The sequence below is a fragment of the Qipengyuania sp. YIM B01966 genome, assembly GCF_016461955.1.
In the GTDB taxonomy this organism is placed as follows: Bacteria; Pseudomonadota; Alphaproteobacteria; order Sphingomonadales; family Sphingomonadaceae; genus QFOP01.
Genome location: NZ_JADMNM010000004.1, coordinates 166,528 through 211,268 on the forward strand (window position 1 = coordinate 166,528; position 44,741 = coordinate 211,268).

36 protein-coding genes, 2 tRNA genes and 1 pseudogene (1 of these 39 running past the window's edge) are annotated in these 44,741 nt (G+C 66.9%); 18 read left to right on the forward strand and 21 right to left on the reverse strand.

What is annotated here, in order from left to right; all coding sequences use genetic code 11:
• Together ILT46_RS07000 and ILT46_RS07005 are read left to right on the forward strand one after the other, a co-directional pair.
• Positions 1-4,076 carry the 3' portion of an NAD-glutamate dehydrogenase gene (locus ILT46_RS07000; protein WP_199503911.1) on the forward strand. It extends 682 nt beyond the left edge of the window, so only the last 4,076 of its 4,758 coding nucleotides appear in the window; the start codon falls outside the window, past its left edge; the stop codon is at positions 4,074-4,076.
• An 85-nt stretch (positions 4,077-4,161) separates the two neighbouring features.
• Complete coding sequence (locus ILT46_RS07005; RefSeq protein ID WP_199503912.1) at positions 4,162-5,388, forward strand: NAD(P)/FAD-dependent oxidoreductase; 1,227 nt, start codon at positions 4,162-4,164, stop codon at positions 5,386-5,388.
• Here the strand turns inward: ILT46_RS07005 and queG are convergent.
• Positions 5,385-6,446 carry a tRNA epoxyqueuosine(34) reductase QueG gene (gene queG / locus ILT46_RS07010; RefSeq protein ID WP_199503964.1) on the reverse strand — a complete coding sequence of 354 codons (1,062 nt, stop codon included), beginning with the start codon at positions 6,444-6,446 and terminating at the stop codon, positions 5,385-5,387. The two genes, ILT46_RS07005 and queG, sit on opposite strands and share 4 nt — an antisense overlap.
• A gap of 43 nt (positions 6,447-6,489) precedes the next feature.
• Here queG and ILT46_RS07015 point away from each other — a divergent pair, with 43 nt between their 5' ends.
• From ILT46_RS07015 to ILT46_RS07025, 3 genes are all read left to right on the forward strand, one after another.
• Complete coding sequence (locus tag ILT46_RS07015; RefSeq protein ID WP_199503913.1) at positions 6,490-7,500, forward strand: ABC transporter ATP-binding protein; 1,011 nt, start codon at positions 6,490-6,492, stop codon at positions 7,498-7,500.
• Entirely contained in the window at positions 7,497-8,729 is a 1,233-nt protein-coding gene (locus ILT46_RS07020) for an ABC transporter permease (RefSeq protein WP_199503914.1), read from the forward strand. Before ILT46_RS07015 ends, ILT46_RS07020 begins: the two co-directional genes overlap by 4 nt.
• Before the next feature lie 87 nt (positions 8,730-8,816).
• Positions 8,817-10,148, forward strand: a complete 1,332-nt coding sequence (locus tag ILT46_RS07025) for a cytochrome P450 (RefSeq protein ID WP_199503915.1) — start codon at positions 8,817-8,819, stop codon at positions 10,146-10,148.
• On the opposite strand, the gene ILT46_RS07030 is transcribed toward ILT46_RS07025, so the two are convergent.
• The 4 genes from ILT46_RS07030 to ILT46_RS07045 form a co-directional block, all read right to left on the reverse strand.
• The gene (locus ILT46_RS07030) at positions 10,145-10,816 is read right to left on the reverse strand and encodes a PilZ domain-containing protein (RefSeq protein WP_199503916.1); all 672 of its coding nucleotides are present in this window, start codon (positions 10,814-10,816) and stop codon (positions 10,145-10,147) included. The genes ILT46_RS07025 and ILT46_RS07030 overlap by 4 nt on opposite strands.
• An 87-nt stretch (positions 10,817-10,903) precedes the next feature.
• Positions 10,904-10,988 (reverse strand) — tRNA-Leu (locus tag ILT46_RS07035).
• 43 nt (positions 10,989-11,031) lie between these two features.
• Positions 11,032-11,343 carry an integration host factor subunit beta gene (locus tag ILT46_RS07040; RefSeq protein ID WP_199503917.1) on the reverse strand — a complete coding sequence of 104 codons (312 nt, stop codon included), beginning with the start codon at positions 11,341-11,343 and terminating at the stop codon, positions 11,032-11,034.
• A gap of 134 nt (positions 11,344-11,477) precedes the next feature.
• Positions 11,478-11,837: a GntR family transcriptional regulator gene (locus ILT46_RS07045; RefSeq protein WP_199503918.1), complete on the reverse strand. Its 360-nt coding sequence runs from the start codon at positions 11,835-11,837 to the stop codon at positions 11,478-11,480.
• 166 nt (positions 11,838-12,003) lie between these two features.
• Between ILT46_RS07045 and ILT46_RS07050 the strand changes: the two genes are divergently transcribed.
• Genes ILT46_RS07050 through ILT46_RS07070 form a run of 5 tightly spaced genes read left to right on the forward strand, consistent with a single transcriptional unit; the run spans position 12,004 to position 17,578 of the window.
• The gene (locus ILT46_RS07050; RefSeq protein ID WP_199503919.1) at positions 12,004-13,617 is read left to right on the forward strand and encodes a peptide MFS transporter; all 1,614 of its coding nucleotides are present in this window, start codon (positions 12,004-12,006) and stop codon (positions 13,615-13,617) included.
• A gap of 1 nt (position 13,618) precedes the next feature.
• Positions 13,619-15,010 (forward strand): amidohydrolase, encoded by a 1,392-nt coding sequence (locus ILT46_RS07055; protein WP_199503920.1) that lies wholly within the window; start codon positions 13,619-13,621, stop codon positions 15,008-15,010.
• Positions 15,007-16,401, forward strand: coding sequence for an amidohydrolase family protein (locus tag ILT46_RS07060; protein WP_199503921.1), 1,395 nt, complete (start codon positions 15,007-15,009; stop codon positions 16,399-16,401). Before ILT46_RS07055 ends, ILT46_RS07060 begins: the two co-directional genes overlap by 4 nt.
• Positions 16,391-16,888, forward strand: a complete 498-nt coding sequence (locus ILT46_RS07065; protein ID WP_199503922.1) for an FKBP-type peptidyl-prolyl cis-trans isomerase — start codon at positions 16,391-16,393, stop codon at positions 16,886-16,888. The genes ILT46_RS07060 and ILT46_RS07065 overlap by 11 nt, the downstream gene beginning before the upstream one ends.
• A 12-nt stretch (positions 16,889-16,900) precedes the next feature.
• A complete protein-coding gene (locus ILT46_RS07070) occupies positions 16,901-17,578 on the forward strand; it encodes an NnrU family protein (protein WP_199503923.1) in 678 nt (225 codons plus the stop codon).
• Here ILT46_RS07070 and ILT46_RS07075 read toward each other — a convergent pair.
• The 8 genes from ILT46_RS07075 to rpe form a co-directional block, all read right to left on the reverse strand.
• The gene (locus ILT46_RS07075) at positions 17,575-18,771 is read right to left on the reverse strand and encodes a hypothetical protein (RefSeq protein ID WP_199503924.1); all 1,197 of its coding nucleotides are present in this window, start codon (positions 18,769-18,771) and stop codon (positions 17,575-17,577) included. The two genes, ILT46_RS07070 and ILT46_RS07075, sit on opposite strands and share 4 nt — an antisense overlap.
• 2 nt (positions 18,772-18,773) lie before the next feature.
• A complete protein-coding gene (locus tag ILT46_RS07080; protein WP_199503925.1) occupies positions 18,774-19,190 on the reverse strand; it encodes a hypothetical protein in 417 nt (138 codons plus the stop codon).
• A gap of 6 nt (positions 19,191-19,196) precedes the next feature.
• Positions 19,197-21,122 carry a 1-deoxy-D-xylulose-5-phosphate synthase gene (dxs, locus tag ILT46_RS07085; protein WP_199503926.1) on the reverse strand — a complete coding sequence of 642 codons (1,926 nt, stop codon included), beginning with the start codon at positions 21,120-21,122 and terminating at the stop codon, positions 19,197-19,199.
• Between the two features lie 56 nt (positions 21,123-21,178).
• On the reverse strand, positions 21,179-21,661 hold the full coding sequence (locus ILT46_RS07090; protein WP_199503927.1) for a Fur family transcriptional regulator: 483 nt from the start codon (positions 21,659-21,661) through the stop codon (positions 21,179-21,181).
• A 10-nt stretch (positions 21,662-21,671) separates the two neighbouring features.
• Complete coding sequence (msrA, locus tag ILT46_RS07095) at positions 21,672-22,199, reverse strand: peptide-methionine (S)-S-oxide reductase MsrA (RefSeq protein ID WP_370592371.1); 528 nt, start codon at positions 22,197-22,199, stop codon at positions 21,672-21,674.
• A gap of 359 nt (positions 22,200-22,558) precedes the next feature.
• On the reverse strand, positions 22,559-24,148 hold the full coding sequence (gene purH / locus ILT46_RS07100) for a bifunctional phosphoribosylaminoimidazolecarboxamide formyltransferase/IMP cyclohydrolase (RefSeq protein ID WP_199503929.1): 1,590 nt from the start codon (positions 24,146-24,148) through the stop codon (positions 22,559-22,561).
• 5 nt (positions 24,149-24,153) lie between these two features.
• Positions 24,154-26,004, reverse strand: coding sequence for a heparinase II/III family protein (locus ILT46_RS07105; RefSeq protein ID WP_199503965.1), 1,851 nt, complete (start codon positions 26,002-26,004; stop codon positions 24,154-24,156).
• A gap of 14 nt (positions 26,005-26,018) precedes the next feature.
• Positions 26,019-26,681 carry a ribulose-phosphate 3-epimerase gene (gene rpe / locus ILT46_RS07110; protein ID WP_199503930.1) on the reverse strand — a complete coding sequence of 221 codons (663 nt, stop codon included), beginning with the start codon at positions 26,679-26,681 and terminating at the stop codon, positions 26,019-26,021.
• A gap of 224 nt (positions 26,682-26,905) precedes the next feature.
• Between rpe and ILT46_RS07115 the strand changes: the two genes are divergently transcribed.
• Positions 26,906-27,385: a DUF2141 domain-containing protein gene (locus ILT46_RS07115; protein WP_370592372.1), complete on the forward strand. Its 480-nt coding sequence runs from the start codon at positions 26,906-26,908 to the stop codon at positions 27,383-27,385.
• On the opposite strand, the gene ILT46_RS07120 is transcribed toward ILT46_RS07115, so the two are convergent.
• Together ILT46_RS07120 and ILT46_RS07125 are read right to left on the reverse strand one after the other, a co-directional pair.
• A complete protein-coding gene (locus ILT46_RS07120; RefSeq protein ID WP_199503932.1) occupies positions 27,386-28,285 on the reverse strand; it encodes a hypothetical protein in 900 nt (299 codons plus the stop codon).
• On the reverse strand, positions 28,282-29,274 hold the full coding sequence (locus tag ILT46_RS07125; protein WP_199503933.1) for a diacylglycerol kinase family protein: 993 nt from the start codon (positions 29,272-29,274) through the stop codon (positions 28,282-28,284). The genes ILT46_RS07120 and ILT46_RS07125 overlap by 4 nt, the downstream gene beginning before the upstream one ends.
• 123 nt (positions 29,275-29,397) lie before the next feature.
• Between ILT46_RS07125 and ILT46_RS07130 the strand changes: the two genes are divergently transcribed.
• Positions 29,398-29,473 (forward strand) — tRNA-Thr (locus ILT46_RS07130).
• Positions 29,474-29,550: 77 nt separating this feature from the next.
• Positions 29,551-31,017: a DNA photolyase gene (locus ILT46_RS07135; RefSeq protein WP_199503934.1), complete on the forward strand. Its 1,467-nt coding sequence runs from the start codon at positions 29,551-29,553 to the stop codon at positions 31,015-31,017.
• 1 nt (position 31,018) lies between these two features.
• On the opposite strand, the gene ILT46_RS07140 is transcribed toward ILT46_RS07135, so the two are convergent.
• The 4 genes from ILT46_RS07140 to ILT46_RS07155 form a co-directional block, all read right to left on the reverse strand.
• Entirely contained in the window at positions 31,019-31,465 is a 447-nt protein-coding gene (locus ILT46_RS07140; protein ID WP_199503935.1) for a DUF2141 domain-containing protein, read from the reverse strand.
• A gap of 135 nt (positions 31,466-31,600) precedes the next feature.
• Complete coding sequence (locus ILT46_RS07145; protein WP_199503936.1) at positions 31,601-32,206, reverse strand: hypothetical protein; 606 nt, start codon at positions 32,204-32,206, stop codon at positions 31,601-31,603.
• Positions 32,203-33,579 carry a sensor histidine kinase gene (locus ILT46_RS07150; protein WP_199503937.1) on the reverse strand — a complete coding sequence of 459 codons (1,377 nt, stop codon included), beginning with the start codon at positions 33,577-33,579 and terminating at the stop codon, positions 32,203-32,205. Before ILT46_RS07150 ends, ILT46_RS07145 begins: the two co-directional genes overlap by 4 nt.
• Before the next feature lie 5 nt (positions 33,580-33,584).
• Positions 33,585-34,268, reverse strand: a complete 684-nt coding sequence (locus ILT46_RS07155; RefSeq protein ID WP_199503938.1) for a response regulator transcription factor — start codon at positions 34,266-34,268, stop codon at positions 33,585-33,587.
• Positions 34,269-34,436: 168 nt separating this feature from the next.
• On the opposite strand from ILT46_RS07155, the gene ILT46_RS07160 reads away from it, so the two are divergent.
• On the forward strand, positions 34,437-37,394 hold the full coding sequence (locus ILT46_RS07160; RefSeq protein WP_199503939.1) for a CHAT domain-containing tetratricopeptide repeat protein: 2,958 nt from the start codon (positions 34,437-34,439) through the stop codon (positions 37,392-37,394).
• A gap of 164 nt (positions 37,395-37,558) precedes the next feature.
• Here the strand turns inward: ILT46_RS07160 and ILT46_RS07165 are convergent.
• A pseudogene (locus tag ILT46_RS07165) lies at positions 37,559-38,008 on the reverse strand (transposase); the annotation flags it as partial.
• Between the two features lie 187 nt (positions 38,009-38,195).
• Between ILT46_RS07165 and ILT46_RS07170 the strand changes: the two are divergent.
• The 4 genes from ILT46_RS07170 (at position 38,196) to ILT46_RS07185 (ending at position 43,284) form a co-directional block, all read left to right on the forward strand.
• On the forward strand, positions 38,196-39,110 hold the full coding sequence (locus ILT46_RS07170) for an RHS repeat protein (RefSeq protein ID WP_199503940.1): 915 nt from the start codon (positions 38,196-38,198) through the stop codon (positions 39,108-39,110).
• Positions 39,111-39,434: 324 nt separating this feature from the next.
• The gene (locus tag ILT46_RS07175) at positions 39,435-39,719 is read left to right on the forward strand and encodes a hypothetical protein (RefSeq protein ID WP_199503941.1); all 285 of its coding nucleotides are present in this window, start codon (positions 39,435-39,437) and stop codon (positions 39,717-39,719) included.
• A gap of 96 nt (positions 39,720-39,815) precedes the next feature.
• A complete protein-coding gene (locus ILT46_RS07180) occupies positions 39,816-42,068 on the forward strand; it encodes an adenosylcobalamin-dependent ribonucleoside-diphosphate reductase (RefSeq protein ID WP_199503942.1) in 2,253 nt (750 codons plus the stop codon).
• Between the two features lie 19 nt (positions 42,069-42,087).
• Positions 42,088-43,284 (forward strand): NnrS family protein, encoded by a 1,197-nt coding sequence (locus ILT46_RS07185; protein WP_199503943.1) that lies wholly within the window; start codon positions 42,088-42,090, stop codon positions 43,282-43,284.
• A 1-nt stretch (position 43,285) separates the two neighbouring features.
• Here the strand turns inward: ILT46_RS07185 and ILT46_RS07190 are convergent, their stop codons facing one another.
• Complete coding sequence (locus tag ILT46_RS07190; RefSeq protein ID WP_199503944.1) at positions 43,286-44,539, reverse strand: acyl-CoA dehydrogenase family protein; 1,254 nt, start codon at positions 44,537-44,539, stop codon at positions 43,286-43,288.
• Positions 44,540-44,741 lie beyond the last annotated feature (202 nt).

A 44,741-nucleotide genomic window follows, 5' to 3' on the forward strand; every position in this document is an offset into this window, starting at 1 on the left:
GGCAGAGCGAGGCACTCGGCATCTGCCGCAAGAGCGCCAAAAGCCTGCTGGCCGATGTCACCTACGACCGCGCCTTTGCCTGGTTCGACCAGCGCGGGATCGAGGCCGCACCGCTGATCATCAAGGCGAACCTCACCAGCAACGTCCACCGCCGGGTGCCGCTCGACCTGTTCCTCGTGCCGATCATCGAGGGCAAGATGGTCAGCGCGCTGTCGGTCCATGCCGGGGTCTGGACCAGCGCCGCACTCGCCACGCCGCCGCAGCAGGTGCCCGTGCTGCGCAAGTCGCTGGCGCATCTGCTCGACGCGCTCGATCTCGATGCGGGCGGCCATACCGGCAAGTCGCTGGTCCATGCGCTGACCGCATTGCCGCATGATCTCATCATCGGTTTCGAGCCGGCCGATCTGGAGCGGGTGACCACCGCGATGATGAGCCTGGTCGATCGCCCCCGCCCGCGCCTGGCGCTGGTCGAATCGCCGCTCTCGCGCCATCTGTTCGCCTTCGTCTGGCTGCCGCGCGACCTGATATCGACCGAGGTGCGCCAGCGGATTACCGAGCGCCTGGCCGAAGCCTCGGGGTCCGAGGTGCTCGAATGGTCGCTGCTCGTCGAAGGCGGCAATATCGCCATGCTGCGCTTCGTGTTCGACATTCGCGATGGCGGGTCGATCCCCGATGAAGCCGCGCTCAACACCGAAATCACCGAGATGCTGCGCGGTTGGGGCGAGGCGGTCGAAACCGAACTCGCCGCCGGAATGGAGCCGGGCCGCGCCGCGGCGATTGCCGGCCGCTATGCCGAGGCGTTTCCGCTGGCCTATCGTTCACGCTACGGCGCGCACGAGGCGGCGCGTGACATCGACCGGCTGCGGACGCTGGCCAGCCACGAAGGCGCCGAGGATGCCTGCCACCGCGCGGTGCGGCTCTACCGGCTTGACCGCGACGCGCCCGGCCATTTGCGGCTGAAAATCTACCAGCACGAAGGGGTGCTGCCGCTGTCCGATGCGGTCCCGGCGCTGGAGAATTTCGGCTTCCGGGTGCTGCAGGAACAGCCGACCAAGCTCGACGAGGGCCGCCTCGGCACGGTCCACGATTTCGAGCTCGAGCTGCCCGCGGGCGAGGGCACCGCCCCGCTGCTCGAACGCGGCGCCGCGATCGAACAGGCGATTGCCGCCGTGCTCAATGCCAATGCCGAGGACGATTCGTTCAACCGGCTGGTGGTCTCGACCGGGCTCGCCGCGCGCGAGGCCGAATGGCTGCGCGCCTTCTATCGCTATCTGCGCCAGACCGGGCTCGGCTACACGATCTATACCGTGGTCGATGCGCTGGCCCGCGCGCCGCAGGTCACCCGGCCAATCATCGACCTGTTTGTCGCGCTGCACGACCCCGCCTTTGCCGGGGATCGCCACGAGGCTGCCAATGCCGCGCGCGAGGCCATCCGCACCGGTCTCGGCAAGGTGGCGGCGATCAACGACGACCGGCTGCTCAGGCTCTATCACGCGCTGGTCGAAGCGATGTTGCGGACCAACGCCTTTGCCCCCGCAGCGGCAGAAGCGCTGGCGTTCAAGTTCGATTCGGCCAAGGTGCCCGGCCTGCCGCGCCCGCTGCCCTGGCGCGAGATGTTCGTCTATTCGCGCCGGGTCGAGGGCATCCACCTGCGCGCCGGGCCGATCGCGCGCGGGGGCCTGCGCTGGTCCGACCGGCGCGACGATTTCCGCACCGAAATCCTCGGCCTGATGAAGGCGCAGCGGGTCAAGAACGCGGTGATCGTGCCGACCGGCGCCAAGGGCGGGTTCTACCCCAAGCAACTGCCCGATCCGGCGCGCGACCGCGAGGCATGGGCGGCAGAGGGCAAGGCCAGCTATCAACTGTTCATCCGCAGCCTGCTGTCGATCACCGACAACATCGTCAAGGACCGGGTGGTTCATCCCGAAGCGGTCGTCGTCCATGACGGACCCGACCCCTATTTCGTGGTCGCCGCCGACAAGGGCACGGCGAGCTTTTCCGACACCGCCAATGCGATTGCCGAAGAACGCGGCTTCTGGCTCGACGATGCCTTCGCCAGCGGCGGCTCGAACGGCTATGATCACAAGGCAATGGGCATCACCGCGCGCGGCGCGTGGATTTCGGTCCAGCGCCATTTCAGCGAGTTGGGCATCGACATCCAGCGCGAACCCGTCACCGTCGCCGGCTGCGGCGATATGTCGGGCGACGTGTTCGGCAACGGGATGCTGCTATCCAAGGCGATCCAGCTGGTGGCCGCGTTCGATCACCGGCACATCTTCATCGACCCCGCGCCCGATCCGGCGGCGAGCTGGCAGGAACGCAAGCGCCTGTTCGATCTGCCCCGGTCAAGCTGGGACGATTACGACAAGGCACTGATTTCCAAGGGCGGCGGCGTCTGGTCGCGCACGCAGAAGACAATCAAGCTGCCGCCAGCGGCGAAAAAGCTGCTCGGTCTCGACCAGGCCGAAATCGAGCCTGACGCGCTGATCTCGGCGATCCTCAAGGCGCCGGTCGAGCTGCTGTGGTTCGGCGGCATCGGCACCTATATCCGTTCGAGCGCCGAAACCGATCCGCAGGTGGGCGACCCGGCCAACGACGCGCTGCGCGTCGCCGGCGAGGAGGTGCGCGCGCGGGTCATCGGCGAAGGGGCCAATCTGGGCGTGACGCAAGCCGGGCGGATCGAATTCGCGCTGCGCGGCGCGGACGGCGCCGGCGGGCGGATCAACACCGACTTCATCGACAATTCAGCCGGCGTGAACTGTTCCGACAACGAGGTGAACATCAAGATCGCGCTCGCCGCGGCGCGCCGCGCCGGCAAGCTGTCGGAAAAGGCGCGCAATACGCTGCTGGAATCGATGACCGAAGAGGTCGCCGAACTGGTGCTCGACGACAATCGCAAGCAGCCGCTGGCGCTGTCGATCGCCGAACGCGGCGGGGCCGGGGCGATGGCCGCCCAGATCCAGCTGATCGAGGTGCTGGAAGAAAGCGGCGCGCTCGACCGGGCGACTGAAGGGCTCGCCCCGAGCGACGTGCTGCGGCGGCGCGCGGGCGATAGCGTGGGCCTGACGCGGCCAGAACTCGCCGTGCTGCTGTCGAGCACCAAGCTCGTATTGCAGGCTGCGTTCGAGGCGAGCACGCTGCCCGACGATCCGCTGCTCGAACCGGCGCTGATGACGAGTTTTCCCACGAGGATGCAGGCGAAATTCGCCAAGCAGATCCGCGAACACCAGCTCCGCCGCGAGATCATATCGACGGTGCTGTCAAACCGGATCATCAACCGTATGGGGATGGTTCATCCGTTCGAACTGGCCGAGGAAGAAGGCGCCGCGCTCGACCATGTCGGGATGGCGTTCGTCGCGGCGGATGCGCTCTACGGTATCAACCCGCTGTGGGACGAGATCGAGACCGCGCCAATGCCCGAAGATGCGCGCCTCGCATTGTTCGACCGGCTGGCTGTTGCCATGCGAAACCACATGGCTGATTTGCTGCGAGCCGGTGTCGGCACACGCGGGGCGTCCGTAGTAGTGGCCGAACTGGGCAAGGCGGTGGCCGGCCTCGCGGACCGTACCGGCGAATTGCTGGCAAGCGAAAGCCGTGCCCAGTCCGAAGCGCTGTCGCAGGAACTGGTGGCGCTCGGCGCGCCCGAGAAAATCGCCGCACGGGTGGTCCACCTGTTCGACCTCGACGGCGCGGTGGGCGTCGCCCGGCTGGCGCAGGATACCGGCATGGCGGCGCGCACGCTGACCGGCGCGTTCACCGATCTGGGTGCGCGCATGGGGCTTGACTGGGCGCAAGGCACCGCCGCGCTGATGAATCCGTCCGACGTGTGGGAACGGCTGCTGGTCGCGGGCCTCGCGCGCGATTTCCAGCAGATGCGGCTCGATTTCCTGCGGCGACTGGCGCGGCGACGCGGGTTCAAGGACGATCCGCTGGCGGTGGTTGCAGCCTGGGCGGCCGATCATGAGGCGGGGCTGCGGCAGTTCCGTTCGGTGATCGGCCGGGCGCAGCAGGGCAGGGTGCAGCCGGCAATGCTGGCGCAGATCGCCAGCCAGGCGCGCAACCTGCTCGGGCAATAGCGCGCTGCTTGCCCCGCCTGGTTGGCGCCCCGCTGCTTGATACCCCCTGCTTGACGTCGGGCGGTTTTGTGCCAATCCCCTGCCCATGGACAGGGCTGATGTACTGATCGTCGGTAGTGGGCATGGCGGGGCGCAAGCCGCCATTGCGCTGCGCCAGCATGGCTTTGCCGGCAGCGTGGCGATCGTCGGGCGTGAGGCGGAACTACCCTATGAACGCCCGCCACTGTCGAAGGAATATCTCGCCCGCGAAAAGCCGTTCGAACGGCTGCTTATCCGCCCGGCGCAGTTCTGGGCCGACAAGGAGATCGCGCTGATCCAGGGCGCCAGCGTAGTCGCTGTGGACTCGGCCGCCCATAGCGCTGAGCTGCATGACGGGTGCCGGATGGGCTATGGCACGATGATCTGGGCTGCCGGCGGCGATGCGCGGCGGCTCTCGTGTGGCGGAAATGACCTGGCCGGGGTGCACTCGGTCCGCACGCGCGCCGATGTCGACCGGATGATGGCCGAACTCGACGCTGGGGCGGCCCAGGCGGTGGTGATCGGCGGCGGCTATATCGGTCTCGAGGCAGCTGCCGTACTGACCAAGCTCGGCTGCGCGGTGACGGTGATCGAGGCGCTGCCTCGCGTGCTGGCGCGCGTGGCGGGCGAACCGCTCAGCCGGTTTTACGAGGGCGAACACCGCGCGCACGGCGTCACCATGATGCTAGAAACCGCGGTCGATTGCGTTGAGGGAGAAGGCGGGCAGGTCACGGGCGTCCGGCTGGCCGATGGCGCCGTGCTGCCGGCCGACCTGGTGGTGGTCGGCATCGGCATCGTCCCGTCGATCGGGCCGCTGATCGCGGCCGGCGCGGCGGGCGGCAACGGGGTCGATGTCGATGAATATTGCCGCACCACGCTGCCCGATATCTACGCCATCGGCGACTGCGCGGCCCATGCCAGCCGCTGGGCCGACAATGCGGTGATCCGCCTCGAATCGGTGCAGAACGCCAATGACATGGCGACCACCGCGGCCAAGGCGATCTGCGGCGACCCGCAGCCTTACGCCGCCTTCCCGTGGTTCTGGTCGAACCAGTACGATCTGAAGCTCCAGACCGCCGGCCTGTCACTGGGCCATGACGAGGCGGTGGTGCGCGGCGATCCGGCCGAGCGAAAATTCTCGGTCATCTACCTCAGGGAAGGCCGCGTCATCGCGCTCGACTGCGTCAATATGGTCAAGGATTACGTCGCCGGGCGCAAGCTGGTCGAGGCGCGCGCGATGCCCGACCGCAGGCTGCTGACCGACCCGGCGGTGGCGCTGAAAGACCTGGTCTAGGAGGCCGCTGGAAGCCGCGTGAGCGCCCATCGGGCGGCTTCGGCCACCACGGGGTCAACGTCGCTCGTCAACGCGCTGAGCGGGGCTCTGAGGGCCACATCGCCGCTATTGCCAGCAGCGATCGCACAGTTCCGGACGAAGCGGTTTCGCCCGATCCGCTTCACCGGCGATCCGGCAAACAGGCGGCGGAAGCCTGCATCGTCCAGCGCCAGCAATTCCGCCAATCGCGGCGCGACCAATTCGGCGCGCGGAAGGAAGGCGCGGTGGCGCGCGGCGGCATCGGCGAACTTGTTCCACGGGCACACGGCGAGGCAATCGTCGCAGCCATAGATGCGGTTGCCGATCGCGGTGCGGAATTCCTCGGGGATCGGACCGGAATGTTCGATCGTCAGATAGGAAATGCACCGCCGCGCATCGAGCCGGTAGGGCGTGGGAAAGGCGGCGGTGGGGCAGGCATCCTGGCACGCGCGGCACGAGCCGCACAGGTCGCGGTGCGGCTTGTCTGGCGCGAACGCAATCGTCGTGTAGATCGCGCCGAGGAACAGCCAGCTGCCGTGCTCGCGGCTGACAAGGTTGGTATGCTTGCCCTGCCAGCCGATCCCCGCCGCCTCGCCCAGCGGCTTTTCCATGACCGGCGCAGTATCGACGAACACCTTCAATTCGGTGTCGGGCGCCTCCGCCATCAGCCAGCGGGCGAGGGCCTTGAGCGCCTTTTTCACCGTATCGTGATAATCGCGCCCTTGCGCATAGACCGAAATCCGCGCGCGTTCGGGGTGGTCGGCCAGCGCCAGCGGGTCGCCGCCGGGCGTGTAGGCCATACCAAACGCGATCACCGAGCGCGCTGCCGGCCACAGGCTTTGCGGCCCCTGCCGCTGGTGCGCGCGGGTGGCCATCCAGTCCATCGCGCCGTGATGCCCCTCGCCCAGCCATTGGTGCAGGCGGCGGGCGCGCAGCGGATCGTCGGCCGCATCGGTGAACCCCACCGCCACGAAACCGAGCCGCCGCGCCTCGTCGCGCAGCCGCTGCTGAAGCGCCGGATTTGCCGCCGCGTTAACCAATGCGCTGTTGCTCCTGTTCACGCCTTGCGCCTAGTCAGGGGCGATGGACGGGTCGGTAAGCGAAGCATACACCCCAGGCAACAGCAGCAGCGGGCAGGGAGATCGGACCCCGGCGATCGAGGCGCGTGGGCTGGTCAAAAGGTTCGACGGGACGCTGGCGGTGGACGGGGTCGATCTGACCGTGCCCGAGGGGGCGATCTACGGCATCCTTGGCCCCAATGGCGCGGGCAAGACCACCACCTTGCGCATGCTGCTGGGGATCATCGAACCCGATGCGGGCCTGCGCCGCGTGCTCGGCCATGACCGGCCGCACGATATCGCCCGGCTGATCGGCTATCTGCCCGAGGAACGCGGGCTCTACCCCTCGATGCGCGCGGACGAGGCGATCGCCTTCATGGGCGCGCTGCGCGGCCTGCCGCTGGCCGAGGGGCGCGTGCGCGGGCGGGCGATGCTGGAAGAGGCGGGCCTTGCCCATGCGGCCGAGAGGCAGATCCGCCAGCTGTCCAAGGGGATGGCGCAGACTGTCCAGCTGCTCGGCACGCTTGTCCACCGCCCCCGCCTGGTGGTGCTGGACGAGCCGTTCTCTGGCCTCGACGCGATCAATCAGGGCAAGCTCGAACGGATGATCCGCCGGCTGGCCGAAGATGGCACCACGGTGATCTTCTCGACCCACGTAATCGCCCATGCCGAACGCTTGTGCCAGGGCATCGCGATCATCGCCGGCGGCAAGGTGCCCTTTGCCGGGCAGGTCGACGAAGCGCGCGACCGCATCCCGGCACAGGTCAGCCTCGAAACCCGCGCCCCCGACGGGCGCTGGCGCGCCGCGCTGCCGGCCGATGCCCATCACGACATCAAGGCCGGCGGCGGGCATTTCTGGCGCTTTGCCCTGCCCGATAGCGGGGTCGAGCCGCTGCTGCGCGCGCTGATCGAAGGCGAGGCGGGCATCTTGTCGCTGTCGATCGAGCGCGCGGGCCTGCACGACGCCTTCGTCCATATCGCCGGTGAGGCGGCCGCCGCCGCGCTAAATGCCGACGGCCCGGAGACTGCCCGATGAGCGCCGCTGCCACCGCCCGCCTGCCGCTGTGGCGCGCCGCCTGGGTCGTCGCCCGGCGCGACTTCCTCGCCATCCTGCTGAGCCGCGCCTTCCTGTTCTTCCTGCTCGGTCCGCTGTTCCCGCTGCTGGTCGGCGGGCTTGCCGGCGGGCTCGGCGCAGAAGTGCAGGAACAGGTCCAGCGGCCGGCCATCGCGGTCGCCATGCCTGCGGCAGATACCGCCGCGGTGCTCGCCGCCGCCACGCGCCTGGCCGAACCGCTGGGCGAGCGGCTGCCGCCGATGCGCGCGGCCCCTGCCGGCGAAGGCCCGCAGGCGCTGCTGGCGAAGAAGGAGAACAATCTGGGCGCCGTCCTTACCGGGACGCTCGACCGGCCGGTGCTGACCGGATCGGCCGAGACCATCGAGCGCTGGCAGGGGCTGGTCGCCCTAACCGTGCGCGATGCGCGCAGCGGCGCCGCGCGTGCCGCCCCGGGGGATGTCAGGCTCGCGCCCACCGCAAGCACCGCCAGCGACACCAGCCGCCGGCAATTGCTGACCGCGCAGGGCGCGCAAGTATTGCTGTTCCTGCTGTCGATGATGCTGGCCGGGATGGTCCTGTCCAACCTGGTCGAGGAAAAGGCCAACAAGATTATCGAAATCCTCGCCGCTGCGATCCCCATGGATGCGGTGTTCCTCGGCAAGCTGTTTGCCATGCTGGGCGTCTCGCTGGTCGGCATCGCAGTGTGGACCGCGTGTTTCGGCGGGGTCATCCTGCTCGCCGGTGACGCGCTCCCGCCGCTGGCCGCGCCGGCGGTGGGCTGGCCGGCCTTCGTGATCCTGTTCGTCGCTTATTTCGCGATGAACTATTTGCTGCTCGGCTCGCTGTTCCTCGCCATCGGGTCGCTCGCCAGCACGGTGCGCGAGGTGCAGACGCTGTCGCTGCCGGTGACGATGGCGCAATTGCTGGTGTTCTTCTTTGCCGGCTACGCGATTGCCCAGCCCGGTACGCCGGTCGAACTGGCGGCGATCGGCTTTCCGCTGTCCTCCCCGTACGCGATGCTGGCCCGCGCCGCGCAGGATCCGACGCTGTGGATTCACCTTGCCGCGCTCGGTTGGCAGACGCTGTGGGTGGCGCTGTTCATCCGCGCGGGTGCCAACCTGTTCCGGCGCCGGGTGATGAAATCCGGCCCGCAGCGGGCCACGGCGACGGGCGGCTGGCGCAAGCGGTTCGCCGCAAAAAGGGTGGCATAGTGCAACCTTATATTGACACTTGTGTCAGCGAGGGCAGGATGCGCGGATAAAGACCGCGCCCGGGCGCGGCTGACCCGGAGAGAGTTCATGGCCACCCAGCTTGCCCAGCGCCCCGTCTGCCGCACCTCGCCCAGCGCGGTCGAGGCGCTCGAGACCCATCTCGCCAGCCATCCGCAGGAGCGCAGTGTCCATACCGACCCGTTCGATGTCAGCCGCAGCGACATCTATGCCGAGGATTGTTGGCAGCCGATCTTTGCCGAAATGCGCGCCAGGGGGCCGCTGCACTACGTTAAGGAAAGCCCGGTCGGCGCGTACTGGAACGTGGTCACGCACAAGGCGGTGCAGCACGTCGAATCGCTGCCCGACATCTTTTCGTCGAGTTGGGAATATGGCGGGATCACCATCCTCGACCGCATTCCCGACGAGGAACTGGCGCCGGGTGAGGAACGCTTCGAACTGCCGATGTTCATCGCCATGGACCGGCCCAAGCACACCGGCCAGCGGCGGACCGTGGCGCCGGCCTTCACCCCGGCCGAAATGGTGCGGATGGATGCCGAAATCCGCCAGCGCACGGGCGAATTGCTCGATACGCTGCCGCACGGCGAGGTGTTCGACTGGGTCGACAAGGTCTCGATCGAACTGACCACAGGGATGCTGGCGATCCTTTTCGGCTTCCCGTGGGAGGATCGCCGGCTGCTGACCTTCTGGTCCGACTGGGCGGGCGATACCGAACTCGCCATGGTCCGCGAACTGGACCCGATGCGCCGCGGCGTGCTGTATGAAATGGCGGCCTATTTCCAGACGCTGTGGGCGGAACGCTCAGGCGCGGAGCCGACCCCGGATCTCATTTCGATGATGATCCATTCGCCGGCGATGAACCAGATGCGCCCGCAGGAATTCATGGGCAATCTGATCCTGCTGATCGTCGGTGGCAACGATACCACGCGCAACACGATGAGCGGGATCATCCACGCCTTCGACAAGTTCCCCGACCAGCGCAAACTGTTCGAGAAGCAGCCCGAGCTCATCCCCAACGCGGTGCAGGAATGCATCCGCTATCAGACCCCGCTGGCGCATATGCGCCGCACGGCCAATCAGGATACCGAGCTGTTCGGCGAGCAGATCAAGGCTGGTGACAAGCTGGTGCTGTGGTACCTCTCGGCCAATCGCGACGAGACGGTGTTCGACAATCCCGACAAGCTCGACATCACTCGCGAGAACGCCCGCCGGCACCTGTCATTCGGCCACGGTATTCACCGCTGCGTCGGCGCGCGGCTGGCCGAATTGCAGCTGCGTGTCCTGCTCGAAGAAATGCACAAGCGGCGGATGCGCGTCCATGTCGCCGGCGATGTCCAGCGCGTGCGGGCGAACTTCGTTCATGGCTTCCGCAAACTCGAGGTCGAGCTGACCCAGTTCTAGCCCGTCGGCAAAGCGCGCCCGATCAGCAGGTCGGGCGCCTGCAGTCGCACCGCCAGGCGGGCAAACTCGCTGAGCGTAAAGGTTTCGTCGAAAGCGAGACCATAGCGATTTTCCTGCCGCCAGCGCATATGGGCGCAAATGGGGGCCATCCCCGGCGTGCTCAACCTCACCGCCTGATCCTGCGCCAGCGCGACCGGGCTGGTGATCCGCGCACCTTGCCCCGAAAGGTTGTCGATCCTGATGGCTACGCTCAGCGGGCCGCCGGCGGGTCCCCGTAAAAAGCCAACCGCGATCTCGAGCCGGCCGGGCAAGTTGAGGTCGACCCGCAAGGGGCGCGGCGGTGGTGCGCCATCGCCGGCAATGACGCGGTCGATATTGCATTCGGCGGCGAAGCGCAGGCCGATCTGGTCGGCTTTGGCCCAGACCAGTTCGACCGCCAGCGCATCGCCTGACGTAAAGGCGAGCAGCGCGCCGTCGAGCGCGGGCAGCCGGTGAAACGTCTTGAGCCGCACGCCGCGCACGGAAATGTCGCGCATGACAGCAACGAATTCGCCCGCCGCGCACATCAGCTTTGCGGGCCGTATCAGCACCCGTGCGCGCGGGATCGCCCGCTGCTCGGCCCGGCAACTGACCAGTTGTTCGCCAAATTCCCGATGTAGCAATGCCATGGCGCCCTCGCCCCCCTGAGGGCTGGGGTACGCGGCGACGGTTAGCGCGATGCTGGCGCCCGCCTCGGGGGAATTGCGTAGAGCGGCTGGTGCGGGCGGCGGGACTCGAACCCGCACGAGCAAGGCTCAGGGGATTTTAAGTCCCCGGCGTCTACCATTCCGCCACGCCCGCACGGCTGGCGCCGTAGCGCGTTGCCCCTGGCGGAGCAAACGGGTCAGTCGGCGCGTTTGCCCGCAGCTGGCTTGGCGCCGGGGTTGATCACCGCGCGCATTTCCTTGCCCGGCTTGAAATAGGGGACCCGCTTGGCCGGCACGGTGACGGTGGCCCCGGTGCGGGGATTGCGCCCCTCGCGCGCGGCGCGCTCGCGGGTGGAAAAGGCGCCGAAGCCGCGTAGTTCGACCCGCCCGCCTTCGGCCAGCCGCGTGGCAATCTCGTCGAAGAAGATATCGACCACCTGCTCGATCTCGTCGGCCCGCAGATCGGGGTTTTCCCGCGCCAGCGCCTGCAGCAGTTCGGACCTGATCATTCCACCGTCTCCTAGGCCGAGCCCGTGCCCATCAAATTTCACCGCGCTCGCCGCCCGCTGCGATCTGGACCTGTGCCCGGCACGCACTAGGTGCCAGACCTTAGAGGCCGGCGCAATCGCAGATATAACTTCGGTTAATTCTCGACCAGTTTTGGCCCGGCATCCAGCAGGTCCTCCGGGAGCAGTTTCAGCCGCCTGATCCGCCGGGTAATTTCAGGCCACTCCTCATCGAGAAAGCGCCGCGCCTCGCTCTGGCGCAACTGCTCGGCGGCTCCGGGCAGGACCACGATGCCAATCCCCCGCTGCACCTCGACCAGGCCATCGGCCTGAAACTGCTGATAGGCCTTGGCCACGGTCAGTGGATTGGCCCCTTGCTGCGCAGCCAGGCTGCGGACCGAGGGCAGCAGGGCGCCTTCGGCGTAGGTGCCGTCGATGATCGCGGCGGCAACCATGTCGCGCAGTTTCAGATAAACGGGCCGGGACGAACTGCTCATCTCAGGTGTAGCACTGCCATAACACGGCGCGGCGCGCAACTGGCGGGGGGTGGCGCAAGGCCGGTTTCGGCCGCAACAAATGCTTCACATGGGCAAATCTGCCGCTAGGTTGCGCCGATTGCGGCCGGGTCGAGCCGCACCGATGCAGGGAAGGTCAAGACAAGCCATGGCAACCGGTTACGCCGAAAGCGGCGACGCGCGGGGCACCATTCTGGGGCACCCCAAGGGACTGTTCGTCCTGTTTTTCGCGGAAATGTGGGAACGCTTCTCCTATTACGGGATGCGCGCGCTCCTGATCTTTTACCTGACCAAGCACTGGCTCTATTCCGACGAGCAATCGGGTATTATCTACGGCGCGTATACGGCGCTGGTCTATATCACCCCGGTGATCGGCGGGTATCTGGCTGATCGTTATCTCGGGCAGCGCAAGGCCGTGGCCTATGGCGCGGTGCTGTTGACGCTGGGCCATTTCTTCATGGCGTTCGAAGGGGATGCCGGGGCCGGTCATACCAACAACCCGGTGATCAACATCTTCTGGCTCGCCCTGTCGCTGATCATCGTCGGTTCGGGCTTCCTCAAGGCGAATATCTCGGTGATCGTCGGCCAGCTGTACCCCCGCACCGATGTGCGCCGGGATGGTGCTTACACGATCTTCTACATGGGGATTAACCTCGGCGCCGCGATCGGTTCGCTGCTGTGCGGCTATATCGGCGAAACCTATGGCTGGGCCTATGGCTTCGGCCTCGCGGGGATCGGGATGCTGCTCGGCCTCGCGGTGTTCACCTGGGGCAAGCCGCTGCTGCTAGGCCGCGGCGAGCCGAGCCGGCCGCTCTCCAAGGGCACCGAATGGGGGCTTTATGTCGCCGGTTTCGGGCTCGTCGCAATCTGCTGGGTGCTGATCCAGAACCAGGCGATGGTCGGCTGGCTGCTCGGCATCTTTGGCGGCCTGCTGGTCGCCTATGTGATCTTCACCGCCGTGACCAAGCTGGCACCCGAAGATCGCGACCGGATTTTCGCCGCGTTGTTCCTCATCATCACTTCGATCATCTTCTGGGCGCTGTTCGAACAGGCCGGCTCGTCGCTCAACCTGTTCACCGACCGCCATGTTGACCGCGCCGGCGTGCCGGCATCGACATTTCAGTCGATCAACGCGATCTACATCATCCTGCTGGCGCCGCTCTTTGCCACGCTGTGGACGGCGCTCGCCCGCAAGGGCATGGAACCTTCGGCGCCGTTCAAGTTCGGCCTCGGCGTGGTGCAGGTCGGCCTCAGCTTCTTGGTGCTGGTCTGGGGCGCTTATTCGGTCGGCATCGACGTGCCGACCCCGGTGATCTTTATCTTCCTCATCTACCTGCTGCAGACGACTGGCGAGTTGTGCCTGTCGCCGGTCGGCCTGTCGGCCATGAACCGGCTGGCGCCGGCGCATATGGCCTCGCTGATCATGGGTACCTGGTTCTTCGCCTCGGCCACCGGCAATTTCGCCGCGGGTTTGATCGCCTCGGCCACCGGTGCCGAAGGGGTGGGCGAGGAAGCCGGCAAGCAGGTCGTGCTCGACGTCTACAGCACGGTCGGCTGGGTCGCCGTCGGAGTCGGCATCGTGGTGCTGCTGATCAGCCCGCTGATCAAGCGCTTGATGCATCTCGACACGCTGCGCGACGATACGGTCGATGATGACCTCGCCGGTCAGCACGAGATCGGCGAACCGCAGGCCGCTGGCGTCCACCCGGCCGCCGATCACCCGGCCGGGACGATGTATCCGACCGACGAACCGCGGAGGTAATATGCCGAGTACAGGACGGGGGGCCGCGCTGGCGGCGGTGGCGGCGCTTGCTATTGCCGGGTGTACGACACCGGGCAATGGCGGCGGAACCGAACGGGCGGCGGCCAGCAGCCGCCACACTTATCCCGAAACGCCCTATGCCTCGACCTACCGGCCCTATCCCGGCGTGCCGACGGCGCTTACCGGCGCGACCGTCTATGACGGTGCGGGCGGGCGGATCGACCATGGCACGGTGTTGTTCGCCGATGGCAAGGTGGTCGGCATCGGCGGGCCCGATCTCGCCATTCCGGCGGGCTACACGCGGATTGACGGGACGGGGAAATTCGTCACCCCCGGCGTGATCGACATCCACTCGCATCTGGGCGATTACCCCTCGCCGGGCGTCGATGCCCATTCCGACGGGAACGAAGCGACCGACCCGACCACGCCCGAAGTGTGGGCCGAACATTCGGTCTGGCCGCAAGACCCAGGCTTTTCCCGCGCGCTCGCCAATGGCGGTGTCACCGCGCTGCAGATCCTGCCCGGCTCGGCCAATCTGATGGGCGGCCGCTCGGTGACGCTCAAGAACGTGCCCAGCCGGACGGTGCAGGGGATGAAGTTCCCCGGCGCGCCCTATGGCCTCAAGATGGCCTGCGGCGAGAACCCCAAGCGCGTCTATGGCGGCAAGGGGCGGATGCCCTCGACACGGATGGGCAATTTCGCGGTCAACCGGCAGACCTGGGCCGCGGCGCGCAAATGGGCCGATGGCAACCGCGCCGAACGTGATTTCGCCAACGAGACGCTGGCCGGCGTCCTTGATGGCGACATCCTGATCCAGAACCATTGCTACCGCGCCGACGAAATGGCGCTGGTGATCGATATGGCGCGCGAATTCGGCTACAAGGTCACCGCCTTCCACCACGCGGTCGAAGCGTACAAGATCGCCGATCTGCTGCGCGAGAACGGCATCTGTTCCGCCGTCTGGGCCGACTGGTACGGGTTCAAGATGGAATCCTATGACGGGATTCCCGAAAACGCCGCGCTGCTGCACAATGCCGGCGCCTGCGTGGTGATCCATTCGGACGATGCCAACGGTATCCAGCGATTGAACCAGGAAGCGGCCAAGGCGCAGGCCGCCGGGCGCCGGATGAGCATTACCATCCCCGATGAACAGGTGATCGGCTGGATCACGCTCAACGCCGCCCGCGCGATGGGGATCGATACGCTGACCGGCAGCCTGGCCGCCGGCAAGATGGCCGATCTGGTGCTGTGGAACGGCAACCCGCTATCGGTCTATTCGCGCCCCGAAAAGGTCTGGGTCGATGGCGCGCTGCTGTTCGATGCCTTCGATCCGCAGCGCCGCCCGGTGAGCGATTTCGAGCTCGGGCAGCCCGGTGAAGGAGACGTGAAATGAGCGCGCGCCTCAGCTCAGCCGCGCAGGCCGCCCTGCTCGGCCTCGCGCTCGCTGTGCCGGCCACGCCGGCCGCCGCGCAGAGCTTTGCCGTGACCAATGCCACCATCGTGACCGGCGATGGCAGCGAGCCGGTTGCCGGCGCGACGGTGGTGGTGCGCGGCGGCCGCGTGGTCGCCGCCGGGCCGGGCGTGGCTGCCCCGGCCGATCTTGAAAGCATCGACGGCACCGGCAAATGGGTCACCCCGGGGCTGGTCGCGGCGGTCACCGAGCTCGGCCTGTGGGACGTCAGCGGGGTGCAGGACAGCAACGACGCCAGCGCCCGGTCCAGCCCGTTCAGCGCCGCGCTCGACATTGCCCCGGCGATCAACCCCGCCTCGCAGCACATTGCCATCAGCCGCGCCGCGGGGATTACCCGCGCGGTCGTCGCCCCCTCTGCCGCCAGTTCGATCTTTGCCGGCCAGGGCGCGGTGATCGACCTTGCCGACGATGCCGATCCGATCGTCCGCCGCCGGGCGTTCCAATATGTCGAAATGGGCGAAACCGGCGCGCGCCTTGCTGGCGGCAGCCGCGTCGCTGCCCATGCGCTGCTCCGCAATGCCCTGCGCGAGGCGCTCGATTACGGGCGCGGCGAGGCGATTGGCGGCGCCGGTATGCGCGGCCGCGAGCCGGGCCGGGTGACCGATCCGCAGGTAGTCGACAACCGGATGGTGCCGCCCGCCGGCGAACGCGCCAGCGACGTGCTGCTGACCCGTTTCGATGCCGCCGCGCTGGTTCCGGTCGTGCGCGGCGAACAGCCGCTTTACGTCCACGTCGAACGCGCCGCCGATATCCGCGCCGCGCTCGCCCTCCCGCGCGAATTCCCGCGGCTGAAGCTGGTGCTGGTCGGGGCGAGCGAGGGCTGGCTCGCCGCGCAGGAGATCGCCGCCGCCGGCGTGCCGGTGATCGCCAACGGGCTGACCGACCTGCCCTCCTCCTTCGAGCAGATCGGTTCGACCCAGAGCAATATCGGCCGGCTGGTCGCCGCCGGGGTCAAGGTGGCAATCAATGCCGCGGCGATGGAACAGCCGCGCTACCTGCCGCAATTTGCCGGCAACCTCGTCGCCCTGACGCGGATGCCGCGCGCCAGCGGGCTAAGTTGGGGGCAGGCCTTCGCTGCGATCAGTTCGGTCCCGGCCGAGATTGCCGGACTTGCCAGTGGCACGGGCACGCTGCGCGCCGGCGCGCCGGGCGACGTGGTGATCTGGAGCGGCGACCCGCTGGAAGCCGGCTCGACGCCCGAAATGGTGTTCATCGACGGGGTCGACCAGCCGCTCGACAACCACCAGACGCGCCTTCGCGAACGCTATCGCACGCTCGACGAAAGCCGGCTGCCCAAGGCCTATGACTGGTAGGGCCGTTTTCGCGCTCGCCGCGCTGGCCGCAGTGCTGGCTGGGCCGGTTGCAGCGGCCGCACAAGAGGCGCCGCAGGTGGTGCATGATACCGCCTGGCACAATGCGCAACGCGCGGCCCTGGCGCGGCTCGATCCGGCAGCGGGATGGCGCGTGCTGCCTGACGGCGTCGCCTTGCGGCGGATTGCCGGGGATGGCAGCGGCGCCCGGCCCACATTGGCTGACCGGGTGACCGTCCATTACCGAGGCAGCTTCATCGACGGCACGGTGTTCGACAGTTCGCTCGACCGCGGTGAGCCGGCGACCTTCCCGCTCGCCCGGCTGATCCGGGGCTGGCAAGTGGCGATCCCCGAGATGGGGGTGGGCGATCGGTACGAGATCGTCATCCCGGCCGACCTCGCCTATGGTCCACTGGGCAAGGGACCGATCCCGGGCAATGCGACCTTGCTGTTCACCATCGAGTTGCTGGGGATCAACCCGCCCGGATAGGAGTGACCTGCCATGAGTGATCCGCTGCTGTCACTGCTGGCCGCCAGCATCGCTTTTGTCGGCTCCCATTTCGCGCTGTCACACCCTTTGCGAGCACCGCTGGTTTCGGCCCTGGGGGAAAACGGCTTCCGCATCCTCTATTCACTGGTGGCATTGGCGACGATTGCATGGATGGCGTTCGCCTTCCGTGCTGCGCCGACCGCCGATCTGCCGGGCAGCGGCGAGCTGGGCTGGATCATCGCCACCATTATCACCCTGCCCGCGCTGGCGCTGCTGCTCGGCTCGTTTCGGGGCAACCCCGCGCTGCCTGCGCCGGGCGCCGCGCAGCTTGCCGCACGCGAGCCGGCGGGCGTGTTCCGCGTCACCCGCCATCCGATGATGTGGGGGTTCGCGCTGTGGGCGATCAGCCATATCGTCCTGTGGTGGAGCGTCAGGACACTGATCGTCGCCGGCGCCATCCTGCTGCTCGCACTGGTCGGCGCGCATTTGCAGGACCGCAAGAAGGAGACGCTGATGGGCGCGGCGTGGGCAGGGTGGGAAGCAAAGACCAGCTACTGGCCGCGATGGGGCGCGCTGCTCAAGCTCAATCCGCTCCTCTGGCTCGGCGCGCTGGCGGCATGGTGGATCATCACCTGGTCCCACATCCACGCCGCCGGGGTGCCCGCCGGCATCTGGCGCTGGCTCGGCTAGCGCCGGGGTTGGGCGCAAGGGGGCGAGGCAAAGGTTTCGCGCGGCGTTCCGTCCACCTGCATCAGCCGTTCCACCGGCAGCTTAATGGTGAGATCGGCGGTTCCGAGCGGCAGATCCTCGACCGCACCCAGCAGGCCCGCCATCTTTGTCCCGCAAACAGTCGCGCCGAGCTCGCCCAGCCCTAGCGCCAGCCCTTCGCCCATGCTGCCTGTCCAGCGGCCGACGCGCACGGTCAATTGCCCGCTATGGCGGCGCACGCCGGGTCGGGGCAGCACGAGTTCCAGCCATTCGCGGGCAATCCCCGTGTCCCGCACCGCACTTGGCAGCGCGTGCCGCTGATAGGGGGTCGGCGCAGCTGCGAACCACCCCATGATCCCACGCGCGACATGCGTGTTCCCGCCGCCGGGCGTGTTGGTAAGATCGATTTCAATCGGGGCCGCCGGGTCCACGCTCAGCATCGGCTGATCGAACGCTGCGATGGTCGCGTCGTCGCCTAGCGCATTGTTGATGGTAATCACCGGGGTGATGGCCGCGTTCTGCAACGTGACCGGCGGCATGGTCCCAACGCGCTGGTCATACAGGCTCACGAGCCTGCGCCGCACGGCTTTGTCCCCGGGGTTGCGGAAGGTCAGATCGCGCACCCGGTCACGCCGGCCGGCGGCGAGTACGCGGGCGGCAAAGCCGTCGCGCTCACCGCTGCCGGTGGTTCCCAAGCCACCCCAGAAGGCGGCGACCGCATCGGCCATGGGCACCCCGCCGACAGCCACCAGCTCCGGCCCTTCGCGCACACTGGCCATCGCGGCAGGCGATCCGGGGCGGACAGCGGTGATCCGATAGGCCCCGCCACGCGGTTCAACCCACAGATCGGCATAGCTTGGCACCAGCGCGTAACTGTCGGCGAAGCTGGAGCCGGTAATCGCATGATGATCAGCCAATAGCATCAGCGCGCGTTCGGTGAAGGCGAGCAGACTGCGCCCATCGCGCACCGCATCGCGTTCGGCCGCCAGCGTGGCGCTCAACACAAACCGGCCGCCGGGCAGGCGTTCCGGGTAGGCATAACGGTGGTTGATCAGCGGCTCGAGCGCCTGCGCTGCTGCGCGGTAATCGACAGCGGCCTCTCCTTGCGCCGCCGCATGCGCCAGCGCGGCCGCCGGCAGCGCACCGCACGCCAGCGCCAGGGCGGCCAGACGCACGATCACGTTTTTGTCGCCAGCATCGCCTGCAGGGCGCCGGCCAGTTGCCGCACGCTCAACGTGCCGTCAGGCGCGGCATGGACTTCGGCCACCTTGGCGGGGTCGAGCGCGTGCTGCCTGATGAAGCTGTTGATCAGGTCTGTGATGTCGTCAGGATCGCAGAAGTCGGGCGCCAGCAACTGGTCGTCCGGATGCGGGGTCAGCGGATCGAAGAACACGTCCAGCTCTTCGCGCAGCCAGCGGGCGGTTTCGGGCGTGGCATACCCTGCCAAAGCGGCGATGAACTGCGCTTCATCAAGGTTCGGGCGGGTCTTTGCGATTTCGGCGGCGGTCGCCCGCCAATCACGCTGTGCCTGCCACGCGAACAGCCCCAGCGCCGCGACTATGGTCAGCGTCCAACCCAGCCAGCCAATCGCCATGGCCCACTAGGCCCGCGCTTCTTCGACCCCGGCAGAATTATGCCGCAGCGCCTTGAGCGCGGTATCGACGATCTGCGGCGCGTTGAGGCCGGCTTCGTCGTACTGCTTCGCAGGATCGTCATGATCCTGGAACAGGTCGGGCAGGCGCATGGTGCGGATGCGCAGGCCCGCATCGGTCAGCCCCTCGTCGCTGGCCATGGTCAGGACGTGCGCGCCGAGCCCGCCGATCGCGCCTTCTTCCAGCGTTACCACCACCTCGTGCGTGGTGATCAGCCGGCGAATCAACTCGCTGTCGAGCGGCTTGGCAAAGCGCAGGTCCGCGACCGTGGTGCTCAACCCCTTGGCTTCGAGCTGGTCAGCGGCCTTCAGTGCTTCTGTCAGCCGCGTGCCGAGGCTCAGCAGCGCGATCTTGCTGCCGCCCCCGTCCTTGCCGCGCACGATGCGCCCCTTGCCGATCTCGAGCCGCTCGGGCTGGTCGGGCAGCGCCACGCCGGTGCCATTGCCGCGCGGATAGCGGAAGGCGATCGGGCCGTCATCGTGCAGCGCGGCAGTATAGGTCATGTGGACCAGCTCGGCCTCGTCGGCGGCGGCCATCACCACCATGTTGGGCAGCGTCGCCAGATAGGTGATGTCGAAACTGCCGGCATGGGTGCAGCCATCGGCGCCGACCAGCCCGGCGCGGTCGATGGCGAAGCGGACCGGCAGGTTCTGGATCGCGACATCGTGGACCACCTGGTCGAAGGCGCGCTGGAGGAAGGTCGAATAGATCGCGCAGAACGGCCGCATCCCCTGCGCGGCGAGGCCGGCGGCGAAGGTCACCGCGTGCTGTTCGGCAATGCCGACGTCAAACGCGCGGGCCGGGTGCGCCTTGGCGAATTTGTCGACCCCCGTGCCGCTCGGCATGGCGGCGGTGATGGCGACGATCCGCTCGTCCGTTTCGGCAAGCTTTGCCAGCGTTTCGCCGAACACGTTCTGGTAGGAGGGTGGCCCGGCCGGTCCCTTGGTCAGCTCGCCGGTGACGACGTCGAATTTCGTCACCCCGTGATATTTGTCGGCGCTGTTTTCGGCTGGGGCATAGCCCTTGCCCTTATGCGTCACGACATGGACCAGCACCGGCCCTTCCGCGCTGTCACGGACATTTTCGAGCACCGGGATCAGATGGTCGAGATTATGCCCGTCGATCGGCCCGACATAATAGAACCCCAGTTCTTCGAACAGCGTGCCCCCGGTCGCCATGCCGCGGGCATATTCCTCGGCCTTTTCCAGCCCGTGATGGACCCGGCGCGACAGCTTGCGCGCGAGCTTGGAGGCGAGCGTGCGCAGCTCGATATATTCGCTGCTCGACACCATCCGCGCGAGATAGGCGGAAAGCCCGCCAACCGGCGGCGCGATCGACATATCATTGTCGTTGAGGATCACCACCAGCCGGTCGCCCGCGGCCTCGGCATTGTTCATCGCTTCATAGGCCATCCCTGCGCTCATCGCGCCGTCGCCGATTACCGCGATCGCCTTGCCCGGCTGCCCGGCGAGCTTGTTGGCGACGGCAAAGCCCAATGCTGCCGAGATCGACGTGCTCGAATGCGCTGCGCCGAACGGGTCGTATTCGCTTTCGCTGCGCTTGGTAAAACCGCTCAGCCCGCCGCCCTGGCGCAGCGTACGGATCCGGTCGCGGCGGCCGGTGATGATCTTGTGCGGATAGGCCTGGTGGCCGACATCCCAGACGATCTTGTCGCGCGGCGTGTCAAACACATAGTGCAGCGCCACGGTCAGTTCGACGACGCCCAGTCCTGACCCGAGATGTCCGCCGGTGCTGCCGACCGCGTCGATCATCTCGGCGCGCAGTTCTTCGGCCAGTTGCGGGAGGTCGCCGGGCTGTAATTGGCGTAGATCGCGCGGGTAGGTGATCGTGTCTAGCAGCGGAGTATCAGGCATCCCGCCGGATTAGCCGCGCGGCGGCGCGCTGTCGATGGTGTGCGACCGGCCCGCGCTCAGACAGCGCATTCGGCGCACAGGCCCCGCAGTTCCACCACCGGCCGCACAGCGGCAAAGCCGGCGGCGTGCCCCGCATCACGCAGCGCGCCGGTCACGCGCTCGTCATCGAGGTGGCGGGCGGTGCCGCAATCATCGCAGATGAGGAAGATGCAATCGTGCCGGCAGCCCGGATGGCTATTGGCAAGATAGGCGTTGGCGCTCTCGATTCGGTTGGCGAGGTTCGCTGCGACGAACAGGTCGAGGATGCGATAGACGCTGTTGGGCGCCACCCGCTTGCCGCGCGCAGCCGAGAGGTTGTCGGCAATGTCATAGGCCGACGCCGGGCGGTCGTGGCGGGCAAGTTCGCGGAACACGCTCTCGCGCATTTCGGTCCATTGTTCGCCGGCCGCACTGAGCGCGCCGCGTGCGGCGAGGACCAGCTCGTCGCCGGAGTGCTCGTGATGCGCGTGGCGCGCGGCTGCCTCGGTCATGAGACCCATATAGCGCCGCTCAGCGCGCGGTCCAACCACCGCTATAGGCTTGCGGATAAAGCCGGGCGAGCGCGGCGATACGCGGCGCGTCCCCCTTGCGGACATAGGAATGCGCGGGGTGGCGACGGGCGAAATCTTGATGCGCCGCCTCAGCGTGATAGAACGCGCGGTAGGGTTCAATCCGGGTAGCGGGCGTCGAACCTGCCATCTGGGCGAGATAAGCCTGGGCAATGCGCGCGTGATGCGGGGTAACGGGGATGATCGCCGACCGGTATTCGCTACCCCGATCCGGCCCCTGCCCGCCCATTTGCGCCGGGTCGTGCGCGGCGCCCATGAAGATGCGCAGCAGCTCGTCATACCGCACCACCGCCGGGTCATAGAGAATGCGGACCGCCTCCGCATGGTCGGTCAGGCCACTGGTGACCAGCTCATACCGCGCCTGCCGCGTGGTGCCGCCGTGATAACCGGCCTCGACCGCTTTCACGCCGCGAACGTGGCTGAACACCGCCTCAACCGTCCAGAAACACCCGCCGGCGAGGATCGCCACCGCCTCGGGCCCCGGCTCTGCCGATGGGAGCGCGGCGGGGGGCGCATCTCGAATGATCGGGCCGCTCTGCGCCAGGCCGCAAGCGGCCAGCAGGAGCGCGGCCAGCGGCGCTAGAAGGTGGCGGCGAGCGCCTGCGGGATCGCGCCGAACTCCATTGCCAGCAGCGCCGCGCCGAGCGCGAAGCCGGCCGCGAAATTGCGATAGAAATCGGCTTTGAACAGGCCCATCACGCATCTCCTTCCCTCGTGGCGCCACAGCGCCTCTGTGTCCCACCGGCCTAGCCGGGGAAGCGTGAGAAAAGTTTGAACGGCGCGGTTGGCTGCGGTTCAGCTTGGCGGCCTGCTGCCCCATGGGCCCGATCAGTGCCGGAAATGGCGCATCCCGGTGAACACCATCGCGAGCCCGGCGGCATCGGCGGCGGCGATCACTTCGTCGTCGCGGATCGAGCCGCCTGGCTGGATGACTGCGGTCGCACCCGCTTCGGCGGCGGCGAGCAGCCCGTCGGCGAAGGGGAAAAACGCGTCCGAGGCGACCGCGCTGCCGCTTGTGCGCGGGGCCGCCCAGCCATATTTTTCGGCCGCTTCGGCGGCTTTGAGCGCAGCGATCCGGCTCGAATCGCGGCGGTTCATCTGGCCCGCGCCGATCCCGGCGGTCGCCCCATCCCTGGCATAGACGATCGCGTTCGACTTGACGTGGCGAGCGACGGTCCAGGCGAACAGGCAGTCTTTCAGCTCCTGCTCGGTCGGGGCGCGCTGCGTGACGACCTTGAGCGCGGCCGGGTCGAGCGCGCCATTGTCGCGGTCCTGCACCAGGATGCCGCCGGCAATCACCGCCAGCGTCTGCCCCGGCCGGCGCGGATCGGGCAGGCCATTGGTGAGGAGCAGGCGCAGGTTCTTCTTCTTAGCAAAGGCGGCGCGCGCCGCCGCGTCCGCGCCGGGCGCGACCACCACTTCGGTAAAGATGTCGCAGATCGCCTCGGCGGTGGGCCCGTCGAGCGGGACATTGGTCGCGACGATCCCGCCAAAGGCCGATACGCTGTCGCATTCGAGCGCTGCCTGCCACGCATCGACCAGGCTGGGGCGCTGCGCCACGCCGCAGGGATTGGCGTGCTTGACGATTACGACCGCCGGCGCCTGCCCGCGAAACTCCGCCGCCAGTTCGAGCGCGGCGTTGGCGTCGTTATAATTGTTGTAGCTCAGTTCCTTGCCCTGGACCTGCTCGGCTTGCGGCAGGCCGTTGGTGTGCGGCCCGGCAGGCAGATAGAGCGCGGCGTCCTGATGCGGGTTTTCGCCATAGCGCAGCGGGCCGGCGAGCACGCGCGTCTGGCTGACGCGGGCGGGAAATTTCTCCTGCCGATCACCGAAGGCGAACCACTGGCTGATCGCCGCATCATAGGCCGCCGTCGCGGCGAACGCCTTGGCCGCCATGCGCGCTCGGAATTCCTGGCTGGTGCCGCCATCGTTGGCCGCCAGTTCCTCGATCAGCGCGGGATAATCGGCCGGATCGGTGACGATCGTCACATAGCGGTGGTTCTTCGCCGCCGAACGGACCATGCTGGGGCCGCCAATATCGATATTCTCGACAATCTCGTCGCGCGCCGCGCCTGCAGCCACCGTGGCTTCGAACGGGTAGAGATTGACCACCACCAGATCGATCGCGCCGATGCCGTGCGCCTCCATCGCGGCGGCGTGATCCGCCTCGTCCCGCACGGCGAGCAGCCCCCCATGGATTAGCGGATGCAGCGTCTTGACCCGCCCGTCCATCATTTCGGGAAAGCCGGTCACATCCGAGACGTCGCGCACCGCCAGCCCCGCATCGCGCAGCGCGCGCGCCGTGCCGCCGGTCGAGACCAGCTCGACCCCGGCCTTGGCCAGCCGGCCGCCGAGATCGGCCAGACCTTCCTTGTCGGACACCGAGATCAGCGCCCGCCGGACTTCCACCACTGCCATCGAAACTATCCCATCTTCTTCAGCAGCCAGGGGAAGCTCGCCCCGCTGCGCGCCGTCATCCCCTGGATGACCAATTGCTGGATCGGCTGCGGGCGGCCATCGCCATCGACCCACAGGCTTTCCTCGATCGTTATCTCGCCCTCGCCGGCGCGGAACTGCCAGTAAGAGCCGTCGGGCAGCGCCAGCCCGGCGCCCTTGCCATCATCGGCCAGACCAAGCTCGACCCCGGGGCCGACATGGAAGCGGATGGCATAGCCGATCATCCCGCGCCTGGCGCGCTTGCCCGCCGGGACCAGCAGATCCTCGCCGCGCAATTCGCTGCCATCATCGCGCAGGATCAGGATGCGGCGATGCGCTATGCCATAGCGCGCGACATAGCCGTCATGGCTCGCCTCGATCCGCGTCGCCCCTCCACCCGAACCAGTCCCCGCGCCACCCGGCCCGTCGAGCGTCAATTGCCGGCGGTCAAGCTCGACCTCGCTGACCCCGCCGCCGATCTTGCCGTTCAGCAGGATCGAGGTCGAATTGGTATCGTCGAGCACCAGCGTGGAATGCGCCGCGGTCGCGCGCAGGCCCTGTTCGATCCGCAGCGGCACCTGCCCGCCAGCCAGCGCCGCGCCCCCGCAATTGACGATCACCCGGCAGGCGCCATGCGACAATTCGAACGCCAATGACGATGCGCAGCCATGGCGCGCATGGCGCGGCAGCGGTGGCGGCGCGGTGTCGAATTGCAGCACCGCCGGCCCGGCGGCGACCCGCTGATAGCCCCATTGCCGCACATCGCGCAGCGGCCTTGTGCGGATGGTGCTGGCGCCAATGCTGGCGGCCACCCGATCGGCGCTGACCGCGCCGGCGCCTTGCCAGCTTCCCAGCCCGCCATCGCCATGCACCAGCGTCAGCAGCGGGGGCACCAGCAGCGCATGCATCGCGCCGAGCGCGTCGGGCGGATCGCGCCGCACCGCGCGGTAACAGGCGTTAAGCCGGGTGAGCAGGTCAATCGCGGCGAGCTGCGCCAGCGGGCTGCGCGACAGCACCCCGCCATCTTCGGCCACCAGCTCGCCCAGCGCGCGCAGCAGCCCGGCCTCGCCATAAAGCCGGCGCGGCTTGCCATCGGGCAACAGCAGCCCGGCGGCAACGATCGCCGCCCAGCCGGTAGCCTCGGCCAGCCGGTCGGGCCCGCGGGTGACCTTCTTGTCGAGCAGGCGGGCGGTCTGCTCCATCTGCGCCAGCACCTTGCCGCGCAGCTTGCGGTCGCCGCCCGCCAGCAGCAGCGGCGCGTGGACGATCCAGCCGAGCAGCCGCAGCCCGGCATTCTCGACCTGCCAGGCCGCCCCCTTGCCCGGCGCGGGGTTGGCCGCCAGCCACGCCTTGAGCACACGCTCGGCCGTGCCGAGGCATTGCTCGCGCGGCGCGCAGCAGGCCAGATCGTCGAGCCAGGTGAAGCCATGCACCACCCGCTCGAAGGGCGGGGTCAGCCTGCCGCCGGGGGCGAAATCGATCTCGCCAATCGGCGCCTTGACCCCGTGGACCAGGAAATGCCCGGCGCGCAATGCCACCCCGGCGGCACGCTCGCCCAGATCGGGCGCTTCGACTGTCGCCAGCAGCCGCGTTTTTGGCGCTTTGCCCATGGGGGAGGTGAGCAGCGTGGCGGGCACGCCCAACCGATAGGCGAGCCGCACGATCCGCTCGTGCGGGCTGAGCGCCGGCGGGGCGAAATCGGCGAGTACAAGCGCGCGGCCCGGCTCGACCAGTTCACCCGGCGGCGTCGGGTCGGGCTGGGCCAGCGGTTCGGCCCGGTCTGTCGCGAGCGGCAGGACCGGAGCGGCGCCGTCATCTTGCGCGGCCGGGTCGCTCATCGCGGCGACACCGCTCACGCCGCCCCCTTGAGCGCGGCGATATTGGCGGCATAGCGTGCAGGCCCGCCGGCAAAGGTGGCGCTGCCCGCCACCAGCACATCAGCACCCGCCTCGACACACAGGCGGGCGGTTTCGGGATTGACCCCGCCATCCACCTCGAGGTGGATCCCTCGACCGCTCTGGTCGATCATCCGCCGCACGGCGGCAATCTTGCGCAGCTGGCTGTCAATGAAGCTCTGCCCGCCGAACCCGGGATTGACGCTCATCACCAGCACCAGGTCGATCTCGTCGATCAGATAGTCGAGCATCTTGGCCGGCGTGGCCGGGTTCAATGAAATGCCCGCCTGGCAGCCCGCCGCCTTGATCGCCTGCACCGTGCGGTGGACGTGCGGCCCCGCCTCGGGGTGGACGGTGATGATATCGGCGCCGGCGGCGGCGAACTGGTCGATATAGGGATCGACCGGGGCGATCATCAGGTGAACGTCGAACGGCTTGGCGCTGTGCGGCCGCAGCGCCTTGACCACCGACGGGCCGATGGTGATGTTGGGCACGAAATGGCCGTCCATCACATCGACATGGATCCAGTCGGCCCCCGCCGCGTCGATCGCCCGCACCTCTTCGCCCAGCCGCGCGAAATCGGCGGACAGGATCGAGGGGGAGATCAGCGGAGCGGCCATGTCGGTGCCTCGGCAGTCGGTCTGCGGCGCTTAGCCACTGCGCGGGCGCGGCGACAAGCGCCCTGGCCGCCCTTATCCACACGGACCGCCCCCCGCAACGGCGGGGCCTACGCAATTCAGGACAAATTCACACCTCGTCGGGCATAGCCCCGCACGACAAGCGGGGCATGCGGCCAGTGGCCGCCGATCTCCCGCGCAAGAATGGAATGTGCAGGCAAGCGATGATGAAGCGGATAACCTCTCTTGCTCTGGGTGCGGTGGCGCTGCTGGCGGCGGCCCCGGCGCAGGCGCAATACAACCAGCGGATCGGCAACGATCTGTCGCGCTGCCGGGGGAGCGGCCCGGCAGTGCTGGTTACGGTCGAAGGTGTCAGCCAGTCGGCCGGCACCGTGCGCGTCCAGTCCTATCGCGGCACGGCGGCCGACTGGCTGCAGAGCGGCCGCTGGCTGACCCGGATCGAAAGCCCGGCGCGCGCCGGGACGATGACCTTCTGCGTCCCCGTCCCCTCGGCCGGCAGCTATGGCATAGCGGTGCGCCATGATGTCAACGGCAACGGCCGGACCGATCTGCGCACCGATGGCGGTGCGATGTCGAACAATCCCAGCATCAACGTCTTCAACCTCGGCCGGCCGAGCTGGCGTGCGACCGCCTTTGCCGTGGGCGAGGATGTCCGGCGGATCACCATCCGCATGCGCTATATGTGATCAGCGGCCGCGCCGCTTGCGCCACAGATCGTAAAGCACACCCGGCGCGGCCAGCACCGGGTGCCGCTCGCGCCAAGGCGTCAGGGTGACGGGGACGCCCGTGTGCCGCTCTATCTTCCACGCGGCATAGCGCGCGGCGCCATCGAAAGTGGTCGAGGCTTTGAGCAGGCGCAGCAGGTTGAGAGCTTTGCCGAGCCGCCGCCGCGCGCGCCACCAGCGTAGTATCTCATGGCGCCTTTCGGGCGAGAGCACCGGGCGGATCGTCCCGTTCTCCGTCACGCTGCACGCGATCCCTTCGGCTTCGAGCGCCGCGGGCAGCAGGCCCGCGAAATGCGCCGGATTGGCTTCGAGGATGCTGCGTTCGCGGCCGGGGGCCTCGACCCGGAATTCTGCGCTATAGGTCGCGCGGAACAGGCCCGCCCAGTATTCCTCCTCCGCCGCCTCCTCGGGGCCAAGCGCCACCGCCAGCCGCGCCGCCGTGCGCGCGGCCGCGGCCAGCGCGGCAAGCACCTCGGCCCTCGCCGCCGCATCGCGGTGCCAGCCGAGCGCCGCGGGCTGGACGAACCGCGCCCATATCGTCGTGTCGCGCGTCTTGCCCTGCGCGGCGGCGAGAAAGGTCCGCAGCGCCATCGTCGCGATCTTGGCCCGCAAGGTCAGACCTGGACGCGGCGACACCTCGCGATAACTGACGCGCGGCCAGATCCGGTCTGTCTGCGGGCCAGGCAACAGGACATAGAAATCGAGTACCCCGTCAAGCGCGCCTGTCCGCAGGTTCGAGCCATAGAACAGCACCGCCAGCGCCCCGGCCTCTTCGCCCAATTGCCGCGCCAGTGCAGTCACTTCGCGCGCCAGAGGGCGCGAGGCCTGCCCCGCCAGCCGGTGGGCCAACGCGCCGCTCATGGAATGACGAACTCCAGACGCGGTCCGGCTTCAACGCAATAGCGCCCGGCGGGAAATTCCTCCCCGTCGAGGATGAAGGCATCGCCAATCGCGAATTCGAACCCGCTCACCGCCAGCCGCCGCATCCCCGCGCGCGCCATCCACGGCGCGTTGTGACCGAACATCACCGCCGGCAGCGCCAGCAGCAGCCGGCGGCGCAGCACGTCCATAACCGCAAGCTGCACCGGCCCGCTCCCTTGCGCGCCCGCAAAGGGTCTGAGGCCGGCGGGAAAGCGCCGCATGGTCGAGGCAAGCACCAGCGCCCGGCGCCCGGCATCTCCCCGACCGGAATGCGGCAATTCGCCGCCATCTGGCAGCGTGATGGTCATCCGCGTGCCCCGCCGCCACGGATTGCGCGCGGTCCCGAAGAATGCGTGCGCCAGCCCCCAGCCGACCGTTCCGGCCACCGCCAGGCTGTCGAATGCGCCCAGCCGATGTGCGTCCTGCCCCGCGCGAGTGCCGGTGGTGAAGGCGCCCGCGCCCAGCAGGAACGCCAGCACAGGCGGCCGTCCGGGATCATCGAGCGAGCGCACCAGCAGCGGCTGGCGCACCACGCGCCGGCCCGCGCCGGCGGCATCCGCCGCTTCGGCCAGTGTCCAGCCCGCCGGCACGCCGAGATCGATCGCCAGCGCATTGGTCTTGCCGCGCGGAATCACGGCGAGGAGCGGCCAGTCCTCGCCATAGACGCCATAACCTCGCGTCAGCACGTCACGCACAGTGCCATCGCCGCCGCTGATGGCGAGCAGCTCGACCCCCTTTGCGCAAAAATCGGCAAGCACCGGGGCGATCGCGTCGCGCTTCTCGGGCTGCGCGATATGGACCTGCGGCTGTCCCTCCATCGCTGAAACGCGCCCGGAATTGCGGTGGCTGCGCGGATTGAAAATCGCCCCGATCACCGGACGGCGCGGGGCTTCGGCAGTTGGTGCGGAGGAATGCAACGCGCTGACCATGCCCGGTGGCATAGAGCCTCCCCGCGCGGTTGAAAACGCCCTCGGCAATCCGCCTCGGCACCAGCCCCCAAGGGGGATTGCCCTCGCCGCCCCCCACCGCTAAACGCCCGCCCCACCAGGCGCGCCGCTTTAGCTCAGTTGGTAGAGCACATCATTCGTAATGATGGGGTCACGTGTTCGAGTCACGTAAGCGGCACCACCATTTTCCCAAATCGCGATTGTCACGGTTGCTGCGCGGGCGCATGGCGCAGGGGTTGGCTATGCGCGGAGAGTGTGATGCGGCAATCACCTGATGAATTTCTCCCGCCAGAGCTGGCCTTGCGCGTAGAGGCGCTGAACAATGCGCCGCAGCGGGCGGGTGCGGATTACGTGCTGGTCTGGCTTCAGCAAAGCCTGCGGGGTGATGATCATCCGGTGATTGATGCTGCATCCGTGCTGGCCAACCGGCTGGGCCTGCCGGTGCTGGTCTATCACGGGCTGCGCTGCGATTATCCCTATGCCTCGGCCCGGCTGTCGCGATTCATCCTTGGCGCCAGCGCGGCGATGGGCCGCAGCTTGCGCAGCCGCGGAATCGCCTGCCGCCAATTCGTGCAGCAAGGCCCCGATCATGGTCGCGGCCTTGTCTATCGGCTGGCGAGCAAGGCAGCCGCCGTGTTTGTCGACCAGCATTTCACCTTCGTTCCGGCAACCCAGCCGGGCAGCTTTGCCGGCAGGGCGGGGGTGGCGGTATATGCCGTCGATGCCGCGCGGGTAGTCCCCGTCCGCGCCTTGCCCGCGCGGGTCGGCACGACTGCGGCGTTCCGCCGCGCGCATTCAACCCTGCGCCATGATTGGCTGGCCATGCGCTGTCCGATACAGCCCGAGCAGCGCACCGTGCCGGCCAACCTGCCTGGCGAACTGGTCGAGCTCGCTGACCATGATGAAACCGCGCTCGACCGGCTCGTCGCCGGGCTGCCGATCGATCAGACGCTGGGCAGTGTCGCCGAACACCCGGCCACGGCGGAGGCAGCGTCGGCGCGGTTGGCCGGCGTGGATGCCCAGTTCGTTCGGCAATACAGCGCCAAGCGCACAAACCCCGCGCTGGCCGAGGGCACCTCGCGCCTGTCGCCGTATCTGCGGTTCGGGATGATCGCGCCGTGGCAGGTGATGGCCCGGGTCGAAGCGCTCGATGTCACGGCGAGCCAGCGATACAAGTTCTATGACGAGCTGCTGACCTGGCGCGAATGGTCGCACTGGCGGGCCTGGCGCAACCCCGAAATCCATCGTTACGCCCACCTCGCCGCATGGGCGCGCGAAACGCTCGACGCGCATCGCGCCGACCCGCGCGAGCCAGTGCTGTCCCTCGCCGAGATCATGCATGCCCGCACGCCTGACCGCGTATGGAACGCGGCACAGGCCCAGTGGCTGCTGACCGGCTGGATGCACAACAACCTCAGGATGTATTGGTCCAAGGGGTTACTGCGCTGGGCGCCCGACCCCGAAACCGCCTGGGCATGGGGTTGCTATATCAACGACCGGGTGTCGATCGACGGGCGCGATCCGGCGACCTATGTATCGATGCGCTGGGGTTTCGGCGATGCGCGGCCGGCGTGGAAGGAAACGCCTGTCTATGGCCGGCTGATGCGCGCCAGCACGGCGGCGATGATGAAGCGCGACGGCGTGGCGGACTTCGTCGATCACTGGACCGCGCGGCTCCTCCCTGAAATCGATCTCGCCTCGTTCGACCGCGAATATTACGTCTGAACTACAACAGGTGGCGCAGCTGGACCGTGGTCCTGAGGGGCCGGTCCACCTCCAGCCGTGCCTCGTCGAAGGTGGCCGGGCGCATCCGCAAGGGCGGGTTGCGCGAAAAGGCAAAGCCCTCGCGCGGGATGCCCATCGACTTGTCGAGCCGACCGTTATTGTTGCGGTCGTGGAAGGCCGAAACGGCATAGCTGCCGGGCGGCAGCAGGATATGCGCTTCGGCCGTCTGGCCAGCGGGGATCACAAGGTTGGCCACTGCTCGGTGGCGGCACTGCGGAAACCCCGTATCCGGCGCGCAGACAGCGATGCGGATCACCCCTTCATGGCTGCGCAGTCCGGCGACCGCCACGGTCAGTTCGACACTGCGCGGCGTGGTTGCCGACCCCGCGGGCGGGATCAGAGCGCTCAGCAGCAGCGCAAGGGCGACAAGGATGGATGCAAAGCGCATGGTCAACTCCGCTGGCCTGTGTCGAGAAAAAGGCGGGCAGGCAGCGCCTTCAGCAGGGCCATTCCCACCGCCCGCTGAACGGATGCAGCGCCCTATCGCATTCGCGACACGGTGCAAGGTCGCTTCGCGGGCGGTTTAATCCATCGTGAGGAAATAGGTGACGGAACGGTTGCCCGAATTGCGCACCACCAGCCGATACCGCTCGGTGAACAGCGGCAGCCATGCGCATTCGTGGACTTGGCGCTGCCGGCAGGTCACCAGCCGCGCATCCGCCGTGCCGTGGACGTGCAGGCTGATGCCGGGCTGCGCCGGAGCCAAGGTGACGCGGGCGAGTTGTCCGCCGTGAAAGGCCTGCTCGCTCCGCGCCTCCCCATGCGGGGCTACCACGCCCCGTCGATAGAGCGGGCCGAGCACTCGGCCGCGCAATGGCGGGCCGGGGCGGCTCGCGCCCGCCGTCTCGGCCTGCTGCCGCCAGCGCGTAATCAGATCGGGCTGCCCTTCTGCCGGCGCAACTCCGCCCGCTTCAAGTTCGCGAACCGCAAAGGCCAGGATGCGCGCCGCGGCCTGGTCGGCCGGATGGTTCGCAAGCCGAGCCGATGCGCTTTCAGCGACCGAAAGCCAGCCGGCCAATTCGTCCGGCGCGGGGTCGGTCAAGGACGCGGGCGGCGCCGCGCTGCAACCCGCCAGCGCCGCCAGTGCCGCACCTATCCATACCGTGCGCGCGCGACCCGAAAGCATCACCTGCCATCTCTCGCAATTTCGAACACCGCGCCCTTCCCCGGCAATGCGCCCGGTCCGGCATCAGCCAGACGGATGCGCCATCCATGCCGTTCCGCGATCGCGCGGGCAAGCGCAAGTCCCAACCCATGCCCCTGGCCCGCCGCACCATGGTCTCCCCGGACGAACCGCTCGAACAGCCGGTCGCGCAAGCCATCGGGGATGCCCGGCCCGCTATCCCACACCCGCAGGACGGGCCCAGGCCGCAATACGAGGCCGATCCGCGCGCCGGCCGCCCCCTCCCCCCGGCCGTAGCGCAGCGCATTGTCGAGCAGGTTGGTCAGCATCCGCGACAGCTGCATCCGATCGCCGCGAACCACCACGTCAGGTGCAATATCGAGCGTCACCTCGGTGCCATCCTCCTCGGTGCTTTCCTGATACATCTCGCCGATCTGCAGACACAGCTGCGACAGGTCGAGTTCGGGCAGCGATCGAAAATCATCGCGCCGCGCCTCGCTCGAGGCGATATCGAGCAGCGAATCGAGCATCGCGACGATGTTGCGGATGTCAGCCCGTGCGACCTGCGCCAGCGCGCGGCTGGGCTCGGTGGCAGTCTCGTCATCGGCCAGCTTGCCCAACCGGTAGTCGAGATGCGCCAGCGGGGTGCGCATTTCATGCGCGGTGTGTTCGGTCACTTCGCGATGCGCGTCGGCCAGCGCCTGATAGCGGGCAATGGTGCGGTTGGTCGCGCGGGCCAGCGCGGTGATCTCGTCATCGGGCCCGGTCAGCTCTGCGCGCCGGTCGATCTCGCCGCGATCTACCCCGTCGAGCACCTCGGCGATCCGGTCGACCCGCTGGCGCAGCCGGCGCGCAAGCAGCGCACCAATGACGATGAAGCCCGCCAGCAGCAGCGCGCCTACGCCGCAGCGCGCGATCCGCAGGCGGCGGTAATCGCGCTCGACGGTGCCGTATTCATGCGCCACGACCAGCACCGTGTCGGGACCGATCATGGTCGCCCGGGCAAACACCTTTTCGCCCGTCGCCAGCGTCACCTTGCCGCCCTGTGACAGGTGCGTTGACAGCGGCGGCAGGCGGGCGATGTTGCCGGCCGCGCGATTGCCCGCCGCATCGCCGAGATAATAATGCGGCTGGTCGCTGGCGACGGTGCCCAGCCGGTCCTCGATCCGCTCGGTCAGTTCCGCCCGCCCGCTGCTGGCATAAATGTCGACCAGCCCGGCAAGGTCCACATCGACCTCGCGAATCAGCCGGTTCTCGATGCTGTCCTCGAGCACGCGATTGAGGAACAGCGCCCCGCCGCCCAGCAAGACCACCGTCGCCAGCGCGGTAATCGCCGTATAGCGCGCCAGGAGCGAATGGTTGAGGAAGCGCAGGAACATGCCGCTCAGCCCGGCTGGCAAGCCAGCAGGCGATAGCCGGTGCCCCAGATCGTTTCCAGCACCGGTTCGGGGTGGGCCGCCTCGAGCTTGCGGCGCAGACGCCCGATACTGACATCGACGACATTGGTCTGCGGGTCGAAATGCAGCTTCCACACCGCGGCGAGCAGCATCTCGCGCGTTACCACATCGCCCCCATGATCGATGAAGAATTTGAGCAGCTCGTATTCGCGCGGTGAGAGCGGGACATGGACACCGCGCCGAAACACGGTGCGCGCGCGGACATGGCATTCGATATCACCAAAGGTTACGATGGCGCCATTTTCCTGCTGCGCGCTGCGGCGGGCCAGCGCGCTGATGCGCGCGAGCAGCTCCTGCCTGTCATAGGGTTTGGCCAGATAGTCGTCAGCACCGCCGTCGAGGCCTTCGACCCGCTCTTCGCTGCGGCCAAGGGCCGAGAGCATCAGGATCGGCCACGAACAGCCCTTGCTGCGCAGCCGCCGGGCCACTTCGAGACCCGTCCCGTCGGGCAGCATCCGGTCGAGAATGATGATGTCGAATGGCCCTTCGCCGGCGCGAGCAAGCCCGTCAGCGGCGCTCGCGGCATGGACAATCGCGTGACCCGCTTCACCCAGTTGCTCGCGCAGGATGCGCGCGGTTTCCGGGTCGTCCTCGATCAGCAGAATGTCCATCGCGTAACCCCGTTGCCCGCAGCGTGCTTGCGGGATGGCTGGCTGACGCGCCAACAAAACATCCCGTCACCATGATGACAAATCTTGTCACCGTCCGTCTTTCGCGCCAATCCCTGTTGGCAGCGCAAGGGTGCGCGCCTCATGGGTCGCTTGCTGTGAGGAGAGGGCATGGCGGGTCGCAATGCGGGCGTGAGCGCGTGGCTGGGAGCGGCCACACTGGTGGCAGCAGCGGGCTGGCCGCTTTCGGCAATGGCGCAGGAACAACCGGCACAGCCGGCGCAATCGCTGGCAGAGCGGCTGCGCGCGCTGAAAGTTATGGACGCATCCGGCGATCCGGCTGCTGCGTTGATGCATACCGACGCAACCATTGCCGAGGCCGAAGCCGATCCGGCGACGATTGCCGAAGACTTGCTGTATGCTCGCGCCGCGCGGGCCGGCGCGCTCTTCTGGTTGCGCCGCCATGACGAGGCGCTGGCGATCTTGCGCGAGGTCGATGCGGCGCTGGTTGCTGCCGGCGGCCCGCCGACCACCGACTGGTCCCAGCTGATCAATAATATCGGTTCAGTGCTGTCGACGCAGGGCAAGCTCGAGGAGGCGATGGCCTTCAAGCAGCGCGCTCTTGTCATGACCCGCGCGCTCGCCGGCGAACAGAGTATGGAATATGCCAGCGTGCTGTATGGCATCGCGCTGGTCGAATATCGGCAAGGCGATTTTCTTGCCGCCCTGCCCAAGGTCGAACAGGCGCTGGAGATCGCTCGCCGGGCTGCCGACGCCAATGGCGAAGCGAAGGATCAGGTGGCGATCTACTGGCTCAGCCTGTCGGCGCTGCGCAGCCAGGCGGGCGACCAGACCGCCAGCATCGCCGCGGGGCGCGGCGCGGCGCTGTACGCCGAGGCCAACCTGCCGGCAAATCACCGGGTGACGATGGCCGCGCTCCATCAATTGGGTGTGGCGCTGATCGATGCCGGGCTGTTCGGCCAGGCCGAACCCGTCCTGCAGCGCGCGCTCGCCATGCGGCTGGCGACGCACCCGGCCGACGATCCGGACCTCGCCATGTCCTATCATGCGATCGGCTTCGCGCTGAGCGGGTCGGGGCGCTATGCCGACGCATACGAATATTACACCAAGGCGGCCGAAATCTTTTCTGCCAATCCGGACAGCGGCAATCCAGGCGCGATTGCCACCTCGCTTGGCCAGATTGCGTATGTTTTGCGCCAGCAGGGCCGCAGCGACGAAGCGCTGGCCATGTGGCGCCGCGCAGTCGACACAGCCCGGCGGGTGAGCCCAACGCCTGAACATCGCGATGTCGCGCTGGCCGAGGCGAATCTCGCTGCCGTGCTGGTCGATCAGGGCCAGCTGGCCGAGGCCCGCCCGCTGAGCGAACATGCGCTCGCCGCCCTGCGCCGGGTGACGCTGCCTGAAAATCCCCACCGCGTTCGGGCCAGCGTCAATTATGGACACCTTCTGCTGGCCGAAGGCAAACCGGCCGAAGCGCTCGCCGCCGCCAAGGAAGGGACAAGCGCAGCTCGCACCATGCTGCTGGACCGGGCGACCCCGCGCGCCGACCGCTTCCGCCTGTCCGAGCAATATCGCTCGGCCTTTGTCGACCTAGCTCGTATCGCCTTCGCCGCGGGGGACCAGGCGGCTGCCTTCGACGCGCTGCAGATGGCCAATCTGGGTGATCTTTCGACGGCCTTCTCGGCCCTGTCGGCGCGCGGCGCTGCAACCACTCCGGAGCAATCCGCCGCACTTGAACACTATCTGCAGCTAACGGCCGAGGCGACCAGGCTGCGCAAGACGCTCAGCAGTGCGGTCGGCAGCGGGGATGCGGCGGCGATAGAACTGGCCAATGCGAAAGTCGTCACCGCCGACGAGCAGCTGCGCGCTGCCGATGCCGACCTCTCGCTGGTGATGCCCGCATTCCGCCGCACCGCCATGGTCGAGCCCCTGCCCCTCGCTCAGCTTCAGGCGCGATTGTCACCGGGCCGCACGGTGCTGGTCTATGCGGAAGGGACCGGCAACGCAGCAGTCATGGCAGTGACCCGCGACCGCGTGGCCAGCAGCGTTCTTGCGGGAAACAGCCAGTCGCTTCACCGCGAAATAGAAGCAGTCCGCGCCTCGATCGAACAGGGCGTCGCGAGCAGCGGCGCGGCCAGCTTCAACCGGCAGGCCGCTCACCGGCTTTACCGAACGCTGGTTCCCGATGCGCTCCGCCCGCTGGTCGAACCGGCAGCGCGGCTCGACATTCTGGCCGGCGGCGCGATTGCCAGCGTGCCCTTCGCGGCATTGGTGACCGAGCCCCCAAATGGCGATGACACAAACCGCGCCGCGCTGGCCGAAACCGCCTGGCTGATCCGCCGCAGCGAAATCGCCGTCCCTCTTACGATCAACGCCATAGCGGCACCGCCGGCGCGCCCTGGCGCGTCCAAGGGTTTCACCGGGATCGGCGCGCCCAGCCTCGCCGGCCCGCCGGGAAATGCCGATGCGGGGCCCGCCACGCTGCGTGCGGCGGTGCGCACGGCATCGCTCGGCAAATCCCCGGCGCTCGATCTGCCCGATCTGCCCCGTGCCGAGGGCGAGCTGCGCGCGATGGCCGCCGAGCTGCCCGCGCCCCACCGGCTCCTGCTGGGCGCCGAGGCGACCGAAGCCAGGCTCCGCGCCACTCCGCTGGGCGATGCTGCGGTGATCGCCTTTGCCACCCATGGCCTGGTCGGCGGCTACAGCCGCAGCCTGACCGAGCCGGCGCTGGTCCTCACGCCGGCACGCGACGGCAGCGAGGAGGATGGACTGCTGACCGCCAGTGAAGTCGCCCAGATGCAGCTATCGGCCGACTGGATTATCCTGTCGGCTTGCGACACCAGCGCCGGCGACGGTGGCGGCGGGCCGGTCTATTCGGGGCTTGCCCAGGCGTTCTTCGCGGCGGGTGCGCGCGCGATGCTGCTGTCGCACTGGCGCGTGCGCGACGACATCGCCGCGCGCCTGACGGTCGACACGATCCGCCACGTCCGCGCCGGTATGGGCCGCGCCGCCGCCCTGCGCCGCGCGCAACTGGCACTGATCGACGACACCGCGACGCCTGGCGCCGCGCACCCGGCAACCTGGGCGCCGCTGATCGTGATCGAATAGGGCTGGCGCACCCGACCTGACAACGATGGGCACTTATATCAATGGGAGATTTTCATCGCAACGTTGGCTTAGCCGCAGCTCGTGGGCCTATTCCGTTGAAGAAGTCGCTGCCGAAGCGGTCGGATAGCGACGACTGACAGCGGACGAGCGTCCTTGCCGTCCGGCTAGGCGGGTGCGAGGCCCGGCCTCGGCCTCGTCTTGGCGAGTTTGCGGAGGTTCTGGGCTGCTGTGGCAAGGTGGAACTGGTCTTTCGCTCCCTTGGCACCGCGCAGACGCAAGCGGTCCAGCTTGAGGATGCGCTTGAGGTGCGCGAACAGCATCTCGATCTTCTTTCGCTGGCGACTGGAGACGAGGAAGGCATCGCTGGCGGTGATCTCGCGGGTAAGATCTCGTGCGCCTTCGTGGACCGACCGGGTCACCTTGCGGGCTGGCATGTTGGGCGTGCAACGTTGCCGCAGGGCGCAGGCCTGACAGTCTTGCTGCCGGGCGCGGTAACGGATCGACCCGTCCTTATCGATCCAGCTACGCGGCGTGCTGAAGTTGCGATTTAAGCGTCGCAGCCGATTGCCAGCTGGGCAGATATAGCTGTCATCTTCGTGGTCATAGGTGAAGTCGGGGTGCCGCGCCCGACTACGACCTACTCCTATACGCAGGTGCAGCCGCGCGTGCTTGGCGCTGGCGGGTGGACGAACAGCGCGCCGGTCACCGTGCCCGACACGGTCCGCAATTGCGCAACCGCCGCAACCTGCGCGGGCGGTGCCGCTGAACGGGTTACCGATATCGATTACGCGGGCGACGCGGATGAACTCCGCGGCCTTCACCTCCTTGCCGGCCGATGCCTGTCAGCCCGGTCCGCAGGGCACTTACGGACCTGATCGCATCACGCGCTACAGCTATGACACGCTCGACCGCGTCACGCAGGTCACCAACGGTTACGGGACCTCGCTGGCGGTGAACGAGGTGACGCTTGGGTTCACGCCCAATGGCCGGCTTGCGCGGGCGACCGATGCCAGGGGCAACCGCACGACCTATGTCCTTGATGGGCACGACCGCAACTATCAGGTGCGCTTCCCGGTGCCGACCCCGGGTGCCGATACCAGTTCGACCACCGACTACGAGCAGTACGGGTTCGATGCGGCCGGCAATGTGACCAGCTTCCGTACGCGGCGGGGTGACGTGATCGCACTGCAGTACGACAATCTCGGCCGGCTCTACAAGAAGACCCTGCCCTACCGCGCCGATGTGCCGGCGAATGAGCGCCGGCCGGTGGATTATCGGTTCGACCTGCTCGGCCAGCTGACCTCGGTGACCTTCGATGGCAGCGGCGGCCAAGGCGTCTATTTTGGCTATGATGCGCTCGGCCGGCAGAACTCGACCACCACCACGATGGACGGGGTCACCCGTATCGTCGGGTCTGCCTATGACGCGGCCGGTCGCCGCACGCAGATCACCCATCCCCACGGTCAGGCGTTCACCCACGCGCTCAACATCGCGGGGCAGACGACCTCGGTCTCCTCGCCGCAGGCGACGCTGTTCGGCTATCAGTACTTTGCCAATGGCCAGCTCTATCATGCCTGGCGCGGGTCAAGTGCCGCCAACACGTTCAGGTACGATCCGGTCGGGCGGCTGAACTGGATGATCGTCAACCTTGCGGGCGAAGCCGATGACAGCCCGCGGACCTATGTCTACAATGCGGCAGGGCAGATCATCGGGTAGAACCGGGCCAACGATGGCTATGCCTGGAATGGCGGGGTCACCATCGAGCGCCCCTATGTCGCCAACGGTCTGAACCAGTACACCAGCGCCGGCAATGCCAGCTTCGCCTATGATGCCAATGGCAACCTCACCTCGGATGCCACCCACAGCTATGTCTATGACAGCGAGAACCGGCTGATCAGCCGGACCGGCAATGGCTCGAGCGCGCAGCTGCGCTATGATCCGCTGGGCCGCCTTTACGAGGTATCGGGCAGCCACAGCGCCACCCGCCGGTTCCTCTACGATGGCGATGCGCTGATCGCCGAATATGATGCGGCCGGGACGATGACCGACCGCTATGTCCATGGCCCTATCGCCGGCGCCGACGATCCGGTCGCCTGGTATGTCGGCGCCAGCACCGATGCCAGCGCGTTGCGCTATCTGTTTGCCGATGAGCGCGGCTCGATCGTCGCGGTGACCAACTCTGCGGGCGCGCGGATCGCGATCAACAGCTACGATGGAAGCGAAGCTGAACGAGCACCGCGAGGACAATATGGCATCCCCGGCTCCGGCAATGTCGGCCGGTTCCAGTATACCGGGCAGATCTGGCTTCCCGAACTCGGCCTTTAGATCGCGAATGTTTTTCGGCGATCATGCTGCGCGGCATGATCTCGGTCACTCGGTCTATCTTGCCGCAACGCTAATCTGCGAAGCGGAGGTGACGTTATGAGTTTCGAAGTTCCGATTGCGCAGGATATCTGGTCCGCAAAATACCGCTTTAGTGGCAACGAAACCGATCGTGGTGACGCGGACTTCACCGATACCGCACGCCGAGTTGCAAAAGCGGCCAGCCAAGCTGAACCCGAGCTCAGCCGTTCGGAGTGGGAAGGCCGGTTCTACGAAGCGATCGAATCTCTGCGGTTTATACCTGCCGGCCGAATACTGGCGGGCGCCGGAACCGGACGCGCGGTTACGCTTTTCAACTGCTTCGTGATGGGGACCATCCCCGACAGCCTCGAGGGCATCTTCGAACATCTCAAGCAGGCGGCGCTTACCATGCAGCAGGGAGGCGGCGTGGGTATGGATTTTTCCACGATCCGGCCGCGCGGCGCAGAGGTCAAGGGCGTGGGATCGGATGCATCGGGACCGCTCTCCTTCATGGACTGCTGGGATGCGATGTGTCGCACGGTTCACTCAGCTGGTGCACGGCGCGGGGCGATGATGGGATGCTTGCGCATCGATCATCCTGACATCGAGGAATTCATCGACGTCAAACGGCAGCCCGAGCGGATGCGAAATTTCAATCTTTCGGTTCTGGTCACCGATCCTTTCATGGATGCGCTCGAAAACGATGCCGACTGGCCGCTCGTCTTCGAGGGCGAGACCTATCGCACGGTGAAGGCGCGTGACTTGTGGGAGCAGTTGATGCGCGCAACCTATGACGTCGCCGAGCCGGGCGTGATCTTCGTCGATCGTGTCAACGCACTCAACAATCTTGCGCACTGCGAGAAAATCAGCGCGTCCAATCCATGTGGGGAACAGATGCTTCCGCCCTACGGCGCATGCCTGCTCGGCTCAATCAACCTTGCCGCTCTGGTCGAACGTCCCTTCGAAGACGATGCACGGCTTGATCTTGGCGCGCTCACCGAACTCACCGCCACGGCTATCCGCCTGCTGGACAACGTCATCGACATCAGCCGCTACCCTCTTCCCGAGCAAGAGGCCGAAGCCAAGGCCAAACGCCGGATCGGGCTCGGCATAACGGGCCTCGCCGATGCTCTGCTCTACTGCGGCGCGGCTTACGGCTCCGACGACGCAGTGGCTTTGCTCGAGGAGTGGCTGGGAACGATCCGGACCGCTGCTTACCGCGCATCGGCAGAACTGGCGCGCGAGAAAGGCGCTTTTCCGCTTTACGACCCTTCCATGCTTAAACGTCCCAATATCGAGGCCCTGGACGAGGAAACACGCACCCTGATTTCGGAGCACGGGCTGCGAAACGGATGTCTGACCTCGATCGCACCGACCGGCACTACATCGCTACTGGCAGGCAATGTATCTTCCGGCATCGAGCCGGTCTTTGCCTACAGCTATCAACGCAGGATCCTTAATCCCGATGGTTCGGCCAGACACGAAGCGGTCGAAGACGACGCGCTGCGCCAATGGCGCGCCTTGCGCGGTGACGAGGAGCCCCCGGCAGAATTGTTCGTCAGTGCGCAGTCGCTTTCTCCCGCCGATCACGTCGCAATGCAAGCATCTGCACAGTCAATGATCGACAGCTCGATCTCCAAGACCGTGAACGTGCCGGAAGACATTCCGTTCGCCGATTTCCAGGAAGTTTATCGCGAAGGCTATGCTCGCGGGTGCAAGGGATTGACCACCTATCGTCCCAATGCGGTGACCGGCTCGGTGCTGAGCGTCGAAGAACCAGCAGGCGGCGAAAAGGAGGTCTTTGCAGACCCAGTCCATTCGGAACCGCCGAAACGAGCGGAGATGCTCGATGGCGCCACTTACAAGCTCAAGTGGCCGGACAGCGCGCATGCCCTCTACGTGACCATCAACAACATTGATGATGGCACGCACAAACGTCCTTTCGAGATATTCATCAATTCGAAGAACATGGACCACTATGCGTGGACCTTGGCTCTAACCCGAATGATATCCGCCGTGTTCAGGCGCGGCGGTGACGTCTCATTTGTCGCGGAGGAACTCAAGGCGGTGTTCGATCCGCGCGGAGGAGCATGGGTCACCGGTCGCTTCGTTCCCTCACTCCTCGCCGCGATCGGAGACATCATCGAGCGACACATGGCGCAATTCGCGCCGGCCCAGTTGGATCTGCCGATCGAGCCGAATCCTGAAGCTGCAACCTCGTTTACGGCAGCCCCGATGGGTCCCTGCTGCCCCCAGTGCGGGGTTCCCGGCATGATACGAGAAGAAGGCTGCAACAAATGCCTTTCCTGCGGCTTTTCCAAATGTGGATGAAACTTTATAATCATAGCTGATGGACGGAACGAAACGCCTGGCCCTGCGACGCGAACGTGAAGCGAAAGCACCGATCGTGCTGCAGGCCGGGTTTCGTCCCTTCTTCATCGCAAGCGCAGCGTGGTTTCCGATAGCGATGGCCTTCTGGTTGGCGTTTCTGTCAGGAAAGATCGAACTTCAGTCGCACTTGGATCCCGTGACTTGGCACAGCCATGAGATGATCTTTGGTGGCGTGGGCGCGGCGATGACAGGGTATCTGCTTACGGCTACTCCGAACTGGAGCGGTCGCCTTCCGGCAATCGGGGGGCCTCTCCTTGTAATGATGGGTTGGTGGGTCCTGGCGCGAGTAATCAACGCCGCCGCCGGCTGGGCAGGGCCGTGGCCTGCAGCACTGATTGACTCAGGCTACTATTTCGTTCTGGCAGCTGTGATTGGCCGCGAGAGCTGGCATGGAAAGGGCCGAGGCGCCTCGATAGCAGTGCTGACGGCCGTATTCGCGATCGCGTGCGGTGCGCATCATCTTGCTGCTGCAACCGGCAGTTTCGATCATGGCATTTTCGCTCGGGCAGGCATTGCGATCCTCGTCCTGCTAATTTCGCTTGTCGGCGGTAAGCTTCTTCCGTCCTTTACCCGCAATGCCCTTCCACGAGATATTCGCACGACAGTCACTGCTCAGGAAACGCGGTTCGACGCCATCGTAAACTGGGTGACCGCCCTGGCTTCGCTGGCTTGGATCGTGGACTTGAAAGGAGTCGCGCCGACCATGTTGGCTCTCGCCGGCGTGTTGCATCTGGCTCGCGCGATCCGCTGGCAGCCATGGCGCGTCACACATGAGCCTTCGGTCATCTCCCTTCATCTCGCCTATCTACTACTCCCCCTTGGACTGCTTGGCCTTTCGTTCATCGGGGAAGGCCGTCAGTCGGATGTCATGCACCTGCTTACGGCCGGATCGATCTCCTGCATGATACTGGCCGTCATGGCTCGCCTGAGCATTACTCAGACCGGTCGCCACCCTCGTTGGCGGCTTGCTCCTTTGGCGGCCGTTCTGTTCGCCTCGCTCGGCGCAATAGTCCGCGTCGTCTCCGGAACCGGTCCGATCCCCTTGCAGGAAGGATGGCTCCTCGCCGGCGAGCTTTGGATGCTTGGGTTCGGCGTTTTTCTTATTTTCTTCGCACCGATGCTTGTTCTTCCGCGGGTGCGTCGTGGATCGCGCTAGGTCAATGTCCCCTCCAGGCACGCATCCGTTCTCCATGCCCTTGAAATTCCTGCCGCGCGATGGCCCGCAGATGAACCTCGTCCGGTCCGTCGGCGATGCGGAGCGAGCGCATTCCGGCGTATGCATGCGCAAGCCCGAAGTCGTCGGACAAGCCGCCCGCACCATGAGCCTGCATCGCATCGTCGATAACCCGCAAGGCCGTTCGCGGTGCGGCAACCTTGATCATTGCGATTTCCCGCCGCGCGGCCTTGTTGCCGACCTTGTCCATCATGTCGGCGGCCTTGAGGCAGAGCAGGCGCGTCATTTCGATGTCTAACCGCGCCTCGCCGATCCGCTGCTCCCATATCGACTGATCCGCCAGCCGTTTTCCGAAGGCCACTCGCGACAGAAGACGATCGGTCATTTTCTCGATCGCCACCTCCGCAGCGCCGATTGCGCGCATGCAGTGATGGATTCGTCCCGGCCCGAGACGGCCCTGCGCAATTTCGAACCCCCGGCCTTCGCCCAGGATGATGTTCGAGGCGGGAACCCGGACGTTGCGCAGCAGGACTTCCGCGTGACCATGGGGTGCATCGTCGTATCCGAACACCGGCAGCATCCGCACGACTTCGACCCCATCGGCATCAAGGGGAACGATAATTTGCGATTGCTGGGCGTGTCGTTCCGCTTCCGGATCGGTCTTGCCCATCACGATCGCCATCTTGCAGCGCGGATCACCGACTCCGGACGACCACCATTTCCGCCCGTTTAGAATGAAGTCGTCACCTTCCCTGCGAATGGAGGTCTGGATGTTCGTGGCGTCCGATGACGCCACGTTCGGCTCGGTCATCAGGAATGCCGAGCGGATTTCACCATCCAGTAGCGGCCGCAGCCAAGTCGCCTTTTGCTCTGGCGAGCCATATCTGTGCAGTATTTCCATATTACCGGTATCAGGCGCCGAGCAATTGAATGCTTCGGAGGCAAAGCCCACACGGCCCATCTCCTCGGCGCACAATGCGTATTCGAGATTGCTCAGTCCGGCACCGCGGTAGTTCTCGTCGTCACTTTCAGAAGGTGGAAGGAAGAGGTTCCATAGCCCCTCGGCGAATGCACGAGCCTTGAGTTCCTCAATGACAGGCGGAGGCGACCAGCGGGAAATACCTTCAGTCTGCATATGCTCATCATAGGCAGGAACTGCTGGATAGACGAACGAATGCATGAAGCTGCGCACCCGGTCACGCCATGCGGTTTGTCTCTCTGATAAAGTGAAATCCATCTGTGCATCTCGCTAGTCGAGGTCGTTCTTCGACATCGATTTCACGTGAATGCTACTTTGCCGTTCCACAGTTCGCCTTGATGCAGATCATAGCTCGCCGCGTCCGTCGAACGTGCGCGATATCGCGAGCGGAAATTATCTGCCGCAAACCCATCAGGAAGCGGACAGGCTAGGCGACGTGGACAAATTGGAGCCAGTATCT

Excerpts from the sequence above, each read along its gene's own strand:
- ILT46_RS07005 (WP_199503912.1), top strand. The coding sequence starts at position 4,162 with ATGGACAGGGCTGATGTACTGATCGTCGGTAGTGGGCATGGCGGGGCG.
- ILT46_RS07015 (WP_199503913.1), top strand. The coding sequence starts at position 6,490 with ATGGACGGGTCGGTAAGCGAAGCATACACCCCAGGCAACAGCAGCAGC.
- ILT46_RS07020 (WP_199503914.1), top strand. The coding sequence starts at position 7,497 with ATGAGCGCCGCTGCCACCGCCCGCCTGCCGCTGTGGCGCGCCGCCTGG.
- ILT46_RS07025 (WP_199503915.1), top strand. The coding sequence starts at position 8,817 with ATGGCCACCCAGCTTGCCCAGCGCCCCGTCTGCCGCACCTCGCCCAGC.
- ILT46_RS07030 (WP_199503916.1), bottom strand. The coding sequence starts at position 10,816 with ATGGCATTGCTACATCGGGAATTTGGCGAACAACTGGTCAGTTGCCGG.
- ILT46_RS07040 (WP_199503917.1), bottom strand. The coding sequence starts at position 11,343 with ATGATCAGGTCCGAACTGCTGCAGGCGCTGGCGCGGGAAAACCCCGAT.
- ILT46_RS07045 (WP_199503918.1), bottom strand. The coding sequence starts at position 11,837 with ATGAGCAGTTCGTCCCGGCCCGTTTATCTGAAACTGCGCGACATGGTT.
- ILT46_RS07050 (WP_199503919.1), top strand. The coding sequence starts at position 12,004 with ATGGCAACCGGTTACGCCGAAAGCGGCGACGCGCGGGGCACCATTCTG.
- ILT46_RS07055 (WP_199503920.1), top strand. The coding sequence starts at position 13,619 with ATGCCGAGTACAGGACGGGGGGCCGCGCTGGCGGCGGTGGCGGCGCTT.
- ILT46_RS07060 (WP_199503921.1), top strand. The coding sequence starts at position 15,007 with ATGAGCGCGCGCCTCAGCTCAGCCGCGCAGGCCGCCCTGCTCGGCCTC.
- ILT46_RS07065 (WP_199503922.1), top strand. The coding sequence starts at position 16,391 with ATGACTGGTAGGGCCGTTTTCGCGCTCGCCGCGCTGGCCGCAGTGCTG.
- ILT46_RS07070 (WP_199503923.1), top strand. The coding sequence starts at position 16,901 with ATGAGTGATCCGCTGCTGTCACTGCTGGCCGCCAGCATCGCTTTTGTC.
- ILT46_RS07080 (WP_199503925.1), bottom strand. The coding sequence starts at position 19,190 with ATGGCGATTGGCTGGCTGGGTTGGACGCTGACCATAGTCGCGGCGCTG.
- dxs (WP_199503926.1), bottom strand. The coding sequence starts at position 21,122 with ATGCCTGATACTCCGCTGCTAGACACGATCACCTACCCGCGCGATCTA.
- ILT46_RS07090 (WP_199503927.1), bottom strand. The coding sequence starts at position 21,661 with ATGGGTCTCATGACCGAGGCAGCCGCGCGCCACGCGCATCACGAGCAC.
- purH (WP_199503929.1), bottom strand. The coding sequence starts at position 24,148 with ATGGCAGTGGTGGAAGTCCGGCGGGCGCTGATCTCGGTGTCCGACAAG.
- ILT46_RS07105 (WP_199503965.1), bottom strand. The coding sequence starts at position 26,004 with ATGAGCGACCCGGCCGCGCAAGATGACGGCGCCGCTCCGGTCCTGCCG.
- rpe (WP_199503930.1), bottom strand. The coding sequence starts at position 26,681 with ATGGCCGCTCCGCTGATCTCCCCCTCGATCCTGTCCGCCGATTTCGCG.
- ILT46_RS07115 (WP_370592372.1), top strand. The coding sequence starts at position 26,906 with ATGAAGCGGATAACCTCTCTTGCTCTGGGTGCGGTGGCGCTGCTGGCG.
- ILT46_RS07120 (WP_199503932.1), bottom strand. The coding sequence starts at position 28,285 with ATGAGCGGCGCGTTGGCCCACCGGCTGGCGGGGCAGGCCTCGCGCCCT.
- ILT46_RS07125 (WP_199503933.1), bottom strand. The coding sequence starts at position 29,274 with ATGGTCAGCGCGTTGCATTCCTCCGCACCAACTGCCGAAGCCCCGCGC.
- ILT46_RS07135 (WP_199503934.1), top strand. The coding sequence starts at position 29,551 with ATGCGGCAATCACCTGATGAATTTCTCCCGCCAGAGCTGGCCTTGCGC.
- ILT46_RS07140 (WP_199503935.1), bottom strand. The coding sequence starts at position 31,465 with ATGCGCTTTGCATCCATCCTTGTCGCCCTTGCGCTGCTGCTGAGCGCT.
- ILT46_RS07150 (WP_199503937.1), bottom strand. The coding sequence starts at position 33,579 with ATGTTCCTGCGCTTCCTCAACCATTCGCTCCTGGCGCGCTATACGGCG.
- ILT46_RS07155 (WP_199503938.1), bottom strand. The coding sequence starts at position 34,268 with ATGGACATTCTGCTGATCGAGGACGACCCGGAAACCGCGCGCATCCTG.
- ILT46_RS07160 (WP_199503939.1), top strand. The coding sequence starts at position 34,437 with ATGGCGGGTCGCAATGCGGGCGTGAGCGCGTGGCTGGGAGCGGCCACA.
- ILT46_RS07170 (WP_199503940.1), top strand. The coding sequence starts at position 38,196 with ATGAACTCCGCGGCCTTCACCTCCTTGCCGGCCGATGCCTGTCAGCCC.
- ILT46_RS07175 (WP_199503941.1), top strand. The coding sequence starts at position 39,435 with ATGACCGACCGCTATGTCCATGGCCCTATCGCCGGCGCCGACGATCCG.
- ILT46_RS07180 (WP_199503942.1), top strand. The coding sequence starts at position 39,816 with ATGAGTTTCGAAGTTCCGATTGCGCAGGATATCTGGTCCGCAAAATAC.
- ILT46_RS07185 (WP_199503943.1), top strand. The coding sequence starts at position 42,088 with ATGGACGGAACGAAACGCCTGGCCCTGCGACGCGAACGTGAAGCGAAA.
- ILT46_RS07190 (WP_199503944.1), bottom strand. The coding sequence starts at position 44,539 with ATGGATTTCACTTTATCAGAGAGACAAACCGCATGGCGTGACCGGGTG.